The sequence below is a fragment of the Pseudofrankia coriaricola genome (assembly GCF_001854805.1).
GTDB lineage: Bacteria > Actinomycetota > Actinomycetes > Frankiales > Frankiaceae > Pseudofrankia.
In genome coordinates, this window is the sequence record NZ_MBLO01000247.1 from 1 (window position 1) to 45,170 (window position 45,170).

The window sequence follows — 45,170 nt, forward strand, 5'->3', positions numbered from 1 at the left end:
TCCCGATCAAGCAACCTACTGACTACACTTCGGACAACACAGGCCAAAGTGCCAGGCTGTGCGCGTAGCGATCTTCGAGCACTCGCAAGTTCGGGTTAGGTGTCGGGCCCGCGGCCAGTCGAGAACCCGACACGGCATGGCTGGGCCGCGGGAAGATCCTGCGCGCGCCGGCCACCATCAATGCGAACCCGTCGGCCCGGATCGGCGGCTGACGGGAGCGTCCTCGACGTGGCAGCCGAGCCGCTGTTTCGCCAACCTGATGCCCGGCTGAACCGACTCCGGAGGCGGCGGCAGGGATGGCCGCCGTCACGTCGATGGTCGATCAGCGTGGCCGTCAGGCGCGCCCGAGGTCGGTCGTCGGCCTCGGCGATGTGATGAATGGGCGGGTTCCGGGACGGACGAGGAACGCATGGAGGGCGTATCGGGCCTCCTCGGCTCGTTGGCGGTCCTCGTCCACCCGTACTAATGTACGTGCCATCACTCTGGGCATATATGACGCCGCTTTCGGCTGGATGGGTTGGAGGGAGGTTCGTCGCGGCGATACATTCCGGCTTACAGGACGATCCAGGCCGGGGTGGGTGGAAATGATCCCAGGCGGAGAGGACGATGTCGCGCGCGGAGATCACTCGAGCGGCTGCGACGGAGTGCGACGCACCGAACTGCGGCGCGGCCGTTTTCCGCCGAATAGTCTATGCCTGGGCGGCAGCCACTCCCACAGTCATGCTCGCTTCCTTCATCCTTCCCTCGCGCGCCGCTGACCTGGTGGTCCGCGCCTGCGGCATGGCCGCTATAGCGTTCCAGGGTGGGTGCGAGCTGTGGTCGGCACGGCGAGCGAAGGGCGGCGAGCGACGTTGGCGACTGCTCCTTCTCGCCGGATGGATAGCGGTGGCAGTCGGCCTGGTCATCACGTCCGTCAGGGCGTTGTTCTCGGGCCAGGACCCGGTGCCACCCTTGTCGGGCACGGAGCCGGCGTATCTGGCGTTCATTCCAGCATCCGTTGTCGCGCTGCTGGCTTTTCCCACCGACCCAATCAGCCCAGAGGACGAGCCGGTGCGCAGAGCCGGTCAACGCGGCACCCACTGGCGGACTGTCACCGTCATGGACGCGGTGCTCCTCGTCGGTTCGCTGAGCCTGCTCGGCTGGGTGGTCGTACTCCAGCCTCTGGTGCGTGCGCGAGCACCCGCACCAGCCAGTCTCGTGGTCCTGTTGGCGTTCGGCCTCGGATGTCTCCTGCTACTGATCACCGTCCTGCTCGTGGCGGCGTTCCGGCGCCCCCGCCAGAAGAATTCGTTCGCATTGCTCGGTGGCGGGCTGGCCTCCATCACCATACTTCTGCACGCGTCGCTCTACTTCATCGCGAGCGGCCAACCGGAGCCCCTGCAACTCGAGGCCGCCAATGCCATTGGCACTGTGATGATCGGGCTTGCCTGCATCGCGCCGCCACGGCCATCGACTGGCTCTGTGGTTGCCGCTGCCCCCCTAAGTCTCGAATCCGCTCCTGATGACGGCAGGGCCTCCTGGCGCGTCCGGCGGGCTGGCTGGCGGGCCGGACCCGGCGTACGCTGGGTGAGGATATTCCTCCCGTACATTCCGCTGTCCGCGCTGGGCGTGCTGGCGGGCTTTCAGATGTCAACCGGGGCGCGGGTCGAACCGATCGAAATATACGGCATCTTCGCGCTCGTGTTGCTCGTACTGATCCGGCAGATGCTGACTTTGGCGGACAACCAGAAGCTGCTGGACAGGGTTCAGCAGAGCCGTCGCCAGCTGCACCACCAGGCGCTCCATGACCCGCTGACCGGGCTGGCGAACCGCGTGCTGTTCGGTGACCGGGTGGAAGACGCGGTCGCTCGGCGAGCCCGCGGCCGGCTGGCACTGCTCTTCTGCGATCTCGATGACTTCAAGATTGTCAACGACACCTTGGGCCATCCGGCCGGGGACGAATTGCTGAGGATAACTGCTCGGCGGCTGCTTGATTGCGTACCGCCCTCGGACACGGTCGCCCGTCTCGGTGGCGACGAGTTCGCGGTTCTTTTGGCGGACGATGCCGCGGATGCCGAGGCGGTCGGCAAGAGGGTGGGCGCGGTGGTCCGGGCACCGTGCTTTCTCGCCGGGCAGCCGTGCGCCATTCACGCGAGCCTTGGCCTGACAGTCACCGTGCCGGGATCCTCGATCAGTGCCGAGGACCTGGTCCAGCAGGCAGATCTCGCCATGTACGCAGCCAAGCGGCGGGGGAAAAACAGTCTGGTCGTCTACGATCCTGACATCTTCGCTCACGGCCGGTCGCCGACGGCGCAACTCGCGCTGTGCCAGTTGTTGCTGGGCGATCCCGCCGGCGGCGTCATCGATGTCCTCTATCAGCCGATCGTCGATCTGACCCACCATCACACGGTCGCGTTCCAGGCTTCAACGTGCTGGCACCATCCGACGCTCGGGTTGCTCACGGCAGAGCAGACGGTCGCGGTCGCGACCGGAGCGGGGCTAAGAGCACAGCTCGAACAGTTGATCCTCGGCCGCGCCTGCCACGATGTCGGCCACTACCGAAGGCAGACAGGGCAGAACGTCGCCGTCTGCGTCAGCGTTTCGGCGGCGAGGCCGGCTGGTGACTTACTGCCCGACGTCGAGGCGGCGCTGGTGGCCTCCCGGCTCCCCGCCCAGGCCTTGGTCCTCAAGATTTCGGACATGGAGTGCCTCGACGAGGAGGCCGCGCGCGGCCTGCGGACATGCGTCACACGTGGCCTGCGCCTCGCGCTGAACGGCATCGCCAGGAACCAGAACACCTTTCTGGTGCTCGACGAGCTGCCGATCCAGATACTCATGTTCGACAGCTCCTTCGCCGGCCGCCTAACAGGCAGCGCCAACCGGGCCGACCTGCTCCGCCGGGCACTGCTCACCCTCACCAAGGACCTCGGTCTCACGGTCGTCGCCACCGGCGTCCAGAACCGCGAGCAGGCACGCGCATTGGCGCGCAATGGCTGCCGCTTCGGACAAGGACAGTTCTTCGGACCGCCAGCCGCACTGCCTGGTCAGCCGCCGCCTCACCGCAATGGCGGCGCCGACGGCCGGGCTGGCTACGGAAACGGGAACGGGAACCAGCGGTAAGGAGTCAAACTCGGCCAGTTAGGGTCCCGCGGGTCGCACCTCAATTCGGACCGAACCGTCGCCAAAAGTGATGTTCTCGTGACCAGGGTTCGGCGCACTTCTTCGACACTGTGTACTACCCGATCTTGGAAGCGACGGTCGGGCGGCTGTACGCGCTGTACGTCCACGGCAACAGCGACACGACCGGCGCGGTCCGCGGCGTAGGGACCATCAGATGTCAGCCCGCTGGCAGGAATCGGTTGTCGGTGAGGAGCGCGCGCACGCTGGCGGTGTCGGGGTGCGCCTCTCCGAGAACGCGTGTGGCGCGGGCGTACAGCTCGGTCAGCAGCGGCGTGGCGGACTCCAGGTCGCCCTGCGCGAGCATCGCGGACCCGAGGAACGTGGCGGCGCGGATGGTGTGGGGGTGCGCGTCTCCGAGGACTCGGTGGCCGTGGTCGAGTACTTCCTGGAACCAGCGGCGGGCCTCGTCGTACTCGCCGTCGTACCAGCACACCGCGGCGACGTTGGCGGTCGCGGAGATCACATGCCGGTGGTCGTCGCCGAACTCGGCGCGCAGGCGGGCGAGGTGCTTCAGGCCGATCCGCCGGTCGCCGTCGGCGCCGTGGGTGTGGGCCGCGGCGGCGAGGCCTCGGGCCGCGGCGTGGTCGCCCTGCGCCCACAGCGTCGCGGAGACGTTGAGCGCCGCCAGGGCCGTGTCGAGGTGGGCCGGACCGAGCGCCGCGGTCCACCGGGTGAACGCCAGCTCGGCGAGCCGGCGGCTGTCCGGGTTGTCGCCAGCGGCGCGCAGCGCCCAGGCCAGCCACAGGACGAGGTCGCGGGCGCCGGTCACCTCGCTGTCCACTAGGCCGGACGCGAGCACATGCGGATAGAGGTCGGCGACGTGCGACCAGTCCGGTAGCGCGGCGGCCGGCCGGGCGTGGTGGGCCGCGACCAGGAGTTGGTGGACGGCCCGGCGCATCGCCGGCCGTAGCGCCGCGGGAGTCGCGTCCCGCAGCACGGCGCGTACGAGGCGGTGCATCGTGAGCGTGTCATCGCCGCGGCTCACCAGTGACGCCACGAAGATCTGACCCTCGAGTTCCCGCAGCACGGCGACGTCTTTCGCGAGCTCGGCGAGTGGCTCTGGCAGAAGCCTGGCCACGCCAGGATGGAACCAGGCGATGGGGATGGGCGCCGAGCCGAACCATGCCCATAGCTGGAGCAGGCGTTCCATCGCGGGGTTGTCGGCGGCGTTGATCGCCAGGGTCCAGGTCGCGGCGACGGGTACCTGGTCGGGCGGGGCCCCGCGGTGCATCATGTCGACGACGTTCCGGCTCAGTAGATCCAGGTAGTCGCCGGGAGTGATCCCGGTGTTCGCGATCCACGTCCCGGCCTGGTGCAACGCCAGCGGCAGGCAGCCCAGCGCGTCCGCGATCCGGCTGGCGGCCGCGTCGGTCAGCAGGCCCGCCTGGGCGTGCAGGAGGCGGACCGCGTCTGTCGTCGGAAGCTCAGTGACGGGCAGCGTCGTGGCCATCGGCCAGTCCCGGCGTCGGGACGTGACCAGTACGTGCCCTCCCGGAGCGCGCGCGGCGGCACCCAGCAGACCATGGATGTCGCCCGGCAGATGAGCATTGTCCAGGATGACCAGCCAGCGGGGAAACCGCCGCCCGCCGCCGAGAACGGTGACGGCGCGTTGGGCAGACCGTTCGGCGTCGCCGACGACCGCGACCTCCATCTCGTCGGCGAGGATCGCCAGAGCGGCCGTGGAGGTCACTGGGTCCTCCGCGGGCACCCACCACACCAGGTCGTAGGCGGCGCTGTACCGGTAGGCGTACTCGATCGCGAGACTGCTCTTCCCGACGCCGCCGAGTCCGCACAGCACCTGGCGGGAACCTGTCTCGCCACGTAGGCCGGCATGTAGCGCGGCCAGTTCCCGGTCCCGGCCGATGAAGCGCGGGTTCCTGGGCGACGGGACGCGCCACACCTGCTCCGTGCCCGCAGGACGCCGCGGCGCCGACGCGCCCGTGCTGGACGTGTCTCGGGCCGCCCAATAGCGCCCCGTCCAGGCGTCCTCATCCTCGCCACAGGCGCGTACGAGGGCCCGCACGACCTGCTCGGAGGGCCAGCTCTTTCCGCGTAACGCCTTGCTGATGACCGGAGCGGAGTAGCCGCTGGCGGTCGCAAGCAGCTCCCGCTTCTGGAAGCCAGCCCGCCGCGTCAGCTCGCGCAGCTCGGCGATGAAGGCCCGCAGTGGCGGCGTGGCCTCAGCGGCGATCGCCTCCGGTGGACGTCCTGCCCGTCTCTCCATGTACTGACCGTGTCCCCCGACTGTGCGCGGCCGGGTGACCGCGCGCCGCACGTGTACAGCCGCGATCTTACGGCCCACGGCGGCCGGCCGGCTGGAAACAACGAAAGAAAGCGCCGAGAAGGAAACAACGAAAGAACCAGATCCGGTGTTCACCGCCTTGTCTGGCTGGAACACTCCACTCGTGGCCGGTCACCCAAGGTCCGTCATTCCCGGGCCGCATCGGGGGATGGGTGGCCGGCCTCCACCGCAAGCACAGGCCGGTGGGAAGGGCGGCTGGAAATCCGGCCGACCGCAGTAGGACCATTCGCTTCTGGCGCCCGCGACGGGCAGCGAATTCGTCGAGACCGTCCAAATCGCGATAGGCGATGGTGCTCGATGCCGGCGGGCTGAGCCTGGTTCGTCCCGCGTCGCCTATCGGGCGCCGTGGGGCTGCGAATCTAGATCGGCGGCGCCGAGGACCCATGGCGAGGTCTGGTCGATGAACTCGGTCGGGAAGCCTGGCGAGAATCCGGTGGCACTGTCGAGCCGGGCGACGAGATCGGGTGTCAGAGTGACGTCGAGCGCGCCGAGGTTGTCACGGAGCTGATCGACTCGGCGCGCGCCCAGGATGGGAAGGATCGCCGCGGAACGGCAGGTGGTCCAGGCGATCGCGACCTGCGACGGGGTGACACCGAGCTCGTCGGCGACCTCGCGCACGGTTCGGGCGACGGCGAGGTCGAGCTCGGTCAGTGACGCGGCACTCAGACGCGTCGGGGCCGGACCGCCCGCTTGGTCCTTGCTGGTCCCGGCCGTCGAGGGACCGGCCGGTGGGATGTATTTTCCGGACAGGACGCCCCCACCCAACGGGCTCCAGGCGGTGACCCCTAGGCCGAGTGACTGTGCCATGGGCAGCAGCTCCCGCTCGATGTCGCGGTTGAGCAGACTATAGGGCACCTGCAGGCCCACGAACTGGCTCCAGCCGCGCCAGTCGGCGAGCGTGTTGGCACGGGCGACGACCCAGGCGGGGGCGTCGGAGATGCCGATGTAGAGGATCTTGCCTGCCCTTATCGCGTCGTCGAGGGCACGCATCGTCTCCTCGATCGGGGTGAAGCGGTCCCACATGTGGACCCAGTACACGTCGATGTGGTCGGTGCGCAGCCGCCGGAGGCTGGTCTCGAGAGACGCACGCAGGTTCTTGCGGGCATTGCCGGCGGCGTTCGGGTCGGCGCGGTCGCGGGAGACGGTGTACTTGGTGCCCAGGACGAAGGACTCGCGGCGGCCGGTAAGCAGCTCGCCGAGGATCTCCTCGCTGGCGCCGTCGCGGTAGTTGATCGCGGTGTCGAGCGTGTTGCCGCCGGCCTCGGCGAAGGCGTCGAGGATGCGGCGGCACTCCTCCAGTGGGGCGCCGACCCCGCCCTGCTCACCAAAGGTCATCGCGCCGAGGATCAGCTCGGAGACCCGCAGCCCGCTGGCGCCCAACGTCCGGTATCTCATGACGACCCGCTGACGATCCGGGCGAGCTCGCGAGAGATCTCGTCGTCGGGCACGTCCCGGACGTGGGTGTCGAGAGCCCAGCGATGACCGGACGGGTCGAGGAACTGTCCGGTGCGATCGCCCCAGACCGCGTCGTGCACTGGCTCGAAGACCGCCGCGCCCGCGGCCACGGCGCGCTGGAAGGCCGCGTCGACATCGGGAACGGCCAGGTGCAGTGCGGCGGGCGTGCCCCCAAGGTCCTTCGGGGCGCGGATCTTGGCCTCGGGCATCTCGGCGGCGACCGCCAGCACCGTGTCGCCGAGCCGCAGCTCGACCATGAGGGCTCGCCCGTCCGGGAGCGTCAGCCGCCTGATCTCCTGAGCGCCCAGTGCCCGCTCATACCACGCCGCGTCGCTGTCGGTATCGGCTACCACGAGGTGTATCGCGATGGCGGTCATGCGGCGACCATACACCCAGTCTGGACTACCCGTCTGGTCGGGCGGATCGTTGTGCGCTGCCAGGCACGGCCCGGACACCTGGTACCTGAGCAAGTAGCCAGGCCAAGGTGCCCTAACGTGAGAGGATGACGCCGTCCCACACTGCGGAATCGGCCCGCCGGTCGGCGGGGGACCCGCCTCCCGCGGAGCTGAGGTCGCGTCTGCTTGGCGCGCTGGAGGGGTTGCTTGCGCACCGCGCGTTCGACGCGGTCAGCGTCATCGACATCATTCGTGCCGCCGGCGTGTCGAAGGCCAGCTTCTACTTCTATTTCGCCAGCAAGCAGGCCGTGCTCGCCGAGCTCGTCCGCCAGGCGGTACGGCGCGGGCATGAGGCCGCGGACCCGTGGGTGAGCCCAGACGCGGCCGGACCGTCGGATCCGGTGGAGGGCCTGCGCCAGGGCGTCACGGATGGCGCGCGGCTGTGGCGAGAAAACGCCGGCGTGCTGAAAGCGATCGTCGAGAGCTGGGGATCCGACGACGGGTTGCGTGCGCTGTGGCTCGACCAGATGAACAGCTTCACTGACGCCGCGGTCACCCGCATCGAGGCTGACCCCGAGGCGCTCCGGCACCTCGGCGGCGTGGACGTCCAGGCCACTGCGGCGGGCCTCACCTGGCTCGGCGAACGGTTGTACTATCTCGCCGCCGCCGGGGTCCCGCCTTTCGACGACCAGACGGTCCTGATCGACACGCTGACCAACGCCTGGACCGCCACGCTGTACGGGAGGCGAGCCGCCGACGGTAGGCCGGCGGGCGGGGCGATTGTCGACGGGCACGAGGGTAGGTGACGGAGGCCTTCCGAATACCTCGGCGGGAGCAGCTGGGCAATAAGGCCGGATACGCGGATGCGGCCGCCTGGGGTCACGGCTGTCGAGGCTGCGACGGGCCTGGCTGGCGTGTCGCGGATGGTAGCTCCGTCATGACCAGGGTTCGGCGCATTTCTGCGACCAGAAGTAGTGCGAACCCTGTGGCCGAGATGCGCGGAACGTAACTATCCGCGCCCGCGGGCAAGACCGCCCCTGACCGGATCTTCACGGCGACCGCCAGCCCGGCGATCCGGGGTGGCGGTCGCCGTGAAGATCTGTGCCGGGAGGCTGGACCAAGCTGGCCGATTTCCGCCAGCGCCTGGTCGGGCATGGAGATGAGCATGGGCCGGTGGCTGACGAGGACCGGATCCCCATGGGGTCCCCGCTGGATAATGCCGCTTTCCGCCGGGTGTGGATCGGCGCCACCGTGTCCGCGGCGGGAGACGCGGCGAGCTGGGTCGCTCTGGTGGCGTTCGTGTTCGGGCGGCCGCACGGGAGCGTGGCCTTGCTCGCCGCGCTCTACACCGCGCCGGTGGCCGTCGGTGGCCTGGTCGCCGGCTGGGCGCTGGACCGGTACGACCGGCGATGGTTGTTGGCGGGAGACAGTCTGCTTCGGGCCGCGGTGTTCGGGTCGGTGCCGTTGGCCGCGGTCGCCGGTGGGTTGGGGACCACCCAGCTGTACCTGGTCGCCGCCATGTACGGGCTGCTGAAGATGATCAGCCTGGCCGGATTCCCCGCGCTGATCCCCAGCCTGGTGGCACCCGGGCAGTTGATGGCCGCCAACGCTCTGGAGTCGGTGAGTTTCGGGATCGCCGGTCTGGTCGGCGCGGTGGCGGCAGGTTTCTCGGTGGCCCTGGTCGGGCCCGGGTACGTGGTGGCCTTCGACGCGCTGAGCTACCTGGCGTTCGCGTGTTGCCTGCTCGGTACCCGCGGCCTGGCTGGCACCCGACCGTCCCGGGGTGGTGTGGCGGCGGGTGGCGGGCTGCGGCCCGTGCTGCGGTTGATCGCGGGCCAGCCGGTGCTACGGGACACCACCGTCATGTTCGCGCTGTTCAACATCGGCGAGGGCGCGCTGCTGGTCGTGCTGCCGAGGCGCGCTGTGGAGTACGGCCTGGGCGCCGGCGGGTACGGCTACCTGGTGGCCGCCATGACCGGTGGCGAACTGCTCGCCGCGCTGACCTTGCTGCGCGGTGCCTGGCGGCCATCGCTGACCCGCTCCATCATGGCGGCGTCACTGCTCGCCGCCGCCACGGTGCTCGCGCTGCTGGTGCCCTCCCGGTGGGCGGCGCTGGTCGGGCTGGTCGGGCTGGGCGGCTGCGCGGCGGCGATGACCACCTGGGCGCAGACCCTGCGCATGGCAGCCGCGCCGGCCGGTACCCACGGCAGGCTCTTCGGGCTGCTGCGCACACTGATGCAGGCCACCCCACCGCTCGGCGCCGGGCTGGCCGCGCTGACCCTGGGCCATGGTGTGACCGTCACGGTACTCGCGGTCTGCGCTCTGATGGCGGTACCGACGCTCGCCTTCGCCCGCGACCTGACCGCCGCCGGTGCCCGGTCGGCTGAGCCCGATCCGGCGGCCACCGAGACGGACCCGACTACCAGGTCCGGCCCGGTGACGACCGCGAGCGGGGCATGATCGGAGGGTGGATCTCGACTTCGACGTGTGCTTCGAGGCCACCCGCAGCCGGGACGCGCGGTTCGACGGCTGGTTCATCGTCGGGGTACACACCACCGGGGTCTACTGTCGGCCGAGCTGCCCCTCACCTGTGTGCCCGAAACCGGTAAACGTCACCTTCTACCGTATTTCGGCGGCCGCGCAGCTGGCCGGGTTGCGCGCGTGCAAGCGCTGCCGCCCCGACGCGGTACCCGGCTCGCCGGATTGGAACACCCGGGCCGACCTGGTCGGCCGGGCGATGCGGCTGATCGCCGACGGGGTGGTGGACCGGGAGGGCGTACCCGGCCTGGCCGGCCGGCTCGCGGTGAGCAGCCGCCACCTGCACCGGGTACTCGTCGAGGGGGTCGGCGCCCCGCCGCTCGCGCTGGCCCGCTCCCGGCGGGCGTATCAGGCCCGGCTGCTGGTGGAGACTACGGGGATGCCGTTCGGCGAGATCGCCTTCGCGGCCGGCTTCGCCAGCATCCGGCAGTTCAACGACACGCTTCGGGAGGTCTTCGCGGCCACCCCGTCACAGCTGCGGGCGGCGCGACGGCGGGATGCCCCGCAGCCGCCCGGCGTCCTCATGTTGCGGCTTCCCGTCCGGGTGCCCTACGACCCGCACGGCGTGCTGGGCTGGCTGGCGGCCCGGGCGGTGCCGGGGGTCGAGGATTGCCCGGACGGCGAGTACCGAAGGGTGCTCCGGCTGCCCGGCGGCCCCGGTACGGTAGCTCTGCGGCCGGCGCCCGACCATGTCCAGGCGACCTTCCGCCTGGCCAGCGTGGCGGACCTGGGTGCGGCGGTGGCCCGCTGCCGGCGTCTGCTCGACCTCGACGCCGACCCGCGAACCTACCTTCCCGTACTGGCTGCCGACCCGGCGCTCGCCCCGCTGGTCGAGGCGTTTCCGGGACTGAGGCTGCCCTGCTCCGTCGACGGAGCCGAGACCGCGCTGCGCGCGGTACTCGGACCACAGGCGGCGGCGGTCGCCACGCTCGGCGCGTCGCTGGCCGCGCCGGACGGCCGGCTGACCCACGCCTTTCCCGAGCCCGCGGCGGTTGCTGCGATAGACCCGGCGAAGCTGGGGCTGCCCATGGACCGCGGCCGCACGCTCCGCGAACTGGCGCGTCGGCTGGCCACGGGGGAGCTGGTCATGGACGAGGGTGTCGACCGCGCCGCGGTACGCCATACCCTCCTCGCCGTGCCCGGCCTCGGCCCCGCCCTGGTTGACGAGCTGGCCCTGTACGGACTCGGCGACCCCAATGCCTTTCCGGCCGGGGATTCCCGGCTGCGTGCCGCGGCCCGGCAGCGCGGGCTGCCCGGCGACGCCGCCGGCCTGGCCCGGTACGCGCGGCGGTGGCGGCCATGGCGCGGGTACGCGGCGCACCTCCTGCGGGCAGGACACACCGTTACCTGACGGCCCGCCGGATCCGCCAACGTCCAGCGTGTCGTGGCCCCGGCAGCTCGGCGACGTCATCTGCGTGCTTCGCGCTGGAACGCTCGGACGGCGCGCGGGGCGGAGCTGGAGCTTCGCCGCCGCGCAGGAGCGGCCCGCCGCTCGGGCCTGCGGTTACCGCGTTGCGGTGGCCAGTGCCGCGCGGATGGCGTCCTCGCCGACCGGCTGGCCCTTCTCGTTCGATAACGGCCCGTACGGGGTCCCCCACACCGGCGTGCCCGTCGCCTGCCGCCAGCTATCGGCCAGCGGTCCCGCGTCCACCACGCTGTACCCGATGGATTCGATGAATTCGGTCACCGCCGCCTTCGCCGACGCGGAGTCCCCGGCGATCGGCAGGTACGAGCGGTCGGCCGCCCCCGCCGGACGGGCGAGTGACAGCAGGTGCTTGAAGAAGATGCTGTTGAACGCTTTCACGAGCATGGCGTCCGGGATGTACCGCAGCAGCAACTCGCTCGAGGTGAGCGACTTGCTGTCGAGCTCGGGGATGTGCCCGTCACGGTTGGGGCCGTAGTTGCACGTGTCAATGAGCGTCTTCCCTGCCAGTGGCGCGGCGGGCAAGTAGGGGAAGGCCTTGACCGGCACCGTGACCACGACGATGTCACCGGCCGCCGCGGCCTCCCCGCTCGTCGCCGCGGACGCCCGCGGCCCCAGTTCCGCGGCCGTGTCCGCGAGCGTTTCGGGACCGCGCGAGTTGCTGAGCACGACCTGGTGCCCGGCCTCGACGGCGAGCCGCGCGATGGTGCTGCCGATGGCGCCGCTTCCGATGAATCCCACAGTCGTCATATTCTCAGCATCCCTCCAGAAGAGCCGAACCCTTGTCATCTGCCGGACTCGTTGTGATTCGGGTCCCTGCCATCAGATGGCGGAGAAGTAATGGCCGTTGTCCAAATCGGCGAGCAGGCTGGGCTGAGCGGGCTCCCAGCCGAGGGTCCGGCGGGTGATGAGGTTGGACGCCGGGTAGCTCTGCGTGACTATGTTCGCAAGGAACCCAAAGTATCCCGGCACCATCAGTACGTCCGCGGGAACGCTCACGACGGGCAGGCCCAGACGGCTGCCAATGGCCTCGGCGATTTCGCGGAACGGGATGCCCCCGTCCCCAACCGCGTGCCAGTATTTGCCAGCCGGCCCCTTCTCCAGCGCCAGGCGGAACAAGGAGGCGACATCGCGGACGTGCACGGCGTTCCACAGGTTCGCGCCGTCTCCGGGGTAGCCGGCGAAACCCTTCTCCCTCGCGAGCGCGATCAGCTGCAAGAGGAAGCCGGCACGATCGGTCGTGCTGTGCGCGATGTTGGCAATCCGCACGACCGAAGACCGCACTCCCCGCTCAGCGAGGCCGACTACGGCGGTTTCCACGACGTTACGAGCGTGCAGGGTGCCCTTGTGCTCATCGCCGCCGGGAAGGGCCGGGTCCTCCTCGGTGGCCGGCCGGCCCAGGCTCCCTGGCGAGCCTATGCTCCCCGCCGCGACCAGCGGTTTTCCGGTTCCCGCCAGTGCTTCGCCGTACGCGAGCATGATCGGGACCTCCGCGGCGGCCACGGCGTCGATCCCGCCGGAGAGAAGCAGGTCTTGCCTGTGCGCGACGTGGATAACGCCGTCGGAGTCCGCGGCCGCCTCCTTGAGCCCGTCGAGATCCTCGAGGTCGCCGCGACGCACCTTCGCGCCATGCGCGGACAGCGCCGCCGCGGCCGTGTCCGACCGGGCCAGGCCGGTGACCTCGTGCCCGGCGGCGATGAGCTCGGGGACGATGTACGAACCGGAATGGCCGGTCCCGCCAGTGACGAAAACGCGCAAGCTGCTGCTCCTTGTCAACTGTCGTACTCCTGCTTCATCCACCCCAGCCCCACACCAACGCCAAGGCGGCCGTCGCTGAGCACGTCGAGCGTGGTCAGCAGCCGGGCCAGGTGCGGCGGCTCGTAGTAGAACGTGCTGAGCGTGCTGGCGTTCAGGCGCATCCGGCTGGTCGCCGCCGCGGCGACGGTCCACAGCAGCACCGGATCGAGGGAGCTGGTCATCTGCGGCCCGTGGGCCAGATAGCTGCTGTCCACATCAACCGGCGTGACCAGGCGATCGCCGACCCACAGGGTGTCGTAGCCAAGGTCCTCGAGTCCGCGGTAGAACGCGCTCAGGCCGGGGGCGTGGTTCAGATGGCGGTGGTGCCGCCGTCGGTGACCAGTTCCAGGCCGTTGACGTAGCTGGAGTCGTCGGAGGCGAGGAACAGGGCGACGGTGGCGATTTCTTCGGGGCGGCCCATCTTTCCGCGGGGGATGAGGGACTCGAATGCGGCCTTGGTTGCCTCGTCGAACAGTTCTTCCTGTTTGGCGGTGGCGACCTGGCCGGGGGTCAGGACGTTGACCCGGATCTTGCGGTCGCGCAGTTCGTTGAGCCAGACGCGGGCCCAGGCCTGCTGGACGGCTTTGCTTCCCGCGTAGAGGCTCCAGCCGGGGAAGGCGTCGAGGGAGGCGTTGGATCCGGTCATGAAGATCGAGCCGTTGTCGTTGATCAGCGGCAGTGCCTTCTGCACGGTGAACAGGGTGCCGCGCGCGTTGAGCCAGAAGGCGCGGTGGAACTGTTCCTCGGTGATCTCGCCGAGAACGGCGGGTTCGCCCATCCCGGCGCTGGCCCACAGCACGTCGATCGAGCCCTTTTCCCGCTTGACGGTGTCGTACAAGCGGTCCAGGTCGTCCAGTTCGGCCGCGTCACCCTGGACGGCGGTGACGTTGCGGCCGATCAGCTTGACGGCGTCGTCCAGTGCTTCCTGCCGCCGGGCCTGGATGAAAACGTGCGCTCCTTCCTCGACGAACAGTTTGGCGCCGGCCAGTGCCATGCCGGTGGATCCGCCGGTGATCACCGCTACCTTGCCATCGAGCTTTCCCATGATCACTCCGTTGAATTGATGGGTATCCGAAACAGTTCCCGCATCCCAGTACGCACGCGACTACACGACCGCCATCGCCGCGCGGCTCACCGAAACCGCCCGCGAAGCCGGCGCCACCAACCCCGAACAACTCGGCGAACAACTGGCGCTGCTCATCGACGGCGCCTCGGCCCGCACCCGAGTCCTCAACAGCGAATCCTTCCTCACCGCCGCCGCCATCGCCGCCGTCCTCATCGACAACGCCATCCCCGCGTCATCTGCTCGGCAGGCCAGCGATGACCGCGGAACTACCGGGTCTGCTCCCGTTCCGGTGGGAGGCCAATGACGGCCCGATCACGCCTCGTCGGCCGGAAGACGACGTCGAGTTCGGCGCGGCCGGAGCGGTAGCTGCCGGGATTCGGGCTGGAGAGCGGGTCGCGAGATCTGGCCGCGGCATCCGTACGTATCGTCGAACAGTGATGTGGTGCGAGAAGTGGTGGTGCGGGTGTGCTCAGCTGAGACTGCTGACGCCGAGGGAGAAGTTGAAGTCCCCCACGCCGTGGCGGGCCAAGCTGATCATCAGCAGGCCCGCCCCTTCCAGCCATTGCGCCATCTCCAGGCCTCCGGCATCCAGGGGGCGCAACCCGAGGCTCTCGATGAACGCCGATACGCTCGCCTTGGCCCGCGCGTCGTCGCCGGCGAAGAGCACGTCCAGCGGGCGGCCCGGGGCCAGGACGTGGCCGAAGACGGTGTTGAACGCTTTCACGACGTGCGCGCTCGCCGGGGCGGCCTTGGCGATCTCCTGCGCGGCGGAAGTGCCGTCAGGGGTGACCAGCCCCGTGGCGTCGGCGTTCACGGGGTTTGTGATGTCGATGATGACCTTGCCGACGAGCGCGTTCCCGTACTGGGCGACGACCGGCACGGCGCTGGCGTTCGGCACGGCGAGGATGACGATGTCGCCGGCTGGGGCGGTGCCGAATGTCCCGACCGTGGCGCCGCCGCCGAGCGCGGCGGCCAAGTCCTTGGCCTTGGCCGCGTCGCGACCGACGACCTCGACGGCGTTGCCGCCCTCGACCGCGCGGGCGCCTATGGCGCGGGCCATGCCCCCCAGGCCGATAATGCTGATGCTGCTCATGGAGTGCCTGCTTTCTGGAGCGGGATAGCTGGACAGAACGCCACGCCCACCCCGTTGTTGTTAACGGTGGTGTCGTCGACGCCCTTGAATGACGCAATAAACGGCGCTCAATTCCACGGTGCCACTGGCCTGAGTGTGTGTCCAAGACCTCTTTCAGCCGTTGCGATACCCTGAAGGCATCGCCGGACCGGGAGGTTCCATGGATCTGGACCTGCGCAAGTTGCGCTACTTCGTCGCCGTCGCCGACACGTTGCACTTCGGCCGTGCGGCCGATGAGCTGCACATCGCGCAGCCGGTGCTCAGTCGGCAGATCCGTGCGCTGGAACAGGATCTCGGCACTCCGCTGTTCACCAGGGACAGCCACGGCGTGGCGCTGACCGACGCCGGCAGGCAGTTGCTGACCGACGCTGGCCCGCTGCTGGCCTCCGCGCACGCGGTCCGCCGCCGGGTGACCGTGGCCGCACGCGGCAGCCAGCGGCTAATGGTCGGCTTCCGGGCCGGCATCCCGGTCATCCCGGCGGCGCGGGCCTTCGAGGCCCGGCACCCGGACGTGGTTGTGGACGTGCAGCGGATCGAATGGGACGACCAGGCCACGATGCTGCTCGACGGCCGCATCGACGTCGGCTATGTACGGCTGCCCATCGACGAGACTGGCCTGCGCGTCACCCCGCTGTACACCGAGCCGCGGGTGGCGGTGCTGCCCGCCGACCACCGGTTGGCCGGCAAGGAGGAGGTCACCGAGGCCGACCTGGCCGGCGAGCCGCTGGTCTGGCCTGCCGACCCGAGCACACAGCCCACCAGGCGCCCGCACCCCAACGCCGGGTACCTGGTGCGTGGGGTGGACGAGACGCTCGAGCATGTCGCGGCCGGCCGGGGCATCTCGTTCCTGGCCCGTTCGGCGACCGTGTTCTACTCACATCCGGACGTCATCTATGTGCCCATCCCGGATCTGGCGCCCGACCAGGTGTGCCTCGCGGTGGCGGCCTCGCGCACCTCGCCAGTGGTCGACGACTTCTTCATCGCGGCTCAGGCGACGGCCGAGATCACGGCAGAATGTGGGAACTATGAAATGTGGCAGCTTGGAATCGGTGCCGTTTCAAAGCGCGACTGAGCAGCCCGACTGACAACAGCAGCGCCAACAGAGGGCACGCGGCCATAGCGATGGCGCCTGCTCCGCGCGATCACCGGCGATCTGTCCGTGCTCCGCTCCGAGTCGGACGCCGACGATGAGCGCCGCGCGGATCCGATCTGGCTGCGCGGGGTCATGTACACCGCCGTGACGGCGATCGAGGCCTGCGTCGATGTCGCGCAGCACATCTGCGCGGCACAGGGCTGGGGACCGCCAACGGACAACGGTGACGCGATCCGTCTCCTCGGCAGTCACGGGGCGCTGGCCGCGACGCTCGCACTGTCGCTGCGCAAGGCCGGGTGCCGTAAGTAGCCCGTCTTGTCGGATAGGCGATGGACGTCACGTTGGCGCCTCGCGGGAGCCTTGGACGGCGCGGGCTAGAGTCCGCCAGGTGCTGATCATTGAGGTGGACCTGCCGTGATGGGACGGACGCACGCGCTGAGCGGGGCGGTGCTCTGGCTGGTCGCCGCGCCACTCCTTTCCCGCGAAGAGTGGTTGGGCTCGTACGCGGTGTCGTTGTCAACCAGCCAGGTGATCGCCGGTGCGGTGGTGGCCGCGGGCGCGGGGCTGCTGCCCGACATCGACCATCCGTCCGGCCGGATCGCGAACACTCTCGGACCGGTCACGAGGACGATGTGCCGGTGGGTGAGCCGGGCGTCTGGTGGCCATCGGCACGCCACCCACTCCCTGCTGTTTGTGGTCGCCATGGGGTATGCCATGGGGCTGCTGGCGGCCCACTTTCGGTACGGCTGGTGGGCGGCGCTGTTCGTTCTCGTGGGCTTCGGGCTGCGCGGCCTCGGTCTGGACTTCGAGGGGCATGAGGTCTGGTCGGGGCTGAAGGACTGTGGGATGGCCGGGGTGGCCGTCTATCTCATGCATGACCTGAACATGAGCTTTGCCGCTTACCCGGTCGCCCTGGGTTGCCTCGCCCATCTGATCGGGGACTGCCTGACCCCAGAGGGCTGCCCCCTGCTCTGGCCGGTGAACTGGCGGATGGAGACAGTCCTGGTACCTCGGACGGACGGCAGGGTCGAACGCTTGGTGGTTGTTCCGCTGCTGGCCTGTGCCGCCGTCGTCCTCACGGCCCAAGTGCTGATCCGCCACGCCCCGTCTCACTGGTTCAGCTCACTGACGGGATAGGCCGGCTGGAGTCGACGACCGATCGTCGTCAGCGACGATCTTCAGCCAGTCCGGTGATGACATAGGTCGCCCGGGGCAGGTGCACCCACCCCAGCAGAACGTGATCGTGGAGAAATCGCAGTCTTGCTGGTCGGGCGCACCTGATTCCGTTTCGGGCCAGATCATCCAGCTGCACAAGATCGCCGCCAACTGCGTCGAGTATTGCGTCGGTTGCGCGGCTTGATCTCAGGCCGCGTCGGGTGGAGGGCCTGGCTCAGCCGTCCGGCCAACCCGGGCTTCGTAGTCCATGCCTCACGCGCGCAACCCGGCGCGTCGACATCGCGACCACGCGGGCCACCCGCATTCCGTTCCTGCGGGGCACGATGCCGAACTCGATCGCGTGGTGACCCGGCCCATGACCGCGCTCGAGGACCGCCTGCGCGACGCGACCGCCGCGACCGCCGGCCTGGTGACCACCGACCTGGTGACCACCGACCTGGCACCCGGAAGGGTCCCAGCCTCGCCCACCAGCCTGGCCCGGCAGCGCTGGTACCACCGCGGCGAGCCGCGCACGGGCCGGGCGCGGCGTCTCGTGCCTGTGCTGGTCGGCGTCGTCGTCCTGCTCCTGGTCGGCGGGTCGGCGGTTGTGCTGCCCAGGCGCTCCGAAAGCCGCCCGACCCCTGGGCGGCGGCCGTCGCCGAGGCCGGATTCCCGGCTCGTTACTTCCTCACGACGATCGCCGACGGAAAGTACCGGGAGGTCGCCGTGCGGGACGCGCTGACCGGCGCCGTCACCGCGACCGTCCAGCCGCGGTCGGATGAGTTCTTCACGACGGTCGAGGCGACGAGCGATCCGCGCGTGTTCCATGCCTTCGCCTACGACCGCGCCACGCCCAGGGGGTTCGCGTACCGGTTGACGATCGATGGGGCGGGCCACGAGGTGTCGCTGGTCCGGGACAGCACCATCAAGCCGATCTTCGGCTGGGGGACGGACGGACCCCTGCCACCGCAGCTGCCGCCGAACACCGCGCCTCCGACGCTTCTGCAGCTGGACACCATGATCACCCCGCTTCTCGGCGTCGGCGGCACCCGGGTCTACGTCATCGCCGCCCAGCAACGTCCCGACGGGGCCCCGGTGACCCGGGTCGTCGAGCTGGACGCCTTCACCGGCCGTCAGCTGCGGGCCCTGTTCGAGGAGCCGAAACAGGACCGGGGCAACGCCCTCTGGACGTTCACCCGATGGCCCTCGACCCGGCCGGCAAGCTCCTGATGGTCGTCGACGGCGCCGGCGCGGCCTACCGCATCGACATCGCCACCGCCAAGGCCACCCGCCTCCCGTTCCTCCGCGGCACCAACCCCAACTCCATCGCCTGGTAGCCCGAAGCCCGCGCGTTCACCAACCGCTCGCGGCGGGACGTTCCGGGACGTTCGATGTCCACCGGATCGTCACATCGTCAAGCGAGACGACGCCCGCGGTGGCCGCGGTGGCCGCGGTCGAAGTATTCCCTCAGCCCCGTGAGCAGCCGGTCGACGTCGCTGTCGTCGTTGTACGGCGCCAGCCCGATCCGCAGGCCGCCGGCGTCACCGAGGCCGAGCCGGTGGGAGGCCTCATAGGCGTAGAAGGAGCCGGCGGGGGCGTTGACCCCGCGTTCGCCGAGGAAGGTCCGGATGTCCTGCGGGTCATGGCCCTCGAAGGTCGTAAGGAGGGTGGGCGTGCGGCGGGCCGCTCGTGACCAGAGCGTGGCCCCGGGCAGCTCGCGCAGCCCTGCCTCGATCCGCTCGCGCAGGACGTCCTCGTGGGCCTGAAGCGCCGCCATCGAAGCGAGAAGCCTCGCGCGCCGGTCCGCGCCCGCGCTGCCCGCGCCGGCCGCGCGGCCGGTACCGGCCGCGCTGGGTGCCAGGTCGGCGAGGAAGTCGACGGCCGCTGTCGTACCGGCCATCAGCTCGTAGGGGAGGGTGCCGAGCTCGAACCGCTCCGGCACGGCGTCGGTCGCCGGCAGCAGCTTGTCGGGGGAGAGCTGTTCGAGGAGCTCGGGCCTGCCGTAGGTGACGCCACAGTGGGGGCCGAGGAACTTGTAGGGAGAGCAGGCGTAGAAGTCCGCGCCGAGGGCCGGTACGTCGACCGCCGCATGCGCCGAGTGGTGCACGCCGTCGACGTGCAGCCAGGCGCCGGCGGCGTGGGCCAGCTGGCTGATCGCGGCGATGTCGGGCATGGTGCCGATCAGGTTGGAGGCCGCCGTGACCGCGACCAGCCGTGTGGCGTGGGAGAGGACACGCTCGATGTGGTCGAGCTCGAGCTCGCCGGTCTCGGGGTCGAAGTCGGCGAAACGGACCGTCACCCCGACCGCCCGCGCGGCGAGAACCCACGGCCGGACGTTGCCGTCATGGTCGAGCCGGGTGACGACCACCTCGTCCGCCGGACCCCATCGCCTCGCCATCGTGCGGGCGAGGTCCATCGTGTTCTGCGTCATGCTGCGGCCGAAGATCACACCGTCCGGCTCGACGTCGAGGAGGTCGGCGAGGGCGGCACGGCAGGCGACGACGGTCTCCTCCGCGTTGCGCTCGCCGAGCGTCACGGTGCCACGGTTGGCCAGCGGACGGGTGAGCGTGTCGTAGACCGCCCGAGCCACGACATCGGGGGTCTGAGAGCCTCCCGGCCCGTCGAAGTGGGCGGCGCCGGCGGCGAGCGCCGGGAAGCGGCCGCGGACGGCGGCGACGTCATAGGCGGCGGCGACGTCATAGGCGGTGGCGGCGTCCGGGGCGGTAGGGGGCTCGGTCATCACCCCAAGCCTGCCAGTACCGCTCGGAGGTGCCCGCGCCCCACTCGGCGGCTTTGGTCGAAAGCAGTACGCCGATGTCCATGGCGACGGTGCTCACGGCCGGTGCGGACAGCGACAATTCCCGGCGAGGAATGGCCCAGGACGCCACGGCCGGTAGAACAGGCCTGTGGACTTCCCTCACGCGCTACGTGAACGCCGTACCGGCCGTCGTCTCAGCCAGCTCGATCTGGCGCTGCGGGCGGGTACCACCCAGCGGCACCTCAGCTTCATCGAGTCCGGTAGGTCCGTCCCCGGCCGGAGCATGGTCGTGCGTCTGGCCGAGTCACTCGAACTGCCGCTGCGGGAGCGCAACGAGCTGTTGTTGGCCGCCGGGTTTGCGCCCGTCTACCCGGAGAGCTCGCTTGACGAACCGGTGCTGGCCCCGGTGCGCACGGCGATCGATCACATCGTCCGTGGGCACTTGCCATATCCGGCGGTGGTCGTGGACCGCGACGGCGACCTGATCGCCGCGAACGACGCATTCGATCTGATCACCGAGGGCGCGGCGCCCGAGCTTGTAGGCCCGGGCAGAAACGTCTACCGCCTCGCGCTGCATCCAGAGGGCGTCGCGCCCCGTATCCGCAACCTCGCCGAATGGGCGCGCCACATCCTGGCGCGCCTTGGCCACATGGCGGAGTTGCGCTCCGAACTCATGAGATACGTCCCTGAGCTGGCGCCGTCCGACGGGCAGCTCGGCTTCGCGGTCCCGCTTCACCTGGGGTCATCCCGCGGTGAGCTGCGCCTGATGACGACGGTGACGACCTTCGCCACCGCCGTCGACGTAACGCTCGCCGAGCTGAAGCTGGAGGCGTTCCTGCCGGTCGACCCGGCGACGGCCGAAGCTCTCTCGGCGGCCGCCGAGGCGGTGCCTCCCTCGCCTGGAGGTCAGGCTCCCGGGAACATGTAGTCGGTCTTGATCCGGCCGTCGTCGTCGAGCACGACGATCTCCAGGCCCCCGCCCACCACGTCGCCGGTGTCGACGGACACGGTCTCCCAGCCGAACTTGACGACGTCCCGGAGGCGCACCGCATCGGCGCACGACCGGAACGTGAGCCCCGCCTTCTCGACGAACTGTTCGTAGCTGCGTGCCACGCGGATCTCGATGGCGGCGTGCCCCTGGGCGTCGAGGGCCTGGTGCTCGAAGCTGAGTCCTGCCGCGGCCTCGCGGATCTCCATCGGCGGCTGGAGGATGTGGACGCCGTCCTCGGCCCACAGGCGCGCGATGGCCGCACGGCGCTGCGCCGCGTCCGGCTCCGTCCACTGGGCCACGTAGCGGTCGGCCAGATCCCGCGGGTCAACCTCAATCATGGAATCTCCTTTATCGGTATGTCGCCTGGACCTGTGGACCCAGATCCTGTGGGCGGCGATGGTGACCGACAATTCCCGCCTGGGAATGACCTCGTCCGGTGCGCGAGATCGGCGGAAAGGCTTCCGTCCGCCATGGCCTCGCGGGCGCGACCACGGTGATGACTCGGCGCGACCGTCGTCGCCGGCCTGCTGCCGCGGCGACACCGCCGACAGCCGCAACCCTACGATCATGGGCTTTCTGCGGTCGAGGCGGCGCCACTAGAGTTCTTGGCCGTGGAGACTGGCGTCGAAGACACGATTTTCGGGTCGCGCGTTCTGGCCCGGCCTGATCCGTGCATCCCGGCGAGCAGTCTCGCTATCCCGAGGTCCGGCCGAGATCGCGTGGATGACACATGACTGGCGGTCGATTCGGCGTCAACCGGTGCCGTCGGCGCTGAGCTGCCTGCCCGGCGAACCTGGCTCGGCGCGTTCGATGAGGGAGGCCAGGCCGTCGAGGACGCGGGCCAGGCCGAAGCGGTACGCGTGGTCGGGGTCGTGGGCGCTGCCATGCGCCTCACCGGCGGCGGTGCCGACCCGGCTGGCCAGCGGGTAGCGCCGTTCGTCGAGCACCTGGGCGAGCAGCGGGCCGACGCGCGCCCACCACTGCGCGTCATCGCCGGCGGTCGCCACGGCGGCTGCCTGGTGCGCCTCCCTGGCATTGGCCTGCACGAAGGACAGCAGGTAGGTCAGGCAGTCGTCCATCTCCACATCGGAAAGGCCGAGCCCGTCGAGTGCTGACAGCTCGTGCTCGTACTTCGCCATGAGGCCTGGTCCGAGTGGCGGGCGGAGGGTCGAGATCTCGGCGGCCCAGGGATGCGCCGAGAAGAGTGCTCGGTTCTCGTCGGCGACGGCGGTCAACCGCGTGCGCCAGCGCGCGCCCGTGGTGTCCGCGCGCGGCGTCCGGATGTAGACCGCGTCCAGCATCAGGTCAAGCATCTCGGCCTTGCCCGGCACATAGGTGTAGAGGGTCATCGGCACGACGCCGAGTGCCCGGGAGACCGCCCGCATGGTCACCGCGGCCAGCCCTTCGCGGTCGGCCAGCCCGATGGCGGTGTCGACCACGGCACTCAGCTCCAGCCCCCTGGCCGGTCCACGGCGGGATGGTGCGAGCGGCTTCCCCCACAGCAGCGCCAGCGTGCGTGCCGGGTCACCAGATCCCGAGCGTTCATCCGTCACCTGGCCATCTTCGTACACAAAACACTGTACGATGTATGTTGTACATCGTACAGAGTTGTCGATCCTGAAGGGCCAACCATGAAGATCATTTCATCCGCCGTCTCACTGAACGTCGACGATGTCGAGGCGTCGGCGGGCTTCCTGACCCGGCACTTCGGCTTCGCCGAGCAGCTGGCCGCGGAGGGATTCGCTTCCCTCGTCCGCGACGACGCCGGTATGAACGTCGTCTTCCTGCGCCGTGGCCTGCCAACGCTTCCCGCCGACCAGCGCGACGACCGTGCGGGCGGGCTCATCATCGCCTTCGTCGTCGACGACCTGGAAGGTGAGCTCGCCCGGCTGCGTGGCGAGGGTGTGATGATCACTATGCCGCTGACCGAGGAGGAGTGGGGGGAGCGGGCTTTTCAGGTTCGCGACCCCAACGGCATCATCGTGCAGCTTGTCGACTGGAAGGGATCGGGCGCCCAGGCGGCGGTGGTCGAGGCGTAGCGAGCCGCGAGTCCGGTCTTCGGCTGATCGGACGATCGGACTCGGGGACACGGTCAGCGGGGTAGGGAAGCGTGCCGTTCCAGGAAAGCGGCGACGTCACTCTCCGACTCGATCGGCAGCGGATACACAAGGAGACGGTCGACCCCGAGTTCGGCGTACCGGCGGGCCGCGGCAGCGGTGACCTCGATCGGATCGAGCTGCATATAGATGATTTCCAGACGGCCGAGCCGGGCCGGTCGCTCGATCTCGACCGCTGCCGCGGCCAGTCCAGACAGGTGGGTGGCGAGGTCGGCGGCGGTGCCGTTGCCAAACCATCCGTGCCCACGGGCGACCGCGCGTCGGTAGGCGGCCGGGCTGTGACCGCCGATCACGACTCGCGGGCCGCCCGGGCGCACGGGCCGAGGATGCGCGTCGATGTCTGCGAACGAGACGTACTGCCCGCTGTAGACGGGCTGGGGATCGAGCCAGAGCGACGCCATCGCGTCCAGGTACTCGTCCGTGCGGCGGCCGCGCCCGGCCATCGGCACCCCGATGGCGGACATCTCCGGCTCCAGGTAGCCGGCGCCGACGCCGAGCAGCGTTCGCCCTTCGCTCAGCACGTCCAGGCTCGCCACCTGCTTGGCCAGAACCAGCGGGTTGCGCTGGGGAAGGATGATGATCCCGGTGCCCAGCTCGAGCCGCCGGGTGGCCGCGGCCACGTAGGTCAGGTGGATCAGGGGGTCGAGGATCGGGTCCGTCGCCTCCATCGGCGAGGCCGGCACCCGAGGGCTGGGCAGGACGACGTGTTCACCGGCCCACCAGGAGCGATACCCCAGCTCCTCGGCCAGCCGTGCCAGGCGGACGGTCGCCTCCGGGCCGGCCGTCGCCTTCGCGTTAAGACCACTGACACCGAGTTCCACGCTCACGCTCCCTAGAACCTCTGCTCGTAGAACCTCTGCTCGGACGTCGCCTCGCCGCCCGTTCCGCCGGAACGTCGAGGACGGCCTTGCCCGCGACGCGGCGGGACAGCAGTGCCTCGGCGACCTCGGGCGCCCGCTCCCAGGGGCCCCGCCAGCCGATCTGTGGGTCCAGCTCGCCCCGGTCGAGCAGCCGGACGAGGTAGCCGATGACCTCGGCCAGTCCGGAGCCGATGACGAACGGCTCGATCCGCCGGTCGCCGGACCGATGCCGTTCCGCCTCGAAGTCGATGGTGGTCGGCTGGCCGGACGCCTTACCGATGGACAGCGCGACCCCGCCCGGTTCGAGCAGCGAGAAGGCCTCGGCCAGCTGCTGTCCGCCCACGTTGTCGAGAACGCCCCGCCAGACCACCGTGCCTGGCTTCTCCGCGTTGGTCCAAGACCCGTTGTTATAACCAATGGTTATGGACGTGCGCGTGCGGGACCTCCGTTACTTCTTGGCGGTCGCCGAGGAACAGAGCTTCACTCGGGCGGCGAGCCAGCGGCTGTACATCTCGCAGCCGGCGTTGAGCAAGCAGATCCGCCAGCTGGAGCAGTCGTTGGGGACCGTCCTGTTCGATCGGGACCGGCGGACGGTCCGGCTGACTCCGGCCGGAGAGGCCCTGCTGCTGTATGCCCGGCGGCTCACTGAGGACTGGGAGGCGGCGCGGCTCGCGGTGTCGGAGGCGTCAGCCCTGGCCGGGACGACGGTGCGGGTCGGATTTCAGATGCGGATCGGTCGCGGGCTCATCCCAGCCGTCACGGCGCGGATGCGACAGCGGCTTCCCGGCTGGAAGCTGATGTTCCGCCAGGTCTCGTGGGCCGATCCCACAGTTGGCCTGGCCCATGGCGAGGTGGACGTCGCGATCGCCTGGCTGCCGGTGCCCGACACCGGCGCGCTTTCCTGGCGGGTCGTGGCGCGCGAGGACATCTGGGTCGCACTTGCGCCACGACACCGCCTCGCCGGACTGCCGACGGTGCCCTTCGCCGATCTGGTCGACGAGCCCTTCATCGCGCTGCCGAGGACGGCCGGCGCCCAGCGGGACTTCTGGCTCGGGGCGGCGGCCCGGCAGTCCCCGGCCGTCATTACCGGGGAGGCCGAGACCGCCGAGGAGTCGTTCGAAGCGGTCGCCTCCGGACTGGGGATCACCTTGCTCTCCGCCGGCAACGCCGAGATCTACCACCGCGACGACGTCGTCTGCCGGCCGGTCAACGGGCTGCCGCCCAGCGAGCTGGCCGTCGTCTGGCGCACGGTCGACACCCGACCGTTCGTCGACGTCTTCGCCGACACCTGCCGCGCCTGCGCCCGTCCCGCGGCCGTGGCCGGTCAGGTGGGCGAGCCGGAACCCTGCGCAGGACCGTGACACCGATGGTGAGGTTCCCCGCGCACTCCGTCCTGGGCTGCGGCCCTAGGAGAGAGGGCCAGGTCGTGGGGACGGAGCCGGCGAGGTGTCCCGGCTCGAGGAGGCGATGAGGTCGACCGCCAGGGCACAGATCCACACGGCGACGGTGAGAGCGAGCACCCGCTCGAAGAGACCCTCCTGGGAACCAGGCGCGTACGGGCCCTGGGACGCCGTGAGGATCAGTGGCACCGAGCCGAGGATTCGAACGATGAGCATCACCGGTCGGAGGTGCCGCCATCGTGGAATTTCCCGCGTACGTCGCCAGAGGGGGAACGGCGTGACTGCCAGTACGGCGATGAGCAGGCCGGAGGCGATGGTGTCGGTGAGTCCTCCGGCGCTGTACAGATGTTGGTGAACAGGGCAGGCGCTGCCAGCGAGGCGGCAGGGGAGCGGCTATCTACCTGTGGGCGCGTGCTCCGCTGCCGCCCGGCAGGCGGGGATCAGCGCGCCGATCCGCTCCAGCTGGTCACGCTGGGAGCGCAGGTCCAGGGCACCCAGGCGGGTGACGATGTGGCGCGCGCCGCCGGCAACGTACCTGGCCAGGCCCTCGAGCACCTGGTCAGCGGAGCCGGTGACCACCGCCTGGATCTTTTCCAACTCCGCCAGCGGCATCCCGTAGGTGGCCCGCGCGTAGTCGTCCAGGGTCCGGCGGCCGCTCTCGACGTCCTCGTCGATCCGTACCGAGACGAACAGCGCGGGTGTGATGTCCTCGGCGGCACGGCCGGCGTCGGCCGCCGCCGCGCGGACATCCCGCAGCCCGGACGCGTAGTCGGCCGGGTCCGGCGGATAGGGCAGCCACCCGTCGTACATCTGGCCGGCGCGGGCTAGCGCGGCCGGGGTCGCGCCGCCGAGCCAGATCGGCGGGCCGCCTGCCTGGAACGGCCTGGTCGCGGGCGGGAGGTCGTCGAACCTGAGGATTTCGCCGTGGAAGGAGTTGGCGCCGTTCCACAGCGCCCGCCACAACGCGACCGTCTCGTCCAGCCGGGCGAAGCGCCGTCCCCACGGCACCTCGGACAGGGTGTAGAACGGTCGCCCGAAACGGCCGGGGAAGCCCGCCCCCACGGCCACCGTGAGCCGCCCGCTGGACAGCAGGTCGATCGACGCCAGGGACTGTGCGGCCTGGATCGGCCTGCGAAGGAACGGCAGCAGCGCGCCTGTTCCCAGGGTCACGGTCTCGGTCGCCGGGGCGAGCGCGGCCAGCATCGTCAGCGCCTCGATGCGCGGGCTGATCAGGGAGTCGTTGACGAAGAGCGAGGAGAATCCCAGGCGTTCGGCCTGGCGGCCGAAGGCGACGAGTTCTCGAGGGTCGCCGTCCGCGCCCCACTGGGCGGCCCCGGTCGGAAGCAGCACACCGATGTCCATGCGGCTGATGCTCACGACCGGCGCGGACAGCGACAATTCCTGCCAGGGAATGGTCGGGCACCGCCGCCGGCGTGGGCCACTGTTTTTCGCGCTGGTGGCCGCCGCGGGGTCAATCGGGGGGTGCACCACCCGAACCAGACCTGTCGGACCCATCAGGCATGGTGGCGGTATGCCCACCTCCGCCCACGAGACGCCGCTCGAGCTGCTCCGGCTCGACCCGTCCCTGCCCGACTGGGTGCAGAACGAACTGCTTGGCGACGACGCCCCCGCCTTCGACCATGCGCGGCTGTTCGACCCGAACGTCCGCCCGCGGACCTATCAGGCGGACGCGATGGTGCTGTACTGCGGACCGGACGACATGCCGCTGCGCGCCGCCGTCTATGAGGTCCAACGCGGCCGGGACCCGGACAAGCTTGGAACCTGGAAGCTGTATGTCGGTCATATGGAGACCGAGTTCCGCGTCAAGGCCTCCCTGGTGGTCTTCGTCCCCGACAGGGCGGTGGCTGACTGGTACCGCGACCAAGTCGCCCGGGACACCCGCAGCGGAGCGTGGTTGCGGCCGTGGTTCTTCACCGCCGAGGACGTCCCGCCCATCGTCGACGAGGAACTGGGAGCGGCCCGACCGGCGCGGGTGCTGTTCTCCGCGATGTGCCACCTCGACGACCCCGCTGTCGAGAAGATGTACCCCGCACTGCTAGCCGCGCTGGTGACGTTGGAACCAAGGGCGAAGATCTTTTACCATAACGTGACCGTGGGCAGTCTGCCCGAACCGGCCCGGGCCCGATGGGAGGCGTTTGTCATGACCACGGCTGTCGGCAAGCGGTACAACGACGAGATGCTCAACGAGGCCGACGCTCGCGGCGAGGCTCGCGGCGAGGCTCGCGGCGAGGCTCGCGGCGAGGCGAGGTCCGTGCTGCTGGTTCTGGAGAGCCGCGCCGTGCCGGTGCCCGACGCGATCCGCGAGCGGATCCTGGCCTGCGCCGACACGGACCAGCTGGACCTGTGGCTCCGTCGTGCGGTCACGGCGACCACCGTTGAGGACGTCATCCGGGGCTAACCGGGAGATATGGCTCGGATATCCGAGGTGCGGATATCCGAGCCGAGGTAAGGCGACCACGGGCGATGCCCGACCCGTGGACACCGCGCCGACCAGCCGACGCTGCCATGAGCGGGGTTGCCTGGTGCTGGCGACGGTCGCGCGGCCGGCGGCGTGCGGGACCGGGCGATGTTGAACATCGCCATGCTCGCCTCCTGGACGAGGCCGAGGCTCTCGACGCGAGCGCGGTCACGCGAATGAACGCGCCGTGAGTTCCAGTGCCGGGCGGTGACCTCGCGACGGCGTATCCACGGGTACCGAGATCGTTTGCCCGTGGCGCTCCCGGTCGGTGGCTCCGTGGGCGAGACCGCCGACGGTTGCGCATCTCCTTCGCCGCCCAATGTCACAGCCCGCCTGGGATTGGGGCGTCGGCGTCGGCGTGGGCGTCGCGCGTCGTTACGACCAGGCTCCCTGTCTCCGCCGGCAGCAGCCGCCCCAGGCCAGCTCTGGCGATTCGTTCGCCCGCTGGTAGGCCGAGTCCGGAAGAGCCCCGCCAGCGCCGCCTACCTGGTGCCCGACTGATCGCCGCGTCATCGGCTGCCCGCGTCGTCGGTTGATCGAGGGCGAGGGATCGGTGTGATCCATGGCGGCTCGGCCCACATCGGTGGGCGGGCATCGACGAGTCCTTTGAGTAGCGTCTCGGTTGCCCACGGTCAGTGCCGCCGTCGCGGACGCCAGGCCCGCCTGACAGGCGACCCCAAGGCTAGCGGGATAGAAGGGTACAAACGGCCAGTAAGTGGGCAGTCCGACAGTTCTGAGGGGAGTGCGGATGGCGGAGCACGGACACGACTCGGAACGCGGGCAGCGCCGCGTGAACGCGGTGGCGCGCAGCCGCCCGGCGGCCGAGGACACCCGGGCGGGGACCCTGCTGGCCGGCCCGGCGCCGCCGCGGCTGCCCGGCCAGTCGAGGCTGCCCCACCAGTCGCGCCCGGGCCTCCAGCCAGCCGGTCCGACCAGCCCAGCCGGCCCCCGTGGGCAGGCCGTTCGGACAGCCGGAGCCCGCGAGCGGGGCGGCGTCAGGACTGGCGGTTACAACCCCGCGCTGGACGGCATCCGGGCGCTCGCGGTGCTCTGCGTGCTCGTGTTCCACATGGACTCGCTGCCCGGCGGCTACCTGGGCGTCGACGTGTTCTTCGTGCTCAGCGGATTCCTGATCACCGGACAGCTGCTGACCGAACGGGACCGGACCGGCGGGGTGTCCCTCGCGCGGTTCTACGTCCGGCGCGCCTACCGGCTGATGCCCGCGTTCTGGCTCCTGGCCCTCGTGGGCGTCACGGTGGTCGTGCTCCTGGGCATCGGCACGGCGGGCGAGCGGTCCGAGTTTCTCCACAGCCTGGCCGCTTCGATGCTGTATGTGAACGACTACTCCCAGGTGGTGAGCCAGAGCACGGGGGCCGGCTGGCTTGGGCACACCTGGTCGCTGTCGCTGGAGGAGCAGTTCTATCTGCTCTGGCCGCTGGCGCTGCTCGCCCTGTGCCGCCGGCCGCGGCTCGCCCGCCGGCTGCCCATGGTCCTGCTGGGCGGGGTGGCCGCCGTCATGGTGTGGCGCGACGTTCTGATCGCGTTCGGAGCGTCCGGTACACGGACGTACTTCGCGCTGGACACCCGCGCGGACGCGCTGCTGGTCGGCTGCGCGCTGGCCGCCTGGCTGCGAGCGGCCCGGCGCGGCGTGGACGGGGAGGGCGGCGCGGTCGCGGTGCTCGCGTGGCAGCGTCGCCTTGACCGCGTCAGGACCGTCCTGCCCGTGGTCGGCCCGGCCGCGCTCGTGCTGCTGGCCGTGGCGACGGTGACCGCGCCGAACGGCTGGGGCCCACGGCCGACTTCGCTGTCCTACGGCGGCTACACCGTCGTCGCGCTGCTTGCCGGCGCCGTCATCCTCGCGGTGGAGCAGGGGACGACGGCGAGCTGGCTGTTCCGCGCCCTCGCCGCGCGGCCGCTGGCCTGGCTCGGCCGGATTTCCTACGGTTTCTATCTCTGGCACTTTCCGGTGGTCGCCCACTGGGGCGACGACCTGACCGGCGCACTCGGCCGGTGGCCGGCGATCCTGGTCGTCGGCGCCATCTCGGTGGCACTCGCGGCCGCGTCGTACTACCTGCTCGAACGGCCCGTTCAGCGCCGCCCCGCGGGACGGCGGCGGCCACCCAGCGTGAGTCCGCATCGCCGCCCGGCCGCGCCGGCGGCTGTCGCGGGCACCCGCGACAGCGATCGGTCGCCGGAGGCAAGGGTCCGCGAGGCCTGCTGAGACCGGAGCCTCGCGGCGCGGGCCTGGTCCCGCCGCGCCGCGCTCGTCGGTCTCAGCGGAGCGTCGCGCCGATTCCGGGGCTTCCGCCGTTCGTGCCGGTGCCGGGACGCGCGACATCAGTTCCCGGACGACGTCAGCCGATGACGGTGATGTGGCGTGTCGGCCGACACCTGTGCGTGTCAGTGGACATTGGCGGCACGCGGGTCGGGGACGCCGACGGGGTTGGGCCACATCAGCAGTGTGGCCGCGGCCTGGGCGACCGGGGCCAGCAGCGCGGCGGCGCGGTCGACGGCGGCAGGGCCGAGCGCGTCCCAGGCCGGGCTCGCGAGGCGATCCGTCGTCGCCTCCAGATCGCGGGCGGCGGCCAGCGCGGCCTCGGTCGGCGCGCCGGCGGCCGGGGTCCCTCTCGGATCGGCGATCTGAGAGGTCGTCAGCCAGCCGCGAGCCCGCAGCCGGTCGGCCGCGGCGTCCCACTCGTCGTCGGTCCAGCCGCGGATCTGCTGGTAGAAGGCGCGGTCGGTGCCGCCCATGCTGACGCGCCAGACGAGGCTCTCGGGGCCGTCGAGACCGGCGGTGACCAGGGCGGCGACGTGCCCGTCGCCGCGGTGCTCCCGCAGGATGGTGGCGGCGTGCCAGATGGCGCCGAGTGGGTCGTCGGGCCAGGGCAGCGCGGCGTTCGCGGCGCCGAGCACCCGGCCGGCGACGGGCGTCCGGTCGACCGTGGACCGCAGCAGCGCGGCCAGCTCCGCGAGGTCGTCCGCGCCGGTCCCGGCGACCAGCGGGCTGAGCGCAGCGCGGGCGCCGTCGAGCCGGACGGCCAGCGCCTTCTCCGGGGAGATCCGGGTCCAGACGTCCGGCAGCGCCCTGGCGACCATGGCGGGCGCGAACCCGAAGAAGGCGCCGACGACCGGCCCCGCCTCGACCGGCCCCAGCGGTGCCGTCCGGCCGGCGAAGTACCCGCGCCAGTAGCCCCGCAGCCCGGCGTCCTCCCACGCCGCCAGGCTGGCTGGCGCGAAGTAGGTGACGGCGTGCACCGGCTCGAACAGCCGCCACATCCGTTGAGCCACGTTTGTCTCGACCATGACCACACACAATTCCGCTCATCGACCGAGGTCAAGCCCAGCTGGGCTCTCCCAGGAGGTTCCGCTGAGAACCGGGTGTCACCCAGCTGTTCCTGCGCCTCATTGACCACGCCAGCGCCGTCTGGCGTGACGATCTAACCTGGAACGGGGGGAATACGGATACGTCTAGGGGACCGCCGATGTTCGAGAGATTCACCGACAGTGCCCGGCGTGCCGTCGTCCTCGCGCAGGAGGAGTCAAAGGCGCTCGGCCACGACAGGATCGGCACGGAGCACCTGCTGCTCGGCCTGGTGCACGAGGAGGCCGGGCCCGGGGGCGTCGCCCTGGCCTCGTTCGGCCTGACACTGGCCGACGCCCGGGCCGCGGTCGAGGCGGTCGTCGGAGTGACCGAGCCCGCGTCGATGACGCACATCCCGTTCACCCCCCGCGCGAAGCACGTCCTGGAGACCTCGCTGCGTGAGTCCCTGCTGCTCAGCCACACCTACGTCGACTCCGGGCACCTCCTGCTCGGGCTGCTGGCCGAGCGCTCGGGTGTCGCCGCCGAGGTCCTCTACCGCGTCGGCATCGACCTCGAGGAGGCCCGCCGCCGCGCTCTCGACGCCATCGTCGCCGCGCCGGCGGAAGTGGCGCCGGCCCCGGCAACCATCACGCCACAGTCCGTCTTGGCCGAGGCCAACATGAAGGCGCGGAGGATCGCCGCACAGCTCAACCAGGCGAGGGCGGCGAAGGACGCCGCCCTCGACGCCGGCGACTTCGCCGGCGCGACCGCGATGCGCGAACGGGAGAAGGCCCTGCTCGCGGAACGCGCCCGACTGGTCGTCAGTTTCGGGCCCGACGGTCAGCCGACCGTGGGCCCCAGGCCTGACAGCCGGGTCCCACCGCCGTCCGATCCGCCTCAGTAGCTTGCATGAGCCCCGCGCGAGAGTCGTGCCCGAGCTCTGCGCGCGGTGAGGACCTGTCGTCCCGGTGACGGCCGCGCGGTGACCGTGCTCAGTGCTGGGCGAACTGACTGTTGGTCGTCTGCACGGCCGAGGGCGCCAGGTTCACCGTATGGACGAGCTGCTCGCCGTACAGATCGGTGATCCTTACGGTGAACGGCCCCGGGCCGAGTCCCTGGGGCGCGACGAAGTAGTTCCACATCTCGCGTCCGAGGGCGACCCACGACCCGTTCACACGCACCTCGAGCGAGACGACCGGGTTGCGGTGGTCGCGGACCTGGATGGCCAGCCAGTATGCCGACGATCCGTCCTTGATCTGGTACTGCACGGGGCCGAGGCTGGCCGGGCTGACCAGCCGCCAGGTGACGTTGACCTGCCCCGGGACGCCGCCCGCGATCCGCTCGAACGCCTGCGGGCTCAGGTCGACATGACCGGCGCCGCATTCCGGGCACCGGTCGGTGACCTTCACAACGGTGCTCCCGCCCGGCCCCTTGACCTCGATGTAGGCGCCGCAGGCGCGGGCGTTCTCGTAGTCCAGCTCGTTCATCGCGACCACCGGCATGGCGGGATCGTTCAGCCGGTCGAACATGCAGTTGCCGCCGCCGTCCGCGTCGTAGTGCGTCGCCGGGCCGGAGTAGACGACGCCGGGCCTGATGCGCCCCGCCCCCACCGGTACGGGTGCCGGGCGCGAGGCCGGGCTGGTGGCGGGCGGCGCCGCGGGACGCGTGGACGTGGCGGGCCTTGTCTGCGAGGTCGGCGTCGTCGCCGACGGGCTGGCCGACGGCGATGGTGCCGCCGTGAACGTCGCGTCACCGGTAGACGGCTGGGCGGTGGTGGCCGTCGGTACCGGTGCCGCGGTGGCGGCGCTGGTCCGGGCCGGCGGCGCTGGCTGGGCCGGCCCGCCTGCGAAAGGGAGCTGGCAGCCCGCGATGGCCGCGGCGATGGCCGTCGCCGTCGCGGCGCCCAGCAGTGCGCGCCGCAACGGCGCGGTGGCGGCAGAAAAAGGGGACACCAGAAATGCCTTCCTGGCCAGAACGCCGCAAACAGCCGGCGCTAAGGATCCCCTCCTGAAATTGGAGATTAACCGGAGCTGGAACGGCCGTCGAGCGTCAGCGGCCGGAATGGCGAACACATGCCGGCGAGTAGGGAAAACATGTTCCGGCGGAGTGCCGCTGGTGTGGCTTGTCTCCCGCGCTCGACGTGCCCGAGGCCCGCGCCGAGAACCGGAGTAACGAGATCGGGGCTCGTGTTGGCCGTACGAGGGAGAACCTTGCACCAGAGGCGGCGAAGGCGAAGGAGCGTGGCGGTGGGTGTCGAGACGAGGATCCTGCTCGTGTCCGGGAGCACGCGCGACGGCTCGACGAACACCGCCGCGCTGCGCACCGCCCAGGCGGTCGCTCCCGCCGGCGTCGTTGCGGATCTCTACCAGGGCCTGGCGGGGCTGCCGGCCTTCGTCCCCGACGGTGACGAGGCGGCCCACCCGGCTGTGACCGAGCTGCGGCGGCGCGTCGGCGCGGCGGACGCGGTGCTGTTCTGCACCCCGGAGTACGCGGGATCGCTGCCGGGCGGCCTGAAGAACCTCCTCGACTGGACGGTCGGCGGCGGCGAGCTCTATGGCAAGCCGGTCGCCTGGGTCAACGTGGCCGCCGAGGGCCGAGGGGGCGGGGCGGACGCCACGCTCGCCACCGTGTTGGGCTATGTCGGCGCGGCCGTCGTGGCGCCGGGCCCGGTGCGGATCTTCGTGCCGCGGGACGCGGTGGGGCCGGACGGGCTGATCGGCGACGAGTCCGTACGGGCCGCGCTGCGGGAGGTGCTCGAGCAGGTCGCCGGGAAGGCGCCGGGTGCCAGCGCGTCCGGGACGGGTGTCTGACCTGGCGGCGTGGCCGGGGCGAACCGCGCGGGTTCTCGGAGGATCGGCGTCACGAGTCGGCGCGGCCGACGCCTGGGGTGATCAGTCCCGTCTCGTAGGCCACGATGACGGCCTGCGCGCGGTCGCGTACCTGGAGCTTGGACAGGATGCGCGCCACATGGGTCTTCACGGTCGCCTCGCTGAGCTGGAACCGTACGGCGAGCTCGGCGTTGCTCAGGCCCCTGGCCAGGAGCTCGAGGACCTCGAGCTCGCGGCGGGTGAGCGCGGCCAGGTCGCGGTGCAGGCCCACGGCCCGGTCGTCCCGGGAGGCGAAGCGCTCGACGAGGCGGCGCGTGATGGCGGGGGCGAGCAGGGCGTCGCCCGAGCGGACCAGCCGGACCGCGGCGACCAGATGCTCGGGGCTCACGTCCTTGAGCAGGAAGCCGCTGGCCCCGGCGGTCAGCGCCGCGTAGACGTAGCGGTCGAGATCGAACGTGGTGAGCATGATGACCCGCGGGGCGGTTGCCGGGGTGGTCGCAGGGTCGGTTGCCGGATCGGTCGGTCGGCCGGCGAGGATCCGCCGGGTGGCTTCCAGCCCGTCCATCTGCGGCATCCGGATGTCCATGAGCACGACGTCGGGGCGGGTGCGGCGGACCGCGTCGACGGCCTGTGCGCCGTCGGCGACCGCCGCGACGACGTCGATCCCGTCGGCGGCGAGGATCATCCTGAACCCGGAGCGGACCAGTGCCTGGTCGTCCGCGACGACGACCCGCGGCGGCCCGGTCACCCCTCCTCCACCGGAATCACGGCCCGGACCCGGTAGCCGCCGGTGGGGCGTTTCCCCGCCCGAAGGGTGCCCCCGTAGACGGCGAGCCGCTCGCGCAGGCCGATCAGCCCGCGGCCGCTGCCCGTCCCGGCCGGCGCCGTGGCGACGCCGCCGGTGTCGGTCACCTCGACCCGCAGGGCGTCGGCCGCGTAGGCGATGGTGATCGCGACGTGGGCGCCGGCGGCGTGCTTGACCGTGTTGGTCAGCGCCTCCTGCACGACCCGGTAGGCGGCCAGGTCCACACCCACCGGCAGCGGAACCGGAGCTCCGGTCACGGTCAGCTCGACGGGCACGCCGGTGTCGCGGACCCGGCTGGCGAGCGCCGCTACCTGGTCGAGACCGGGCTGTGGCGCGAGGTCCGCCGTGCCCGCCGGGTCCGGCCCGTCGCCCGCCATGGTGAGCAGGCCCATCACATGGCGCAGCTCGGCCATCGCGGCGCGGCCGCCGGCCTCGACCGCCAGCAGCGCCTCCCGGGCCTCGCCGGGCGCCGCCTCGAGCACCTTGCGGGCCGCGCCGGCCTGCACCACCATCACGCTGACATTGTGGGTCACCACGTCGTGGAGCTCGCGGGCGATCCGGGAACGCTCCCGCTCCACCGCCAGCCGGGTCGTCGCCTCCTGCTCGGCTTCCAGGGCGACGAGCCGCTGCCTCCAGGTATGGATGGTGTTGGCCGCGATACCAATCGGCACCAGCACGAGAAGCGGAAAATAGATCGACCTGATTTCCAGGAAACCGCGGAACTCGAGCGGGGCGATCAAAGTCGCGCACACTGCCACGGCAGCCAGCGCGCCCGCTCGGTAAGGGCTGTACCGCGCGGCGCTGTAGCCGGCGATGACGCAGGAGGCGAACAGGAACTCGCCCGCCATCTGGTCACCCGCGTACAGGCGGAACAGCAGCACCGAGCCGATCGTGGCGCCGAACGCCGCCAGCGGGTAGCGGCGGCGGACGACCAGCGGCGCCGCGGTCAGGGCCGCCGCCAGGACCAGCCACCAGACGTGGCCACCGTCGTGCGTCACGAGGGTGACCACGGAGTAGTCGCCGCCGGGCGCGGCGGGCGGCGCCGGCGGGTCGGGGGGCAGCAGCGGCGCGTCGGGGGGCAACAGCGGCGCGAGCCTGTCCGGCGGTATGAGCCTGCCTGGCACGATGACCAGCCCGTCGCCCCGGTACTTCCTCGCGGCCGCGGCCGTCGCCGTGGCCAGGGCGAGCGCCAGGATCACATCGGCGAGCCAGGCCCAGGGGGAGAGGGACGGCCGCTGGACGGTGGTCCCGCGTAGTTCCGCGGCGCCGCCACGCAGGCGGCCCGCGATCGCCGTCCATCGCCCCGATCCGGCGGGGGCCGTCCCGGCGAACCGGTGCCAGGAGGCGACGCGCGGCCGGTGGCCCGCGGCCCGCGGCGGTCTCGCGTCCTCCTCGCGCCGGCCCTGGGTGCTCGCTGTCCGGTTCACCGCATCAGTGTGGCAAGGCCGGGCACCCGCGACATCCACCCAGGTGAGCAGGGCGCTACATCGTGCGCCTACATCGCAGGGATGACCCCGTTCCGGATCACCTGGCTGGGGTAGCCAACGTCGCCATCGCGGCCGACGTGCACACCGGGGCAGTCGATCTAGCGTCCGTCCGGACCTTGCCCGACCCGACCTTTCCCGACCCAACCCGATGGGGGACGCGTGGACGCGCCGATGATGGAGATCCGTGACGTGACGAAGAAGTATGCCGGCGGGACGGCGGCCCTGGCCGACCTGTCGCTGACCGTGCGCGCGGGCGAGGCGCTGGCCGTCCTCGGGCCGTCCGGCAGCGGCAAATCGACGCTGCTGAACATGATCGCCGGTCTGGACAGGCCGAGCACCGGCAGCATCACGGTCGACGGCGTCCGCGTGGACGCGCTGAGCGAGGCCGCCTCGGCGAAGTACCGGCGCGCCCGGATCGGCATGGTCTTCCAGTTCTTCAACCTGCTGGACGACCTGACCGTCTTCGACAACGTCCTGCTGCCCGCCCAGCTCGCCGGGATGCCCCGCGCGAAGGCCCGTGCCCGGGCGGCCGAGCTGCTGGACTACCTCGGCCTGCGCCGGCACACCCACGCCTACCCGGGCCGGCTGTCCGGCGGCGAGCGCCAGCGCGTCGCCGTCGCCCGGGCACTGATCAACCGGCCCGCCCTGCTGCTGGCCGACGAGCCGACCGGCGCGCTCGACCGCGCCTCCGGCGTAGAGGTCACCCGGCTGCTGACCGAGCTGCACGAGGACGGGCAGACAATCCTGCTGGTCACCCACGACGTCGCGCTCGCCGAGTCCTGCGCGAGCCGGACCATCGAGCTGGTCGACGGCGCGATCACCCGGGACGTCACGGCGGCGGCCCGATGACCGCGAGCCCCGGTGCGGTGGGTACGCAGAGCGTCCCGCCCGGCGGTCGCCCCGACGGGACGCCTGGCCGCGAGCCTGGCCGCGGGCCTGAGGGTCGGTCGGGTGGCCGGCCAGGGGGCCGCCGGCTGACCGGCCCGCTGGGCGCGGTGGTGCGCGCCGGCGTCGGCCGGCACCGGGTGCGGACCGTGGTGATGACGCTGACCGTCCTCGTGGCGGTGACCGCGTCGGTTCTGGCCGCCGGGCTGCTGGTGGCCTCCGACGCGCCGTTCGACCGCGCGTTCGCCGGGCAGCATGGCGCTCACCTGGCCGGGCAGTTCGACGGCACGAAGGTCACCGGCGCTCAGCTCGCAGCCACCGCGCGCCTGACCGGCGTCACGGCCGCGGCCGGGCCGTTCCCGACGGTGCCGGCACGGCCGCGGACCACCACGGACGGGGGAACGGACGGGGGGAACCTACCGCCGGACATCGACCTGCCGCCGTTGACCGTCGTCGGTCGGGCCGACCCCGGTGGGCCGGTCGACCACGTCACCCTGCTGACGGGCCGGTGGGCCACCGGCCCCGGGCAGATCGTGCTCGACGCCGGTGCCGACGGCGTACCATCGCTGCCGCTGGGAGCCGGCCTGCGGTTCCCCGGGCTGGCGGGCAGCCCGACGCTGACGGTGGTCGGCACAGCCCGGTCGGTCAGCCACACCGCCGACGCCTGGGTCGTCCCCGCGCAGATCCCGGCGCTGACCGCCACCGGCACGACGGCGGGCTACCAGATGCTGTACCGATTCGCCGCCGCCGCCACCGACGGCCAGATCACGGCCGGCCGGGCCGCGATCGCGTCGGCGGTCCCGCCCGGCGCGCTGACCGGCGCGCAGTCCTATCTGGCCGTCCGGCAGACCGCGAACGCGAACTCCGCCGCGTTCGTGCCGTTCGTGGCGGCCTTCGGCGTCCTCGGGCTGGCCATGTCCGCTCTGATCATCGGGATCGTCGTCAGCGGCGCGGTCGGCGCCGCCACCCGGCGCATCGGGATCCTCAAGTCGCTCGGCTTCACCCCGGCGCAGGTCGTGCGCGCCTACCTCGGGCAGGCGCTGATCCCCGCGTCGGTGGGCGTCGTCCTCGGTGTGCTGGGCGGGAACCTGCTGGCGGTCCCGGTGCTGCGCGAGCAGGCGGACGCCTACGGCAGCACGGCCCCGTCGATTCCCGTCTGGGTCGACATCGCCGTCGCCGCCGCCGCGCTCGCGGTGGTCGCCGGCGCCGCCCTCGCGCCCGCGCTGCGCGCCGGACGTCTGAGCACCGTCGAGGCGATCAGCGCTGGCCGGGCACCCCGGGCCGGTCATGGGCGCCCGGTGGCGCGGCTGACCGGTCGGATGCCGGTGCCGCGCGCCCTGGGGATCGGTCTCGCCCATCCGTTCGCCCGCCCCGCTCGGTCGGCGGTGCTCGCCGCCGCGGTCGGCTTCGGCGCCATCGGGGTCACCTTCGCCGTCGGCCTGGGAATCAGCCTGGGCGACATACAGGCCGCGGGCAACCGCGACGCGGTCGGGCCGGTCACGGTGTTCACCATGGGGCCGCCCGACAGGGAGAACGCGGGCCCGCCAGGCCCGCGCGCTGGCGGTGGCCCACCGGCCGCCCCCGCCCCGGCACTCGGCGCCCCTGACCCGACGGCGACCGCTCCAGACCCGACGGCTGTCGCCGCCGCGATCACCGCGCAGCCGGGAACACGCCACTTCTACGGCCGCACGGAGGCCCAGGTGAGTGTCACCGGGATCACCGGAGCGACCACCGTCGCGGCGTACCAGGGTGACTCGTCCTGGGCGGCTTACCAGATGATCTCAGGAACCTGGTTCAGCGGGCCCGGCCAGGCCGTCGTCGGCACCCGGTTCCTGCATGCCGCCGGGATCCGGGTCGGGGACACCGTGACCGCCACGGACCAGGGGCACAGCGTCCGGCTCCGGATCGTGGGCGAAGCCCTCGACCTCCACAACGACGGCATGACCCTGCTGACCGACATCTCCACCCTCACCGGCCTCGGCCTCGACGCGCGGCCGGACGAGTTCCACGTCGACCTGAAGCCCGGGACCGACCTGGCGGGGTACATCCGAACGCTCGACACCGCGGTGGCACCGATCGGAGCATCGGCCCAGGCCACCACCACCGGGAGTTCCGACGTGATCGCCACGATGGAGGCGCTGATCGCGATGCTCACCCTCGGGCTCAGCGTCGTGGCGGCCCTCGGCGTCCTCAACACGGTCGTGCTCGACACCCGGGAGCGCGCCCATGACCTGGGCGTCCTCAAGGCGCTCGGTATGACGCCTCGACAGACCGTCGGCATGGTCATCGCCTCGATTGCCGGCCTCGGGGCGGTCGCGGGCCTCGTCGGCGTGCCCGTCGGGATCGCGCTGCACCACGCGGTGGTTCCGATGATGGGCCACGCGGTCGGCACAGGAATCCCGCACGCCGACATCGCTGTCTACCACCCGGGCGTGGTGGTCCCGCTGGCTCTGGGCGGGCTGGTCATCGCGGTGGCGGGCGCGCTGCTGCCCGCCAGCTGGGCGGCGAGAACCCGAGCAACTGTCGCGCTGCGAACCGAGTAGCCAGCAGCCGGTGGGAGATCCGGCCCCCGACCATGCCGGATCTCCCATCGGTACGTTCACCGCCCGTGCGGGCTGCCTCAGGCCGTGGGCGACGTCCCCGGCGCCGTCGACCACTGCGTCCCGAGGACCTTGAGCAGCTGGAGCGCCCGGTGGGTGGGCGTCCCGGGGGCGGCCGTGTACAGGATGATCCAGTGGTCGCGCTCGGGGTCGTGCAGCGCGTCGCAGTCGAGGTCGAGCCAGCCGACCTCGGGATGCCGGATGCGTTTGTGGGTCGAGCGGCGCACCTGGAGGTCGCGCTCGGCCCACAGCCGGCGGAACTCCTCGCTGACGTCGAGCAGTCGCCGGACCAGGTCGCGGATGCCCGGATCGCGGGGATAGCGGGCCGTGGCGGCGCGCAGGTCCGCCACCGACTCGCGGGCGAACCGCTCCACGCTGGTCGGGTCGTGCCGTTCCCGAGCGCCGGCCCGGGTGAAGAAACGCCAGATGACGTTGCGTTCGGCCGGTGGGAGGGCCGAGAGGTCGCCGAGCAGCGCCGCGCCCATCGGGTTCCACGCCAGGATGTCGTACTTGGCGTCGCAGACCAGGGCGGGCGCGTCGTCGAAGCGGTCCAGCAGGTGCAGGACCCCTGGACTGACGTCGGACGACAGGACGGACGCGGTGGGCGGCTGCTCGCCGGACAGATGGTGCAGGTAGGCGCGTTCGGCGTCGGAGAGCCGCAGCGCCCGGCTGATGGCGCCGAGGATCTGACCGGACGGGCGTGGCCCGCGGCCCTGTTCGAGGCGGACGTAGTAGTCGACCGACATGCCGGCCAGCTGGGCGACCTCCTGGCGGCGCAGCCCCGGCGTACGGCGGCGCGGCCCGGCCGGCAGGCCCACGTCCGCCGGCTGTACCCGGGCGCGCCGCCCGCGCAGGAAGGCCGCCATCTCGTCGCGGCCGGCCTGGTCCATGACACGAGGGTGTACCCGCGCGGGTCCGCGAACCATGGGACCGCCGATACCAGCCTCGGGACTGCTCTCCTCATGGCCGGTCCCCGACGTGACGGTGAAACTCATGACCTCCCACGAACCCGCTTCCCAGGCCTCCCTTCGCAAGATCGTGCTCGTCACCGGCGCGAACAAGGGAATCGGTCTCGCCACGGCGGCGGCCGTCGCCAGGCAGGGCCACACCGTGCTGCTCGGCGCGCGCAGCCCCGAACTGGGCGAGGCGGCGGCCGCGGCGCTCGCCCAGCAGGGACTGGACGCCGCGTTTCTCCACCTGGACGTCACGGACGAGGCGACGATCGCGCACGCGGCCGCGGTCATCGACGCCCGGCACGGCCGGCTGGACATCCTCGTCAACAACGCCGGCATCACCCGCGACCAGGGGCGCACGCCCTCCACGCTGCCGGTCGCCGCGCTGCGCGAGGTCTACGAGACCAACGTCTTCGGCGTCGTGGCCGTCACGAACGCCCTGATCGGTCTGCTGCGCCGGTCACCCGGCGCGGTCATCGGCAACGTCTCCAGCGGCCTGGGCACCTTCGCCTTCCTGGCCGATCCCGATCCGACGCTGGGAAGATACGCGCAGCTGCTCGGCTACAACTCGTCCAAGGCGGCGCTGAACGCCATCACGCTGATCTACGCGCACGAGCTCCGCCCGTTCGGCATCACCGTCAACGCGCTCTCCCCGGGCTACTGCGCTACCGACCTCAACGGCCACACCGGTTGGGACAGCGCCGAGGAGGGCGGCGCCCGCATCGCGGCCCAGGTGCTCGCCAGGCACGACGAGGGCTCGGGAGTGTTCCTGAACGAGAACGGCGGTACCTACCCCTGGTGATGCCGGCCCCTGGTGATGCCGGCCCTCTCGTCCGACCTGATGCCGCGCCGCGGCCGGTCCGCCGTGCGCCTCCGCCGTGCGCCTCCGCCGTGCGCCTCCGCCGTGCGCCTCCGCCGTGCGCCTCCGCCGTGCGCCTCCGCCGTGCGTCCGGCGAAGCGTCGGGCGAGCGCCTCCGCCGGCGCGTCCGGCGAGCTTGACCCTGCCGCGACGTCAGGGCGCAGAGTCGAGATGTGGAGGGTGAGAGCGCCGAGGAGCTGACCGTCGGGCGGGTGGCCGGGTTGTCCGGGGTCACCGTGCGGACGCTTCATCACTACGACCAGATCGGGCTGGTCTGCCCGTCCGGACGTACGGCGGCCGGCTACCGGGTGTACAGCCCGGCGGATCTCGAGCGGCTGCGGCAGGTGCTCGTCTACCGCGAGCTCGGCTTCCCACTGGAGGAGATCCGGGCACTGGTGAGCGACCCGGGCGTGGACACCGCTGCCCACCTCCGCCGGCAGCGCGGGCTGCTGGTGGAACGCGGCGAGCGGCTCGCGGCCATGGTGGCCGCGATCGACAGGCATCTGGAGGCACGCGCCATGGGCATGCGACTGACCCCCGAGGAACAACTCGAGGTCTTCGGCACCGACAAGGTCGGCGGTGAGTGGGCCGACGAGGCTGAGCACCGGTTCGGCGAGACCGACGCCTACCAGGAGTCCCAGCGCCGGGCCGCGTCCTACACGAAGGACGACTGGGCGCGCCTGAAGGCCGAGAGCGACGCGGCGTTGCGTGCCTGGCGCGAGGCGCTGCTGTCCGGTCTACCTGCGGACGGTCCCGAGACAACGGCGTTGGCCGAGGAACACCGCCAGCACATCACCCGGTGGTTCTACGACTGCGGCTACGACATCCACGTCGGTCTCGCTGAGATGTATCTCGCCGACGAGCGTTTCACCCAGGTCTACGAGATCGTCGCCCCAGGCCTCGCCCGGTACGTCCACGACGCCATCCTCGCCAACGCCCCCGCCCGCACCTGACCCAGGCGACCCAGGCGACGCGGGCTGTCGAGTGCCACCGCTCGGCGAAGGTTGGCGTGGATCCGGTTCGGCGGCGGCGCGGGGGAGAGCGGAGGCGTCCACTAGCGCCAGGCGGGCGTTGCGGGTACCAGGCGCGTTCCCAGGCTTCGAAGACGAGTGGTGAGGTGCCGCCGCCCGAGCGGGCGTCAGCCGCCCGGTCCGCCGTCCCGCTCCGTCAGCCGGCGCAGCAGGTAGATCGCCTCGTCGCCACGCACAGGGCGGAAGAACGCGGCGTCGACCTGCTCGACAGCCGCAACCGCGCGCGGCGCCAGCTCACCGCCCCGCTCGGTGATCCGCAGCAGCTTCGCCCGGGTGTCATCCGGGTCGGTCTCTCGCTCGACCAAGCCGTTGCGTTCCAGCGCGCGCAGCACCTGGGAGGTCATCTTCACGTCGGTGCCGGCGTACGCGGCGACCGCCAACTGGTTGGGACGCTCGCCTTGCGCGTTCAGCCACCAAACGGAGGCGAGCAGCACGAACTGGACGTGCGTCAGGCCGAGCGGCGCCAGCGCGGCTGCGACGGCGCGCTGCCAGCGCAGCGTCGCGTGCCACAGCAGGAAGCCGGGGCTCTCACTCGGATGCAGCGCCACGCTCGACCGTTCAGCCCTCCGTCACCTCCGCCGGCTGGCTCCGCCTTCCGGCCGCGCGGCCCTGGCCATTGTCGCGCGGCCCTGGCCATTGTCGCGCGGCCCTGGGCTGGGCGCCTCGACTGGCCAGGGCGCCTCTGGCTAGGGTGCGTCGAACCGTGCCGCCGCCGGCTCGGTGGACTCGGCGAGGCGGACCAGCGCGGCGATCGTCTCCGGGAAATCCGCTGTGATCATCGGACCGACCCGGGGTCCGAGCTCGTCGGCCGCCGGGCCGCTGATCTCCATCCGGTAGGTCACCCTGTTGCGCTCGCCGTCGACCGGGTCGACGCGATGGGTGGTGCGCACGAGGACGTCGCCGAGGTCGGCCTCGTCGACGAACCGCTCGGGTTCGGCGACCTCGGCCAGCCGCAGCCGCACCGGGTTCTCGCCGTGCGGGTTCATGACGATCTCGCTTCCCACGGCGAACGGCCCGCTGACCTCGATCTGCTCGATATCCGCGTTCCAGGCCCCCCAGCCCGCCACGTCCACCCACAGCCGCCACACCGCGCCGGCCTCCGCCGTCGTCGCGACGCTGTGCTCATAGCTCCACATGCCCCGTCCTCTCGATAGGTTACGCGAAGACTATCTTCGCGCATCCTAAAAGGCCGGGGCTCATTGGGGGTCGCCGCATTCCCGCGAGCGGGTCGGCTCCCGCCTGGCCGGCCGGTGACCCACCATGTGGTCCACGCCGTTGACGAGCCTTCACCATCTTTCTGATCTTGCCGGACGCGGGGTGGTGCGCCGGGTCGCCGAGGGACGGTCGTCGGCACCGAGCCCGGGGCGCTGGACGCGCCGGCGACCAGCGCGGCCCGTACCCCGCCGTGAGCCCCGGGCCAGGCTGTGCTGACCGGCGGGCGGTCCGTGGTGGCAGGAGCGGGTCAGGTGTCGCCGGGGGAGCGGCGGTCAGCCGGGGTGGTAGGTGAGGCGGAACGGGAAGGTCTACCGCGGGACCCTTTCGGGGACTGGCAGCCGGACGTCGGCCTTTTCAGGTAGCGATACGAGCCCACTGCGGGTCCGGAGGGCGTGGCGGGTCGAACTAAGCGAGCCTGGGGCGGCGATGCGGCGGATGAGTCGTCCATCGCCCGCGCAGCCGGGAGGCGGCCCGATTTCCGGCTCCATTGGCCGCAGCGTCGCCGCCAGCCGCTTATTCTTCAGCGTCGCCGCGTCGCACTTCCGATAATTGCTCATCGACTTCCAAAAATTCGGGGGTGTACACCCCCGAATGACAAGAACTGGACATATGTTCGAATGCGTGGTTCCGTTGAGGCATGCTCGCGCCGCCTGTTCCCGAGGAACCGGATGGCCGGCCCGCCCAGGTGTGGGCCGGGCCGGACACCGGAATCCCTCAGGCTCCGTCTGACACCAACCGAGGTGGCGCCGCGGAAAATGGGCACGAGAACTACGTGGCGGTATCCGAAAACCATGTTTTCGACACCGCTAACTGCGGGGGCGGTGCCGGGTTTGGCGGGCGGCATCATGTGCTGGCCGAGCTGGACGGGGTCGTCGGCGGGCTGAAGACGCTGGCCGGAGCGAACCTGTGGGCGCTGTCCCACCCGGAGGCGCTGGAATTCCTTGACGCCGCGGAGCGGGCCGGCCGGCTGCTGGCCTCGGTCCTGTTCTCTGCGGTCCGGGACCTGGGCGGCCGGGACCTGCGCGGCGTGTTCGGCGAGGAGGACCTGCCCTCGACGGCGGAACTCCTGCGCTGGCAACTGAAGAT

43 protein-coding genes and 2 pseudogenes are annotated in these 45,170 nt (G+C 71.2%); 23 read left to right on the forward strand and 22 right to left on the reverse strand.

The window, feature by feature from the left end:
* The first annotated feature begins 606 nt into the window (after positions 1–606).
* Complete coding sequence (locus BCD48_RS34670) at positions 607–3,099, forward strand: diguanylate cyclase domain-containing protein (protein ID WP_083419652.1); 2,493 nt, start codon at positions 607–609, stop codon at positions 3,097–3,099.
* 95 nt (positions 3,100–3,194) lie between these two features.
* Positions 3,195–3,311 (forward strand): annotated as a pseudogene (locus tag BCD48_RS54385) (flavodoxin); the annotation flags it as partial.
* Between the two features lie 5 nt (positions 3,312–3,316).
* Here BCD48_RS54385 and fxsT read toward each other — a convergent pair.
* From fxsT to BCD48_RS34685, 3 genes are all read right to left on the reverse strand, one after another.
* Positions 3,317–5,383 (reverse strand): FxSxx-COOH system tetratricopeptide repeat protein, encoded by a 2,067-nt coding sequence (gene fxsT, locus BCD48_RS34675; protein WP_071052646.1) that lies wholly within the window; start codon positions 5,381–5,383, stop codon positions 3,317–3,319.
* 411 nt (positions 5,384–5,794) lie between these two features.
* Positions 5,795–6,856, reverse strand: coding sequence for an aldo/keto reductase (locus BCD48_RS34680; RefSeq protein ID WP_071052648.1), 1,062 nt, complete (start codon positions 6,854–6,856; stop codon positions 5,795–5,797).
* Positions 6,853–7,293: a VOC family protein gene (locus BCD48_RS34685; RefSeq protein WP_071052650.1), complete on the reverse strand. Its 441-nt coding sequence runs from the start codon at positions 7,291–7,293 to the stop codon at positions 6,853–6,855. Before BCD48_RS34685 ends, BCD48_RS34680 begins: the two co-directional genes overlap by 4 nt.
* Positions 7,294–7,418: 125 nt before the next feature.
* On the opposite strand from BCD48_RS34685, the gene BCD48_RS55155 reads away from it, so the two are divergent.
* From BCD48_RS55155 to BCD48_RS34700, 3 genes are all read left to right on the forward strand, one after another.
* Positions 7,419–8,117, forward strand: a complete 699-nt coding sequence (locus BCD48_RS55155; protein ID WP_083419653.1) for a TetR/AcrR family transcriptional regulator — start codon at positions 7,419–7,421, stop codon at positions 8,115–8,117.
* Positions 8,118–8,484: 367 nt separating this feature from the next.
* Positions 8,485–9,771: an MFS transporter gene (locus tag BCD48_RS34695; protein WP_131804161.1), complete on the forward strand. Its 1,287-nt coding sequence runs from the start codon at positions 8,485–8,487 to the stop codon at positions 9,769–9,771.
* 7 nt (positions 9,772–9,778) lie between these two features.
* A complete protein-coding gene (locus BCD48_RS34700) occupies positions 9,779–11,200 on the forward strand; it encodes an AlkA N-terminal domain-containing protein (RefSeq protein ID WP_071052655.1) in 1,422 nt (473 codons plus the stop codon).
* 153 nt (positions 11,201–11,353) lie between these two features.
* Here the strand turns inward: BCD48_RS34700 and BCD48_RS34705 are convergent, their stop codons facing one another.
* The 5 genes from BCD48_RS34705 to BCD48_RS34730 all read right to left on the reverse strand — a co-directional run bounded on the left by BCD48_RS34705 (position 11,354) and on the right by BCD48_RS34730 (position 15,228).
* Positions 11,354–12,022 carry an NADPH-dependent F420 reductase gene (locus BCD48_RS34705; RefSeq protein WP_198543517.1) on the reverse strand — a complete coding sequence of 223 codons (669 nt, stop codon included), beginning with the start codon at positions 12,020–12,022 and terminating at the stop codon, positions 11,354–11,356.
* A 72-nt stretch (positions 12,023–12,094) separates the two neighbouring features.
* A complete protein-coding gene (locus BCD48_RS34710; RefSeq protein WP_071052657.1) occupies positions 12,095–13,030 on the reverse strand; it encodes an SDR family oxidoreductase in 936 nt (311 codons plus the stop codon).
* Positions 13,031–13,044: 14 nt separating this feature from the next.
* The gene (locus BCD48_RS34715) at positions 13,045–13,383 is read right to left on the reverse strand and encodes an LLM class flavin-dependent oxidoreductase (protein ID WP_198543519.1); all 339 of its coding nucleotides are present in this window, start codon (positions 13,381–13,383) and stop codon (positions 13,045–13,047) included.
* On the reverse strand, positions 13,380–14,114 hold the full coding sequence (locus BCD48_RS34720; protein WP_071052658.1) for an SDR family NAD(P)-dependent oxidoreductase: 735 nt from the start codon (positions 14,112–14,114) through the stop codon (positions 13,380–13,382). Before BCD48_RS34720 ends, BCD48_RS34715 begins: the two co-directional genes overlap by 4 nt.
* A 490-nt stretch (positions 14,115–14,604) precedes the next feature.
* Complete coding sequence (locus BCD48_RS34730; RefSeq protein ID WP_071052660.1) at positions 14,605–15,228, reverse strand: NADPH-dependent F420 reductase; 624 nt, start codon at positions 15,226–15,228, stop codon at positions 14,605–14,607.
* A 199-nt stretch (positions 15,229–15,427) separates the two neighbouring features.
* Between BCD48_RS34730 and BCD48_RS34735 the strand changes: the two genes are divergently transcribed.
* The 6 genes from BCD48_RS34735 to BCD48_RS51680 all read left to right on the forward strand — a co-directional run bounded on the left by BCD48_RS34735 (position 15,428) and on the right by BCD48_RS51680 (position 18,852).
* Positions 15,428–16,339: a LysR family transcriptional regulator gene (locus BCD48_RS34735; protein WP_071052661.1), complete on the forward strand. Its 912-nt coding sequence runs from the start codon at positions 15,428–15,430 to the stop codon at positions 16,337–16,339.
* A gap of 87 nt (positions 16,340–16,426) precedes the next feature.
* Positions 16,427–16,669: a DUF86 domain-containing protein gene (locus BCD48_RS34740; RefSeq protein WP_241842228.1), complete on the forward strand. Its 243-nt coding sequence runs from the start codon at positions 16,427–16,429 to the stop codon at positions 16,667–16,669.
* A gap of 108 nt (positions 16,670–16,777) precedes the next feature.
* On the forward strand, positions 16,778–17,497 hold the full coding sequence (locus BCD48_RS34745) for a metal-dependent hydrolase (protein WP_071052685.1): 720 nt from the start codon (positions 16,778–16,780) through the stop codon (positions 17,495–17,497).
* 394 nt (positions 17,498–17,891) lie between these two features.
* A complete protein-coding gene (locus tag BCD48_RS34750; RefSeq protein ID WP_071052662.1) occupies positions 17,892–18,257 on the forward strand; it encodes a hypothetical protein in 366 nt (121 codons plus the stop codon).
* A complete protein-coding gene (locus BCD48_RS34755; protein WP_071052663.1) occupies positions 18,242–18,745 on the forward strand; it encodes a hypothetical protein in 504 nt (167 codons plus the stop codon). Before BCD48_RS34750 ends, BCD48_RS34755 begins: the two co-directional genes overlap by 16 nt.
* Entirely contained in the window at positions 18,715–18,852 is a 138-nt protein-coding gene (locus BCD48_RS51680; protein WP_157910600.1) for a hypothetical protein, read from the forward strand. The genes BCD48_RS34755 and BCD48_RS51680 overlap by 31 nt, the downstream gene beginning before the upstream one ends.
* 77 nt (positions 18,853–18,929) lie before the next feature.
* On the opposite strand, the gene BCD48_RS34760 is transcribed toward BCD48_RS51680, so the two are convergent.
* Positions 18,930–20,255 carry a cysteine desulfurase-like protein gene (locus BCD48_RS34760; protein ID WP_071052664.1) on the reverse strand — a complete coding sequence of 442 codons (1,326 nt, stop codon included), beginning with the start codon at positions 20,253–20,255 and terminating at the stop codon, positions 18,930–18,932.
* Positions 20,256–20,421: 166 nt separating this feature from the next.
* Between BCD48_RS34760 and BCD48_RS34765 the strand changes: the two genes are divergently transcribed.
* Positions 20,422–21,201 (forward strand): helix-turn-helix domain-containing protein, encoded by a 780-nt coding sequence (locus BCD48_RS34765; RefSeq protein ID WP_071052665.1) that lies wholly within the window; start codon positions 20,422–20,424, stop codon positions 21,199–21,201.
* On the opposite strand, the gene BCD48_RS34770 is transcribed toward BCD48_RS34765, so the two are convergent.
* Positions 21,180–21,602 carry a hypothetical protein gene (locus BCD48_RS34770; RefSeq protein WP_071052666.1) on the reverse strand — a complete coding sequence of 141 codons (423 nt, stop codon included), beginning with the start codon at positions 21,600–21,602 and terminating at the stop codon, positions 21,180–21,182. The genes BCD48_RS34765 and BCD48_RS34770 overlap by 22 nt on opposite strands.
* A gap of 414 nt (positions 21,603–22,016) precedes the next feature.
* Positions 22,017–22,817, reverse strand: a complete 801-nt coding sequence (locus BCD48_RS34775) for a TetR/AcrR family transcriptional regulator (protein ID WP_071052667.1) — start codon at positions 22,815–22,817, stop codon at positions 22,017–22,019.
* A gap of 78 nt (positions 22,818–22,895) precedes the next feature.
* On the opposite strand from BCD48_RS34775, the gene BCD48_RS34780 reads away from it, so the two are divergent.
* On the forward strand, positions 22,896–23,303 hold the full coding sequence (locus BCD48_RS34780) for a VOC family protein (protein WP_071052668.1): 408 nt from the start codon (positions 22,896–22,898) through the stop codon (positions 23,301–23,303).
* Between the two features lie 53 nt (positions 23,304–23,356).
* On the opposite strand, the gene BCD48_RS34785 is transcribed toward BCD48_RS34780, so the two are convergent.
* On the reverse strand, positions 23,357–24,208 hold the full coding sequence (locus tag BCD48_RS34785) for an LLM class F420-dependent oxidoreductase (RefSeq protein WP_241842229.1): 852 nt from the start codon (positions 24,206–24,208) through the stop codon (positions 23,357–23,359).
* Entirely contained in the window at positions 24,177–24,611 is a 435-nt protein-coding gene (locus BCD48_RS34790) for a zinc-binding dehydrogenase (protein WP_241842230.1), read from the reverse strand. The genes BCD48_RS34785 and BCD48_RS34790 overlap by 32 nt, the downstream gene beginning before the upstream one ends.
* 64 nt (positions 24,612–24,675) lie before the next feature.
* Here BCD48_RS34790 and BCD48_RS34795 point away from each other — a divergent pair, with 64 nt between their 5' ends.
* Positions 24,676–25,602: a LysR family transcriptional regulator gene (locus tag BCD48_RS34795; protein WP_241842231.1), complete on the forward strand. Its 927-nt coding sequence runs from the start codon at positions 24,676–24,678 to the stop codon at positions 25,600–25,602.
* Between the two features lie 45 nt (positions 25,603–25,647).
* Here BCD48_RS34795 and BCD48_RS34800 read toward each other — a convergent pair whose 3' ends face one another.
* Positions 25,648–25,857, reverse strand: a complete 210-nt coding sequence (locus tag BCD48_RS34800; protein WP_071052671.1) for a hypothetical protein — start codon at positions 25,855–25,857, stop codon at positions 25,648–25,650.
* 177 nt (positions 25,858–26,034) lie between these two features.
* Positions 26,035–27,003, reverse strand: coding sequence for an LLM class flavin-dependent oxidoreductase (locus BCD48_RS34805; protein ID WP_071052686.1), 969 nt, complete (start codon positions 27,001–27,003; stop codon positions 26,035–26,037).
* 169 nt (positions 27,004–27,172) lie between these two features.
* Here BCD48_RS34805 and BCD48_RS34810 point away from each other — a divergent pair, with 169 nt between their 5' ends.
* Together BCD48_RS34810 and BCD48_RS34815 are read left to right on the forward strand one after the other, a co-directional pair.
* Positions 27,173–28,060 carry a hypothetical protein gene (locus BCD48_RS34810; protein WP_071052672.1) on the forward strand — a complete coding sequence of 296 codons (888 nt, stop codon included), beginning with the start codon at positions 27,173–27,175 and terminating at the stop codon, positions 28,058–28,060.
* 808 nt (positions 28,061–28,868) lie between these two features.
* On the forward strand, positions 28,869–30,341 hold the full coding sequence (locus tag BCD48_RS34815) for an acyltransferase family protein (protein ID WP_071052673.1): 1,473 nt from the start codon (positions 28,869–28,871) through the stop codon (positions 30,339–30,341).
* A gap of 179 nt (positions 30,342–30,520) precedes the next feature.
* On the opposite strand, the gene BCD48_RS34820 is transcribed toward BCD48_RS34815, so the two are convergent.
* Entirely contained in the window at positions 30,521–31,423 is a 903-nt protein-coding gene (locus tag BCD48_RS34820) for an SCO6745 family protein (RefSeq protein ID WP_071052687.1), read from the reverse strand.
* Positions 31,424–31,602: 179 nt separating this feature from the next.
* Here BCD48_RS34820 and BCD48_RS34825 point away from each other — a divergent pair, with 179 nt between their 5' ends.
* Entirely contained in the window at positions 31,603–32,325 is a 723-nt protein-coding gene (locus BCD48_RS34825; protein WP_071052674.1) for a Clp protease N-terminal domain-containing protein, read from the forward strand.
* An 88-nt stretch (positions 32,326–32,413) separates the two neighbouring features.
* On the opposite strand, the gene BCD48_RS34830 is transcribed toward BCD48_RS34825, so the two are convergent.
* Positions 32,414–33,373, reverse strand: a complete 960-nt coding sequence (locus BCD48_RS34830; RefSeq protein WP_071052675.1) for an expansin EXLX1 family cellulose-binding protein — start codon at positions 33,371–33,373, stop codon at positions 32,414–32,416.
* Between the two features lie 294 nt (positions 33,374–33,667).
* Between BCD48_RS34830 and BCD48_RS34835 the strand changes: the two genes are divergently transcribed.
* The gene (locus tag BCD48_RS34835; RefSeq protein ID WP_071052676.1) at positions 33,668–34,231 is read left to right on the forward strand and encodes an NADPH-dependent FMN reductase; all 564 of its coding nucleotides are present in this window, start codon (positions 33,668–33,670) and stop codon (positions 34,229–34,231) included.
* A gap of 49 nt (positions 34,232–34,280) precedes the next feature.
* Here the strand turns inward: BCD48_RS34835 and BCD48_RS34840 are convergent, their stop codons facing one another.
* Together BCD48_RS34840 and BCD48_RS34845 are read right to left on the reverse strand one after the other, a co-directional pair.
* Positions 34,281–34,997 (reverse strand): response regulator, encoded by a 717-nt coding sequence (locus tag BCD48_RS34840; RefSeq protein ID WP_071052677.1) that lies wholly within the window; start codon positions 34,995–34,997, stop codon positions 34,281–34,283.
* Positions 34,994–36,481: a sensor histidine kinase gene (locus tag BCD48_RS34845; protein ID WP_241842232.1), complete on the reverse strand. Its 1,488-nt coding sequence runs from the start codon at positions 36,479–36,481 to the stop codon at positions 34,994–34,996. The genes BCD48_RS34840 and BCD48_RS34845 overlap by 4 nt, the downstream gene beginning before the upstream one ends.
* 231 nt (positions 36,482–36,712) lie before the next feature.
* Between BCD48_RS34845 and BCD48_RS34850 the strand changes: the two genes are divergently transcribed.
* Positions 36,713–37,390, forward strand: a complete 678-nt coding sequence (locus BCD48_RS34850; protein WP_071052678.1) for an ABC transporter ATP-binding protein — start codon at positions 36,713–36,715, stop codon at positions 37,388–37,390.
* Positions 37,387–39,969, forward strand: coding sequence for an ABC transporter permease (locus BCD48_RS34855; protein ID WP_083419659.1), 2,583 nt, complete (start codon positions 37,387–37,389; stop codon positions 39,967–39,969). Before BCD48_RS34850 ends, BCD48_RS34855 begins: the two co-directional genes overlap by 4 nt.
* Positions 39,970–40,046: 77 nt before the next feature.
* Here BCD48_RS34855 and BCD48_RS34860 read toward each other — a convergent pair whose 3' ends face one another.
* A complete protein-coding gene (locus BCD48_RS34860; protein WP_312624083.1) occupies positions 40,047–41,021 on the reverse strand; it encodes an MmyB family transcriptional regulator in 975 nt (324 codons plus the stop codon).
* Between BCD48_RS34860 and BCD48_RS34865 the strand changes: the two genes are divergently transcribed.
* Together BCD48_RS34865 and BCD48_RS34870 are read left to right on the forward strand one after the other, a co-directional pair.
* The gene (locus BCD48_RS34865) at positions 41,020–41,781 is read left to right on the forward strand and encodes an SDR family NAD(P)-dependent oxidoreductase (RefSeq protein WP_071052681.1); all 762 of its coding nucleotides are present in this window, start codon (positions 41,020–41,022) and stop codon (positions 41,779–41,781) included. The two genes, BCD48_RS34860 and BCD48_RS34865, sit on opposite strands and share 2 nt — an antisense overlap.
* A 230-nt stretch (positions 41,782–42,011) precedes the next feature.
* A complete protein-coding gene (locus BCD48_RS34870; RefSeq protein ID WP_198543518.1) occupies positions 42,012–42,791 on the forward strand; it encodes a MerR family transcriptional regulator in 780 nt (259 codons plus the stop codon).
* A gap of 185 nt (positions 42,792–42,976) precedes the next feature.
* Here BCD48_RS34870 and BCD48_RS34875 read toward each other — a convergent pair whose 3' ends face one another.
* On the reverse strand, positions 42,977–43,417 hold the full coding sequence (locus tag BCD48_RS34875) for a MarR family winged helix-turn-helix transcriptional regulator (RefSeq protein WP_071052682.1): 441 nt from the start codon (positions 43,415–43,417) through the stop codon (positions 42,977–42,979).
* 138 nt (positions 43,418–43,555) lie between these two features.
* Positions 43,556–44,005, reverse strand: a complete 450-nt coding sequence (locus BCD48_RS34880; RefSeq protein ID WP_071052683.1) for an SRPBCC family protein — start codon at positions 44,003–44,005, stop codon at positions 43,556–43,558.
* Between the two features lie 851 nt (positions 44,006–44,856).
* On the opposite strand from BCD48_RS34880, the pseudogene BCD48_RS34885 reads away from it, so the two are divergent.
* Positions 44,857–45,170 (forward strand): annotated as a pseudogene (locus BCD48_RS34885) (hypothetical protein); the annotation flags it as partial.

Bases quoted from the DNA above. Each gene is read 5' to 3' on its own strand.
- BCD48_RS34730 (WP_071052660.1), bottom strand. From the start codon at position 15,228: ATGAGCAGCATCAGCATTATCGGCCTGGGGGGCATGGCCCGCGCCATA.
- BCD48_RS34720 (WP_071052658.1), bottom strand. From the start codon at position 14,114: ATGGGAAAGCTCGATGGCAAGGTAGCGGTGATCACCGGCGGATCCACC.
- BCD48_RS34750 (WP_071052662.1), top strand. From the start codon at position 17,892: ATGACCGCGCTCGAGGACCGCCTGCGCGACGCGACCGCCGCGACCGCC.
- BCD48_RS34735 (WP_071052661.1), top strand. From the start codon at position 15,428: ATGGATCTGGACCTGCGCAAGTTGCGCTACTTCGTCGCCGTCGCCGAC.
- BCD48_RS34865 (WP_071052681.1), top strand. From the start codon at position 41,020: ATGACCTCCCACGAACCCGCTTCCCAGGCCTCCCTTCGCAAGATCGTG.
- BCD48_RS34855 (WP_083419659.1), top strand. From the start codon at position 37,387: ATGACCGCGAGCCCCGGTGCGGTGGGTACGCAGAGCGTCCCGCCCGGC.
- BCD48_RS34880 (WP_071052683.1), bottom strand. From the start codon at position 44,005: ATGTGGAGCTATGAGCACAGCGTCGCGACGACGGCGGAGGCCGGCGCG.
- BCD48_RS34815 (WP_071052673.1), top strand. From the start codon at position 28,869: ATGGCGGAGCACGGACACGACTCGGAACGCGGGCAGCGCCGCGTGAAC.
- BCD48_RS34680 (WP_071052648.1), bottom strand. From the start codon at position 6,856: ATGAGATACCGGACGTTGGGCGCCAGCGGGCTGCGGGTCTCCGAGCTG.
- BCD48_RS34745 (WP_071052685.1), top strand. From the start codon at position 16,778: ATGGGACGGACGCACGCGCTGAGCGGGGCGGTGCTCTGGCTGGTCGCC.
- BCD48_RS55155 (WP_083419653.1), top strand. From the start codon at position 7,419: ATGACGCCGTCCCACACTGCGGAATCGGCCCGCCGGTCGGCGGGGGAC.
- BCD48_RS34760 (WP_071052664.1), bottom strand. From the start codon at position 20,255: ATGACCGAGCCCCCTACCGCCCCGGACGCCGCCACCGCCTATGACGTC.
- BCD48_RS34810 (WP_071052672.1), top strand. From the start codon at position 27,173: ATGCCCACCTCCGCCCACGAGACGCCGCTCGAGCTGCTCCGGCTCGAC.
- BCD48_RS34805 (WP_071052686.1), bottom strand. From the start codon at position 27,003: ATGGACATCGGTGTGCTGCTTCCGACCGGGGCCGCCCAGTGGGGCGCG.
- BCD48_RS34770 (WP_071052666.1), bottom strand. From the start codon at position 21,602: ATGATTGAGGTTGACCCGCGGGATCTGGCCGACCGCTACGTGGCCCAG.
- BCD48_RS34860 (WP_312624083.1), bottom strand. From the start codon at position 41,021: ATGAGTTTCACCGTCACGTCGGGGACCGGCCATGAGGAGAGCAGTCCC.
- BCD48_RS34850 (WP_071052678.1), top strand. From the start codon at position 36,713: ATGATGGAGATCCGTGACGTGACGAAGAAGTATGCCGGCGGGACGGCG.
- fxsT (WP_071052646.1), bottom strand. From the start codon at position 5,383: ATGGAGAGACGGGCAGGACGTCCACCGGAGGCGATCGCCGCTGAGGCC.
- BCD48_RS34705 (WP_198543517.1), bottom strand. From the start codon at position 12,022: ATGACGACTGTGGGATTCATCGGAAGCGGCGCCATCGGCAGCACCATC.
- BCD48_RS34800 (WP_071052671.1), bottom strand. From the start codon at position 25,857: ATGCTCATCGTTCGAATCCTCGGCTCGGTGCCACTGATCCTCACGGCG.
- BCD48_RS34825 (WP_071052674.1), top strand. From the start codon at position 31,603: ATGTTCGAGAGATTCACCGACAGTGCCCGGCGTGCCGTCGTCCTCGCG.
- BCD48_RS34685 (WP_071052650.1), bottom strand. From the start codon at position 7,293: ATGACCGCCATCGCGATACACCTCGTGGTAGCCGATACCGACAGCGAC.
- BCD48_RS34670 (WP_083419652.1), top strand. From the start codon at position 607: ATGTCGCGCGCGGAGATCACTCGAGCGGCTGCGACGGAGTGCGACGCA.
- BCD48_RS51680 (WP_157910600.1), top strand. From the start codon at position 18,715: ATGGCCCTCGACCCGGCCGGCAAGCTCCTGATGGTCGTCGACGGCGCC.
- BCD48_RS34780 (WP_071052668.1), top strand. From the start codon at position 22,896: ATGAAGATCATTTCATCCGCCGTCTCACTGAACGTCGACGATGTCGAG.
- BCD48_RS34820 (WP_071052687.1), bottom strand. From the start codon at position 31,423: ATGGTCGAGACAAACGTGGCTCAACGGATGTGGCGGCTGTTCGAGCCG.